At 42.6% G+C, this 57,671-nt stretch carries 50 protein-coding genes (2 of these 50 running past the window's edge); 42 read left to right on the forward strand and 8 right to left on the reverse strand.

The genetic code is table 11. The annotated features are described in order from the left end of the window. From ACI3E5_RS04735 to ACI3E5_RS04750, 4 genes are all read left to right on the forward strand, one after another. Positions 1-699 carry the 3' portion of a class I SAM-dependent DNA methyltransferase gene (locus ACI3E5_RS04735; RefSeq protein WP_016610179.1) on the forward strand. 30 nt of this gene lie to the left of the window's left edge, so only the last 699 of its 729 coding nucleotides appear in the window; the start codon falls outside the window, past its left edge; it ends in the stop codon at positions 697-699. A gap of 27 nt (positions 700-726) precedes the next feature. After that, entirely contained in the window at positions 727-1,893 is a 1,167-nt protein-coding gene (locus tag ACI3E5_RS04740) for a nucleotidyltransferase (protein ID WP_325845464.1), read from the forward strand. 79 nt (positions 1,894-1,972) lie between these two features. Then, positions 1,973-2,695 (forward strand): YebC/PmpR family DNA-binding transcriptional regulator, encoded by a 723-nt coding sequence (locus tag ACI3E5_RS04745; protein WP_005225911.1) that lies wholly within the window; start codon positions 1,973-1,975, stop codon positions 2,693-2,695. Between the two features lie 215 nt (positions 2,696-2,910). Beyond that, positions 2,911-3,570: a hypothetical protein gene (locus tag ACI3E5_RS04750; protein WP_005225912.1), complete on the forward strand. Its 660-nt coding sequence runs from the start codon at positions 2,911-2,913 to the stop codon at positions 3,568-3,570. Positions 3,571-3,627: 57 nt separating this feature from the next. Here ACI3E5_RS04750 and helD read toward each other — a convergent pair whose 3' ends face one another. After that, positions 3,628-5,907 (reverse strand): RNA polymerase recycling motor HelD, encoded by a 2,280-nt coding sequence (helD, locus tag ACI3E5_RS04755; protein WP_498820933.1) that lies wholly within the window; start codon positions 5,905-5,907, stop codon positions 3,628-3,630. Between the two features lie 140 nt (positions 5,908-6,047). Here helD and ACI3E5_RS04760 point away from each other — a divergent pair, with 140 nt between their 5' ends. The 12 genes from ACI3E5_RS04760 (at position 6,048) to rbfA (ending at position 16,483) form a co-directional block, all read left to right on the forward strand. Further along, entirely contained in the window at positions 6,048-6,920 is an 873-nt protein-coding gene (locus ACI3E5_RS04760) for an aminoglycoside 6-adenylyltransferase (protein ID WP_325845466.1), read from the forward strand. Further along, positions 6,890-7,387: an ASCH domain-containing protein gene (locus ACI3E5_RS04765; protein WP_325845467.1), complete on the forward strand. Its 498-nt coding sequence runs from the start codon at positions 6,890-6,892 to the stop codon at positions 7,385-7,387. The genes ACI3E5_RS04760 and ACI3E5_RS04765 overlap by 31 nt, the downstream gene beginning before the upstream one ends. An 88-nt stretch (positions 7,388-7,475) precedes the next feature. Beyond that, positions 7,476-7,652 (forward strand): 2-hydroxymuconate tautomerase, encoded by a 177-nt coding sequence (gene thmT, locus ACI3E5_RS04770; RefSeq protein WP_005225916.1) that lies wholly within the window; start codon positions 7,476-7,478, stop codon positions 7,650-7,652. A 311-nt stretch (positions 7,653-7,963) separates the two neighbouring features. Further along, on the forward strand, positions 7,964-9,904 hold the full coding sequence (thrS, locus tag ACI3E5_RS04775; protein ID WP_015509581.1) for a threonine--tRNA ligase: 1,941 nt from the start codon (positions 7,964-7,966) through the stop codon (positions 9,902-9,904). A gap of 152 nt (positions 9,905-10,056) precedes the next feature. Continuing rightward, positions 10,057-10,491, forward strand: a complete 435-nt coding sequence (locus ACI3E5_RS04780) for a DUF4234 domain-containing protein (protein ID WP_034857985.1) — start codon at positions 10,057-10,059, stop codon at positions 10,489-10,491. Continuing rightward, positions 10,488-10,829, forward strand: a complete 342-nt coding sequence (locus tag ACI3E5_RS04785) for a DUF2752 domain-containing protein (protein WP_325845472.1) — start codon at positions 10,488-10,490, stop codon at positions 10,827-10,829. The genes ACI3E5_RS04780 and ACI3E5_RS04785 overlap by 4 nt, the downstream gene beginning before the upstream one ends. A gap of 207 nt (positions 10,830-11,036) precedes the next feature. Then, positions 11,037-11,510, forward strand: a complete 474-nt coding sequence (gene rimP / locus ACI3E5_RS04790; protein ID WP_005225920.1) for a ribosome maturation factor RimP — start codon at positions 11,037-11,039, stop codon at positions 11,508-11,510. A gap of 21 nt (positions 11,511-11,531) precedes the next feature. Further along, positions 11,532-12,746 carry a transcription termination factor NusA gene (nusA, locus tag ACI3E5_RS04795; protein WP_060792086.1) on the forward strand — a complete coding sequence of 405 codons (1,215 nt, stop codon included), beginning with the start codon at positions 11,532-11,534 and terminating at the stop codon, positions 12,744-12,746. 16 nt (positions 12,747-12,762) lie between these two features. Beyond that, on the forward strand, positions 12,763-13,059 hold the full coding sequence (gene rnpM / locus ACI3E5_RS04800; RefSeq protein WP_005225922.1) for an RNase P modulator RnpM: 297 nt from the start codon (positions 12,763-12,765) through the stop codon (positions 13,057-13,059). Then, on the forward strand, positions 13,052-13,354 hold the full coding sequence (locus ACI3E5_RS04805) for a YlxQ-related RNA-binding protein (RefSeq protein ID WP_015509584.1): 303 nt from the start codon (positions 13,052-13,054) through the stop codon (positions 13,352-13,354). Before rnpM ends, ACI3E5_RS04805 begins: the two co-directional genes overlap by 8 nt. A gap of 12 nt (positions 13,355-13,366) precedes the next feature. Continuing rightward, on the forward strand, positions 13,367-16,099 hold the full coding sequence (gene infB, locus ACI3E5_RS04810) for a translation initiation factor IF-2 (protein ID WP_005225924.1): 2,733 nt from the start codon (positions 13,367-13,369) through the stop codon (positions 16,097-16,099). A 33-nt stretch (positions 16,100-16,132) separates the two neighbouring features. After that, on the forward strand, positions 16,133-16,483 hold the full coding sequence (gene rbfA / locus ACI3E5_RS04815) for a 30S ribosome-binding factor RbfA (RefSeq protein WP_005225925.1): 351 nt from the start codon (positions 16,133-16,135) through the stop codon (positions 16,481-16,483). Between the two features lie 51 nt (positions 16,484-16,534). On the opposite strand, the gene ACI3E5_RS04820 is transcribed toward rbfA, so the two are convergent. After that, positions 16,535-17,113 (reverse strand): phosphatase PAP2 family protein, encoded by a 579-nt coding sequence (locus ACI3E5_RS04820; RefSeq protein WP_015509588.1) that lies wholly within the window; start codon positions 17,111-17,113, stop codon positions 16,535-16,537. A gap of 122 nt (positions 17,114-17,235) precedes the next feature. Here ACI3E5_RS04820 and truB point away from each other — a divergent pair, with 122 nt between their 5' ends. The 4 genes from truB to iadA all read left to right on the forward strand — a co-directional run bounded on the left by truB (position 17,236) and on the right by iadA (position 22,264). Further along, entirely contained in the window at positions 17,236-18,162 is a 927-nt protein-coding gene (truB, locus tag ACI3E5_RS04825; protein WP_156235770.1) for a tRNA pseudouridine(55) synthase TruB, read from the forward strand. A gap of 2 nt (positions 18,163-18,164) precedes the next feature. Continuing rightward, positions 18,165-19,118 (forward strand): riboflavin biosynthesis protein RibF, encoded by a 954-nt coding sequence (ribF, locus tag ACI3E5_RS04830; RefSeq protein WP_164890358.1) that lies wholly within the window; start codon positions 18,165-18,167, stop codon positions 19,116-19,118. Between the two features lie 239 nt (positions 19,119-19,357). Continuing rightward, positions 19,358-21,049: a putative basic amino acid antiporter YfcC gene (yfcC, locus tag ACI3E5_RS04835; protein ID WP_170927566.1), complete on the forward strand. Its 1,692-nt coding sequence runs from the start codon at positions 19,358-19,360 to the stop codon at positions 21,047-21,049. 30 nt (positions 21,050-21,079) lie between these two features. After that, the gene (gene iadA, locus ACI3E5_RS04840) at positions 21,080-22,264 is read left to right on the forward strand and encodes a beta-aspartyl-peptidase (RefSeq protein WP_086338286.1); all 1,185 of its coding nucleotides are present in this window, start codon (positions 21,080-21,082) and stop codon (positions 22,262-22,264) included. A gap of 136 nt (positions 22,265-22,400) precedes the next feature. On the opposite strand, the gene ACI3E5_RS04845 is transcribed toward iadA, so the two are convergent. Continuing rightward, entirely contained in the window at positions 22,401-23,267 is an 867-nt protein-coding gene (locus tag ACI3E5_RS04845; protein ID WP_325845470.1) for an aldo/keto reductase, read from the reverse strand. Positions 23,268-23,384: 117 nt separating this feature from the next. Between ACI3E5_RS04845 and ACI3E5_RS04850 the strand changes: the two genes are divergently transcribed. The 11 genes from ACI3E5_RS04850 (at position 23,385) to ACI3E5_RS04900 (ending at position 35,606) form a co-directional block, all read left to right on the forward strand. Continuing rightward, the gene (locus ACI3E5_RS04850; RefSeq protein ID WP_194185304.1) at positions 23,385-24,032 is read left to right on the forward strand and encodes a hypothetical protein; all 648 of its coding nucleotides are present in this window, start codon (positions 23,385-23,387) and stop codon (positions 24,030-24,032) included. A gap of 441 nt (positions 24,033-24,473) precedes the next feature. After that, positions 24,474-25,664, forward strand: a complete 1,191-nt coding sequence (gene hemW / locus ACI3E5_RS04855) for a radical SAM family heme chaperone HemW (RefSeq protein WP_194185305.1) — start codon at positions 24,474-24,476, stop codon at positions 25,662-25,664. Positions 25,665-25,848: 184 nt separating this feature from the next. After that, positions 25,849-26,892, forward strand: coding sequence for a heat-inducible transcriptional repressor HrcA (gene hrcA / locus ACI3E5_RS04860; protein WP_005225934.1), 1,044 nt, complete (start codon positions 25,849-25,851; stop codon positions 26,890-26,892). A gap of 38 nt (positions 26,893-26,930) precedes the next feature. Further along, a complete protein-coding gene (gene grpE / locus ACI3E5_RS04865; RefSeq protein WP_005225935.1) occupies positions 26,931-27,518 on the forward strand; it encodes a nucleotide exchange factor GrpE in 588 nt (195 codons plus the stop codon). 52 nt (positions 27,519-27,570) lie between these two features. After that, the gene (dnaK, locus tag ACI3E5_RS04870) at positions 27,571-29,400 is read left to right on the forward strand and encodes a molecular chaperone DnaK (RefSeq protein ID WP_005225936.1); all 1,830 of its coding nucleotides are present in this window, start codon (positions 27,571-27,573) and stop codon (positions 29,398-29,400) included. A 126-nt stretch (positions 29,401-29,526) separates the two neighbouring features. Continuing rightward, complete coding sequence (dnaJ, locus tag ACI3E5_RS04875; RefSeq protein WP_498820939.1) at positions 29,527-30,696, forward strand: molecular chaperone DnaJ; 1,170 nt, start codon at positions 29,527-29,529, stop codon at positions 30,694-30,696. A gap of 187 nt (positions 30,697-30,883) precedes the next feature. Next, positions 30,884-31,984 (forward strand): glycerol dehydrogenase, encoded by a 1,101-nt coding sequence (locus tag ACI3E5_RS04880; RefSeq protein ID WP_034857973.1) that lies wholly within the window; start codon positions 30,884-30,886, stop codon positions 31,982-31,984. 406 nt (positions 31,985-32,390) lie between these two features. Next, entirely contained in the window at positions 32,391-33,356 is a 966-nt protein-coding gene (locus tag ACI3E5_RS04885; RefSeq protein WP_194185306.1) for a PLP-dependent cysteine synthase family protein, read from the forward strand. Next, positions 33,346-34,491, forward strand: coding sequence for a cystathionine gamma-synthase (locus ACI3E5_RS04890; protein ID WP_194185307.1), 1,146 nt, complete (start codon positions 33,346-33,348; stop codon positions 34,489-34,491). Before ACI3E5_RS04885 ends, ACI3E5_RS04890 begins: the two co-directional genes overlap by 11 nt. 2 nt (positions 34,492-34,493) lie before the next feature. After that, entirely contained in the window at positions 34,494-35,138 is a 645-nt protein-coding gene (locus tag ACI3E5_RS04895; protein WP_060792075.1) for a class I SAM-dependent methyltransferase, read from the forward strand. A gap of 12 nt (positions 35,139-35,150) precedes the next feature. Then, positions 35,151-35,606, forward strand: a complete 456-nt coding sequence (locus ACI3E5_RS04900; protein ID WP_008382180.1) for an S-ribosylhomocysteine lyase — start codon at positions 35,151-35,153, stop codon at positions 35,604-35,606. Between the two features lie 95 nt (positions 35,607-35,701). Here ACI3E5_RS04900 and ACI3E5_RS04905 read toward each other — a convergent pair whose 3' ends face one another. Further along, positions 35,702-36,457: a Tat pathway signal sequence domain protein gene (locus ACI3E5_RS04905; protein WP_228077350.1), complete on the reverse strand. Its 756-nt coding sequence runs from the start codon at positions 36,455-36,457 to the stop codon at positions 35,702-35,704. A 90-nt stretch (positions 36,458-36,547) separates the two neighbouring features. Then, positions 36,548-37,087: a hypothetical protein gene (locus tag ACI3E5_RS04910; protein ID WP_194185308.1), complete on the reverse strand. Its 540-nt coding sequence runs from the start codon at positions 37,085-37,087 to the stop codon at positions 36,548-36,550. Between the two features lie 385 nt (positions 37,088-37,472). Here ACI3E5_RS04910 and ACI3E5_RS04915 point away from each other — a divergent pair, with 385 nt between their 5' ends. Beyond that, positions 37,473-37,712 carry a hypothetical protein gene (locus tag ACI3E5_RS04915; protein WP_142967264.1) on the forward strand — a complete coding sequence of 80 codons (240 nt, stop codon included), beginning with the start codon at positions 37,473-37,475 and terminating at the stop codon, positions 37,710-37,712. Positions 37,713-37,760: 48 nt separating this feature from the next. On the opposite strand, the gene ACI3E5_RS04920 is transcribed toward ACI3E5_RS04915, so the two are convergent. Then, complete coding sequence (locus tag ACI3E5_RS04920) at positions 37,761-38,498, reverse strand: amino acid ABC transporter ATP-binding protein (protein WP_005225946.1); 738 nt, start codon at positions 38,496-38,498, stop codon at positions 37,761-37,763. Between the two features lies 1 nt (position 38,499). Continuing rightward, positions 38,500-40,653 (reverse strand): amino acid ABC transporter substrate-binding protein/permease, encoded by a 2,154-nt coding sequence (locus tag ACI3E5_RS04925; protein ID WP_194185309.1) that lies wholly within the window; start codon positions 40,651-40,653, stop codon positions 38,500-38,502. A gap of 270 nt (positions 40,654-40,923) precedes the next feature. Here ACI3E5_RS04925 and uvrB point away from each other — a divergent pair, with 270 nt between their 5' ends. From uvrB to whiA, 7 genes are all read left to right on the forward strand, one after another. Further along, on the forward strand, positions 40,924-42,915 hold the full coding sequence (gene uvrB / locus ACI3E5_RS04930) for an excinuclease ABC subunit UvrB (RefSeq protein ID WP_194185310.1): 1,992 nt from the start codon (positions 40,924-40,926) through the stop codon (positions 42,913-42,915). Positions 42,916-42,928: 13 nt separating this feature from the next. Beyond that, the gene (gene uvrA / locus ACI3E5_RS04935; protein WP_005225949.1) at positions 42,929-45,745 is read left to right on the forward strand and encodes an excinuclease ABC subunit UvrA; all 2,817 of its coding nucleotides are present in this window, start codon (positions 42,929-42,931) and stop codon (positions 45,743-45,745) included. A gap of 308 nt (positions 45,746-46,053) precedes the next feature. Further along, positions 46,054-47,307 carry a carboxylate--amine ligase gene (locus ACI3E5_RS04940; protein WP_016610145.1) on the forward strand — a complete coding sequence of 418 codons (1,254 nt, stop codon included), beginning with the start codon at positions 46,054-46,056 and terminating at the stop codon, positions 47,305-47,307. A 3-nt stretch (positions 47,308-47,310) separates the two neighbouring features. Next, the gene (locus ACI3E5_RS04945) at positions 47,311-48,021 is read left to right on the forward strand and encodes an amino acid racemase (protein ID WP_194185311.1); all 711 of its coding nucleotides are present in this window, start codon (positions 47,311-47,313) and stop codon (positions 48,019-48,021) included. Between the two features lie 113 nt (positions 48,022-48,134). Next, on the forward strand, positions 48,135-49,025 hold the full coding sequence (gene rapZ / locus ACI3E5_RS04950; RefSeq protein WP_005225952.1) for an RNase adapter RapZ: 891 nt from the start codon (positions 48,135-48,137) through the stop codon (positions 49,023-49,025). Continuing rightward, positions 49,022-50,023: a gluconeogenesis factor YvcK family protein gene (locus ACI3E5_RS04955; RefSeq protein ID WP_194185312.1), complete on the forward strand. Its 1,002-nt coding sequence runs from the start codon at positions 49,022-49,024 to the stop codon at positions 50,021-50,023. Before rapZ ends, ACI3E5_RS04955 begins: the two co-directional genes overlap by 4 nt. Positions 50,024-50,041: 18 nt before the next feature. Beyond that, positions 50,042-50,977: a DNA-binding protein WhiA gene (gene whiA / locus ACI3E5_RS04960; protein ID WP_005225954.1), complete on the forward strand. Its 936-nt coding sequence runs from the start codon at positions 50,042-50,044 to the stop codon at positions 50,975-50,977. A gap of 87 nt (positions 50,978-51,064) precedes the next feature. Here whiA and ACI3E5_RS04965 read toward each other — a convergent pair whose 3' ends face one another. Then, positions 51,065-51,580: a DsbA family protein gene (locus ACI3E5_RS04965; protein WP_086295240.1), complete on the reverse strand. Its 516-nt coding sequence runs from the start codon at positions 51,578-51,580 to the stop codon at positions 51,065-51,067. A 227-nt stretch (positions 51,581-51,807) separates the two neighbouring features. Between ACI3E5_RS04965 and nifJ the strand changes: the two genes are divergently transcribed. From nifJ to ACI3E5_RS04980, 3 genes are all read left to right on the forward strand, one after another. Next, positions 51,808-55,491: a pyruvate:ferredoxin (flavodoxin) oxidoreductase gene (gene nifJ / locus ACI3E5_RS04970; protein ID WP_498820943.1), complete on the forward strand. Its 3,684-nt coding sequence runs from the start codon at positions 51,808-51,810 to the stop codon at positions 55,489-55,491. A 268-nt stretch (positions 55,492-55,759) separates the two neighbouring features. After that, complete coding sequence (gene cdaA, locus ACI3E5_RS04975) at positions 55,760-56,641, forward strand: diadenylate cyclase CdaA (protein WP_005235688.1); 882 nt, start codon at positions 55,760-55,762, stop codon at positions 56,639-56,641. Continuing rightward, a protein-coding gene (locus ACI3E5_RS04980) for a CdaR family protein (protein ID WP_005225958.1) crosses the window boundary here: on the forward strand, positions 56,638-57,671 show its 5' portion. 58 nt of this gene lie beyond the right edge of the window; 1,034 of the gene's 1,092 nt are visible here — the first part of the coding sequence; the start codon lies at positions 56,638-56,640; its stop codon lies beyond the right edge, outside the window. The genes cdaA and ACI3E5_RS04980 overlap by 4 nt, the downstream gene beginning before the upstream one ends.

The following is a 57,671-nucleotide window of genomic DNA, read 5'->3' on the forward strand; positions in this document are numbered from 1 at the left end:
GACGAAGTAATGGATTCCAGTCTCTATAAAAAGTGGCTGGATTTTTCTTGTCGTCATTTAGGAAAAAGAAAACAGCTGTTAGAATTGGCTTGTGGAACTGGTGCGTTAGCCGTTGAGTTTGCCAAGGCTGGTTTTGACGTGACTGGGTTAGATCTTTCAGAAGAGATGCTGATGATCGCTAGTCAACGGGCTGAAAAAGAAGAGGCGGCTGTGCAATTTGTTGCGGGTGACATGCTGGATCTCGTAGATGTTGGCACCTATCAAGCAATTACCTGCTATTCTGACTCCCTTTGCTACATGGAAGACGAGCAGAGTGTGCAGCAAGTGTTTGATGGTGTTTACAGTTGTTTAGAAGAAGATGGCGTCTTTTTATTTGATGTGCATTCCTTATATCAAATTGATGAAGTCTTTCCTGATTATAGCTATCATTACCAAACCGATGAATTTGCCTTTCTTTGGGAAAGCTATCAAGGCGAAAAAGACCATAGCATTGAACACTTCTTGACCTTTTTTGTTGCACAAGAGAATGGGTTGTTTGAACGCTTAGATGAGCTTCATCAAGAAAGAACCTATCCTCTTGAAAGCTATTTAAGAATGTTAGAAAATGCTGGTTTTGCTAATGTTGAATGCTATGCTGATTTTATCGATACGAAGCCAAATGAAAAAAGCCGTCGCTGGTTTTTTGTCTGCCATAAGTAACCGTTATGTAAAACAGGAGGGATGTCGATGAAGGCTTGCGGACTAGTCGTAGAATACAATCCTTTTCACCATGGACACCAATACCATGTGGAAAAAGCACGGCAAGTAACGAACGCTGATGTCGTCGTTGCGGTGATGAGTGGGAATTTTTTACAGCGTGGCGAACCAGCAATCATCGATAAATGGCAGCGAGCTCAAGCAGCACTACAATATGGGGTAGACTTGATCGTCGAATTGCCCCCCGCTTGGGCCGTCCACTCTGCTGATTTTTTTGCATCGGGTGCGATTAGGATTCTGCAGGATCTGCAATGTGAGTTGTTATGCTTTGGCACAGATACGAAACAACCCTTCGACTATGCCAAGTTTGCTCACTTTGAAAAAGAAAATCAACTGATGATCGATGCCGCATTTCAACGCTTAGCGAGGCAGAATACTACCTATAGTCAAAAAATGAGTGCGGTCCTCAGTGAGGTATATCCTGAGTACCATGCAGAAAAAGACCAGCCCAATCATCTGTTGGGTATGGCGTATGCACGGGAAGTGCTGCATTATGAAAAACCAATGCGCCTGGTCCCCATCCAACGCGTTGCGGCCTCTTATCATTCAGAACAATTCGACCATCCCACGATCGCCAGTGCAACAGCCATTCGCCAAGCAATCAAACAAGGTGCAGCTGTTGTGGATTTTGTTCCTGAAGCAACACAAACCTTTCTTTCACAAGCAACAGTCGACTGGGAAGCCTTTTGGCCGTATCTTCAATACCAGATCATCTCGGCCCCAATCGGAAAATTAGCTGCTATTTACCAGATGGAAGAAGGATTAGAATATCGACTAAAACAATATGTGACGGCGGCGGATTCTTTTGCAGATTTTATCAAGTTGTTAAAGACGAAACGTTATACCCAAACGCGGCTGCAGCGTCTTGCTTGTTATGTATTGTTCCAAGTGACAAAAGCTGAAATGAAAAAAGCCCAAGAGAATCCCTTTATTCGGGTCTTAGGGTATACGAAGCAAGGGCAGCACTATTTAAAAGAGGTCAAAAAAGAGCTGACCCTGCCACTGATCGCTAAATTCGGTAAGCAAGAAGCACAGCGCTATGGCTTGTCATTGCGGATCGACCAGATCTATCAGCAAGGGAATCCTCAAATCACAGAACAAAATTTTCGAAGAATTCCGCTTTTTATTGATAAATAAGTGAAAATTACTTCACAGAACGCCATTTGACAAGTATAATGAATAAGGATTTTTAAAAACAAGAAAGTGAAGTGAAATCATGGGTCGTAAATGGGCAAATATCGTAGCGAAAAAAACTGCTAAAGATGCAAACAATAGCCGAGTTTATGCAAAATTTGGAATCGAAATCTACGCAGCAGCAAAATCGGGTGATCCTGATCCTCACGCGAACCAAAAATTACGCTTTGTTATCGAACGTGCGAAAACCTACAATGTGCCAAAACACATTATTGACCGTGCGATTGAAAAAGCCAAAGGTTCTGGCGATGAACAATACTCAGAACTTCGATACGAAGGATTTGGTCCAAATGGATCAATGGTGATCGTCGACACGTTGACAAATAACGTCAACCGCACCGCAGCCGATGTTCGGGCCGCTTTTGGTAAAAACGGCGGGAATATGGGTGTTTCAGGGGCCGTTGCTTATATGTTTGATAACACGGCACTCTTTGGCTTTGCCGGTGACGATGCGGATGAAATCTTAGAATATTTGATGGACAAAGAGATCGATGTTCGTGATGTTGTTGAAGAAGATGGACAAATCATCGTTCACGGTGAACCAAGTGACTTCCATGCCATTCAAGAAGCCTTGAAAGAAAAAGGAATCACTGAATTCTCAATTGCAGAAATGCAAATGATTCCTCAAAATGAAGTAACCTTGACGGGTGACGATCTAGAAAAATTCGAAAAAATGATCGATGTGTTAGAAGATCTTGAAGACGTACAAAACGTCTATCACAATGTGGCAGACGCGGAAGAATAAGTGTCACTTGGCAGCCTAGAGACAATCTGGCTGCCATTTTTTTAGTATGTTTTTTTATGTAGAAGCTTTGTCGCTTATGCAAGAGAAATAATGAAGCGGTAGCGTTGCTCATTTACTGAAAATTCTTCTGTGTTGATCATCTTTTCAGTTGGTTTCTATACATTTTATGTGTTATGATTTACTACATAAGCAAACAAATCGTTAGGGGGGCAGACATGGAAGAAAAAATCGTTTTAGAGCCATTTAATCGAATCTTAAGTGGTTTTGAAAAGCTAGCAGAAGTGTCTGTATCGATTTCTGACTGCTCGGCTCTTTGTCGGAAATATCAAAAGTACGGGGTAGAAGGGTATCGTCTAGGTGATTATCGTGGTTCTTCTTATTTGAATCGTTATTTAAATGTCGTCGTTGATCGCGCACCCTTATTAATTTATAAAGAGCGATTCTTGATTCCATTAGTCTTTCGCATGTCGGAATACTCTGAACGGCTCTTTATCGATGAGTATCGAATGGAAGGGTTCTTCTTGCTTTTGGATTGGCTTTTAGAGCACCGACCAGAAAAAGCAATTATTGATTATAAACGAACGCGTGCTTTGCCTCATAGAAAAGAATTTGTCATCGATAGTTCCTATGTACTTTTTCGATTGACAGAAATTCTAGATGGCGCTGGCTTCCCTCTTAGTCGCTTTACGACGATTGAGGAATTTAGTGAGTGGAATCGTACCCATCGCTTGATCGATAACGGCAGTATTGGACGACATACAAAATTATTCGTTCCAGAAGATCCCGAACACGTTTCTGAGCTGCAAATGATTTTAACCATCGTAGGGATGCGCTATCCAGAAACCCGTTTATTTATTGGCGAGTTAAAAGGCTAAAAAAACATCACGATCGGCTTGTTTCCTTTGGGAACTCGCCGAAAGTGATGTTTTTTGTTATCCGATCGTTGATGCTTCTTGGAACTGATAAGTGGTAGGATCAGCTTTTGCTAGCAGCGGCAATTCCTCTTGGGTGAGGACGGTCAACTGATGCATCGCCCGTGTCGCCATTGTATAAAAAATCAATTGGTCTTGTTCAGTCACGAAAGTGGCACCTGGTGTCCAGACAAATACTTGGTCAAACTCTAGCCCTTTTGCTAAAAAGGCCGGGAAGATCATCACATTGCGTTTCATGAAGTCTTCTTCAGAGGTGATCAGCTGCACTTGTTCCTGCATTGTTTCTGCCAGCTGGGCATATAACTGCTGGCAATCCTTTGCGGTTTTACAAATGATCGCGGTGCGCCAACGCTGATTCTCAGCGGCGTCACAAATACTGGTTTCTAGGAAAGCCAGATTTTCAGTTGCAGTTCCTTTAACAATTGTTGGTACCGCCCCTTTACGAGCCGTCAATTCCACTTGATCACTGCCAACTAAAAATTGATTGGCGAAATCTGTGATTTCCTTAGTCGAACGATAGCTGGTTTTCAATTGATAACGTTTCACACTTTCGTGGGGGAATAATTCTGCTAATGCCCCGACGATCGTTTCATTGCCATACACTTTTTGATTCAAATCTCCGCACAGGGTGATGCTAGCCTTTGGATAAAGCTGACGCAGTAGAGCCACTTGTGCTGGTGGAAAATCTTGCATTTCATCGATAAAGATAAACCGAGCTTTTTCTTCGACGTGAACAGGATAAAGCTGTTTGATCAGTAAGAAAAACAAAACGGCGTCTTCTTGTTTGATCTGTCTTTGGCGCATGCCTTGTCGAATATCGGCAATACTTTGCTGCCAAGCCGCAGCCTCGATGCCAGTTTCTTTGACTGCAGCAGACTCAGCCGATTGTAAAAAGTGTAAGTATTGCTTGACTTGGTTGATAAACTGAAAGTTTTTCACTCCCCGGGTCAAGGAACGGAACTTCTTGCGGACGATCTGCTGTCTAAGTTTCTTCCGCAAACGGCGTTCGTTTTCTTCGCTGTATTCTTGATGAGGATCATTGGCAAATACTTGTTGCAATTGTTCTTCGGTCGCTTCTTTGACCCAGTCTTTTTTGGCTTCATCTTTTTCCAAGCCGCCGATTTTTTTTAATAATTTCGTTTGAAGCAGTTGGGTTCTTTGGTAAATCGGCAGTTCGTTATTGGTTTCTTGATACCAGCGGCGAATCTGTTCTTTTGTCAAATAGGTTTGCCCTTGGATTTTTAGATCACGGAACAAGGGACCGATCGGTGCAATCGAACGGACATAACGGTTGATTTTTTTCACCAAGAAAAGACTACTTTTGATTTTTTCAATGGCATCATCATCGCCGCTTAAAAAGGTTTCTTCTTGTTGGGTTTCTTTCGTCACTTCATAGCCAGTCAGAATCAATTGGATAAAGTGGTGGAAGGTTCTTGTGGGCACTTCACTTTCACCTAAAGAAGGCAGGACCATGGAAATATAGTCAGAAAACAAATAATTGGGTGAAAACAGCAAGACTTGTTTTTCGTCCAACCATTTGCGATTCCGATAAAGTAAAAAGGCGACCCGCTGCAACAAAGCAGAGGTTTTCCCACTTCCAGCAATTCCTTCGATCAGTAAGAATTTATTGGTGGTATCACGAATGATTTGATTCTGTGCTTTTTGGATCGTCGAAACGATGTTACGCATTTGAGAAGAAGAGGCTTCATCCAATATTTCCAACAAAAATTCGTCATTGATGATCTCCGAAGTATCGACCATCGACAAGATTTCACCATTTTGAATTTTAAATTGGCGTTTCAAAAGCAATTCTACCGTAAACCGATCAGTGTCTGTTTCGTAGAAGGTCTCACCAAGCTCTCCTTCATAATAAAGATTGGCGATCGGTGCGCGCCAGTCGATGACGATCGTTTCTTCATCTTTGTCTCGCAATGAAGCGATCCCCAAATAGAGGGTCTCGGTTTCTTGTTCTTCTTTGAAATCGATTCGAGCAAAATACGGATTGCCCGCCATCGTTGTTAAGGTTTTGACGCGTTTTTCTTGTGATTCTGCGGTTTGGTATTTTATCAGCAATTCTTGTTCATGCTGCTGGTACTCGATAACTGATTCATAAAAGGCTTCACTGTCGCCCCCGCGAATTTTCTTATCGGCGATTTCTTTTAATTGATCATCCATTTTAGCGGCTAACTCTTGTTTTTGCTGCGAAAGGATCGCTTGTTCTCTGTGGATCAGAGCAATGGTTTCATTGACATGTTGTTGTTCTTTTTGACGTTCGTTCACGAAGGATCCTCCTTAAAAAAATTGCGACATAAAATTATAGCATATTTTCCCTGCGAATGTCGTGGAAAAAAAGAAACTATGCTAATATTTATAAAAAGAGCTTAGGTGTTCAAAAACGAAACGAAAAAGAGGTGGAGACGGTGAGGGAAGAAGCAGAATTGCACCAATTGATCCTGACTGTGGGGCAACGTGTTGGGGCACGTGCCATCGGTTTATCTGGTTCACGGACCGATCCACAGGCGCCAAAAGATTTTTTGCAAGACTTTGATGTGGTTTACGTAATGGATGATATTCAGCCCTTGGTCGATGATTCTTCATGGTTAGAAGCCTTTGGACCGATCATGATCAGGCAAACACCGGAAGCTAGCACCATCTATCCGCCAAGCTTGGGCGGGTGTTTTACGTACTTGATGCATTTTTTAGACGGAGTAAGAATCGATCTCATGCTATGTCCTCTTGCACTGGTCGATCGTCTGGCTAACGAACCAGGCTTGCAGCCGCTGCTTGATCCAGACCAAATACTAAGTTTTGCTAAACAAGCAAATCATTCGCATTACTGGATCAAGCGCCCGACCCAAGCCGCTTTTCAGGAACACTGCAACGAATTTTGGTGGGTAAGCACGTATGTCGTGAAAGGGCTGCTTCGAAAGCAGCTGATTTATGCTGCGGATCATTTATACACTATTTGTTGGCAAGAATTGTTATGGATTGAAGATTTGTTCGTTGCCCAAGCTCAGCAATTTCAGGTGAGTACAGGGAAAAATCATAAATACCTACAGTCGTTTCTAACGGAAAAGGAGTGGCGGGAATTGACCTCATTGCTTGATTTTTCCACGATCACTGCCTGCGGTCAGTCCCTCTTGAAGATGCAAAAACGTTTTGATGGCCAAGCAAAGAACATCAGCGAGAAATTAGGGCTGGCCTATGATTGGCAAGAAGCTGAGAATGTCCAAACATATACGAAGTATTGGAGTGAAAAAAATTGGCAGATGAAACCAGAGAATCAAAAATAAAAGACTGTCAGATTCAGGCGTTTTGGCAGCGGTTTTTAAAAGAAAATCCAAGAAATCAATCTCCTTTGACCTATGAAGATGCTTGGTCCTTTGGTGATACACCACAAATGGCCGATGATCTGGCAGCACTGGTTTTAGCTGGCAAAAAGACGGCAACGACATCTGCCGCTGCGCTCTATGAAATCGAGCAAGAAGCATTGCCGCAATCAGGAACCTATAGTGTCCTTTTAGATGGGTCGGATGTACCAAAAGCTGTTCTTTACTTAGAGTCAGTGTCGATCGTGCCTTTTGATGAGGTGACAGCAGACTTTGCCTTTTTAGAAGGGGAAGGAGATCGCACTTTGGCTTATTGGCGCCGTGTTCATGAAGCTTTTTTTCGACGAGCTTATGCCTCAGCGGGGTTGTCTTTTCACGATCAAATGCTGTGTGTTTGCGAAAAGTTTTGTGTCGTTTATCAGGAAGAATAAAGTCATGGTTTTCTTTGGAAACCAAGGTAATAGTTTTTGTCTTTTTGAAAAAGGTGTATAATCAAAAGCAAACAAAGGAGGAAGTCGTATGCCATTTATCCATGTCGAACTAGTTGAAGGACGTTCGCAAGAGCAACTGACGAATATGATGAAAGAAATCACTGAGGCGGTCCATAAAAATACAGGCGCCCCTAAAGAGCATATCCACGTTATCATCAATGAAATGAAGCAAGGAACCTATGCTGTGAATGGCGATTGGAAATAATTCTCTTGCTTTTTTATCAAGAGAGTGGTTTAATTGAGCCATAATCGATCAATAAAAAAGACACCTGAATTTGAGAGTCTTCGATAAGAGAGGGAAATCTTGGCTGAAAATTTCCTAGAAGAAAACCAAAGGATGACCACTTTTTTAAGACCTCTGTTGAAACGGAGGCGGTTGAACCGTTATCTCATGAAGAGGAAAACAGACTTTTTCTGTTTTTGAAGAATAGGTGGAACCACGAGTGATCGTCCTAGTATCGTACCCGATACTAGGACTTTTTTTATTGATTGAAATCATCAAAGGAGGACATTCATATGTCATTATTTATTACATTTCCTGATGGCGCAAAAAAAGAATTTGCTGTTGGGGTAACAACCAAAGAGATTGCTGAAAGTATCTCGAAAAGTCTTGCAAAGAAAGCGTTAGCTGGAAAAGTCAATGGACAACTGATCGATCTTTCACGTCCGATCGAAGAAGATGCAACGATTGAGATCGTGACACCCGATCATGAAGACGCCTTAGGCTTACTTCGTCATTCGACAGCTCATTTAATGGCTCAAGCCATGCGCAGACTCTATCCATCGATCCATTTTGGGGTAGGACCTGCAATTGATTCTGGTTTTTACTATGACACAGACAATGGGGAAAACCCAGTAACTGCAGAAGATCTACCAGCAATCGAAGCAGAGATGATGAAGATCATCAAAGAAAATCTGCCAATCGAACGCCGCGTGTTAACAAAAGAAGAAGCGTTGACCCTTTTTGCCGAAGATCCATACAAAGTAGAGTTGATCACTGAATTACCAGATGATGAAACGATTACTGCCTATCAGCAAGGTGAATTTGTCGATCTTTGCCGCGGTCCTCACGTCCCATCAACTGGTCGTATCCAAGTGTACAAATTGTTATCAGTGGCAGGTGCTTACTGGCGTGGAAGCTCTGACAACCAGATGATGCAACGGGTATATGGAACAGCCTTTTTCGATAAAAAAGACTTGAAGGAATTTATCCGTTTACGAGAAGAAGCAAAAGAACGCGATCATCGTAAATTAGGAAAAGAATTAGAATTGTTCATGTTATCACCTGAAGTCGGCGCTGGTTTGCCTTTCTGGCTGCCAAAAGGAGCTACGATCCGTCGTACGATCGAACGGTATATCGTGGACAAAGAAATCAGCTTAGGGTACCAACATGTGTATACACCAATCATGGCAAACGTGGATCTATACAAAACCTCAGGGCACTGGGATCATTACCATGAAGACATGTTCCCGCCAATGGATATGGGTGATGGGGAAATGTTAGTATTGCGACCAATGAACTGTCCGCATCATATGATGGTTTATAAAAATGACATTCATTCGTATCGTGAGCTACCGATTCGGATCGCTGAATTAGGCATGATGCACCGCTATGAAAAATCAGGGGCATTATCTGGATTGCAACGGGTTCGGGAAATGACTTTAAACGATGGGCATACATTCGTCCGTCCGGATCAAATCAAAGAAGAATTCAAACGGACACTTGATTTAATGATCGGTGTTTATGAAGACTTTAATATCACCGATTATCGTTTCCGTCTAAGTTATCGTGATCCACAAAACAAAGACAAATATTTTGATGACGATGCAATGTGGGAAAATGCGCAAACGATGCTAAAAGCCGCTATGGATGAATTAGAATTGGATTATTTTGAAGCAGAAGGCGAAGCAGCTTTCTATGGACCAAAACTAGATGTCCAAGTGAAAACAGCTTTAGGCATGGAGGAAACCTTGTCAACGATCCAATTAGATTTCTTGTTGCCTGAACGGTTTGACCTAACGTATGTTGGTGAAGATGGTGAAAACAACCACCGTCCAGTGGTGATCCACCGCGGCATCGTTTCAACGATGGAACGCTTTGTGGCTTATCTGACGGAAGTCTATAAAGGCGCATTCCCAACTTGGTTGGCGCCGATCCAAGCATCGATCATTCCAGTTTCAGTCGAAGCTCACAGTGACTATGCTTACGAAATCAAAGAACGCTTGCAGGCACAAGGACTGCGGGTAGAAGTGGATGACCGCAACGAAAAAATGGGGTATAAGATCCGCGCATCACAAACCCAAAAAATTCCTTACCAAATCGTTGTTGGGGATCAAGAAGTCAATGACGCGACAGTCAATATCCGTCGCTACGGCAGCAAAGAGACCCAAGTCGAAGAATTGAATCTGTTTGTTGATGCAATGGCTGCAGAAGTGAAAAACTATAGTCGAAAATAGTTTTATGATGGATGAAGCGAAAAAGCACCTTCTTTAAGATGGTGCTTTTTTGTCTAAATTCACAAAAATAAATAAATAGGTTTTGTTATGATGATTAGATTGTAGTATAATTGATAAGTGGCAAAAATGAAAAAAAAGAAAAGGAGTTTGTGATGAATTATAATTACGGAGTTAGAAAGAAATCGGTTGTATCGGTCATTTTATTAACATTTATTACTTGTGGCATTTATACATTCTTTTGGATGTACCAAACAACCAAAGAGCTAGCAGAGTACAGCGGGGATAATCGTCTTTCGCCAGAAACGTCGATTTTACTCACGATCCTTACTTGCGGATTGTACCAAATTTATTGGTGGTACCGAATTGCGGATATCTTTATGAGTGCACAACAACGAGCGAATATGCCTCGTCTGAGTGACAACAAAATCCTTTTTGTCGTCTTGAGCCTTTTTGCTTTTGATTTCATCAACATGGCGATTTTACAAGGTGATATGAATCAAATGTGGGAAGCAGCTGATCAAAATGCCATGATGTCATCTGCTACATCAAACGATTCGTCTGATTCAGATGATTGGGTCGATTATTGATTTGTCCGTTTAAATGGTTAACGGGGTTTCCTTGTCCAGGTTGTGGCATGACGCGCGCCTACTTGCACTTATTTCAGGGTGATCTTGAAGGTACGCTGCATTTTCATCCCTTGTTTTGGTTAGTGCCGATCGTATTCGGAATCGTTTTGTTCAAAAAAAATCCGAAAATCAGCAAACTTTACCACAGTCACAACCTGTGGCTGACCTTGACACTTTTGGTACTAGTGGTTTATGGTGGTCGGCTCTGGCTTCATTTCCCACATGACGCGCCAATGGACTTTGATCCAGAGAGCATTTTCCCACAACTACTACGTCGGATTGGTCAAGTGATTCACTAACAGCCATTCACCCAGGCATTAAAAATCTTTAAGAAAATGCTTTGTTTTTTTCTGAAAGCGAAGGGAACATGCGACAGTAGTTGAATCTTTATGAAAATTGTGTTATATTTACAATGTAATGATACTTAGAGTGAGTGAGCGGTTTTTTCGCTCACTCTTTTTAATGGAATGAAGTTCGTTTCGTTGAGAAATAAAGGAGGCGATGTTGTGAGTACGGTAGTGGAAACTGTTACAGATATAGTGACCCCTATTCTGGATGCGCAAAAATTTGAATTAGTTGAAGTAGAATTCGTGAAGGAAGGGAAAAATTGGTTTCTTCGTGTGTTCATCGATAAAGAAGGCGGAATCGATATCGAGGAATGTGCCTTTGTCAGTGAACAACTTAGTGAACAATTAGACCAATGCGAACCTGATCCTATTCCACAGGCCTATTTCTTGGAAGTTTCTTCCCCTGGCGCCGAGCGTCCATTGAAGAAAGAAGCAGATTATCAACGGGCAGTCGGCGAGTACATTCATGTTTCTTTATATCAACCGATTGATGGAGAAAAACAGTTCGAAGGCTTTTTACAGTCATTCGACGAAAATCAGCTAGTTATTAAGACCCGAATCAAAACCAGAGAAAAAGAACGAACGATCGACCGGAAAAATATTGCCAAAGCTCGTTTAGCCATTCAATTTTAAACACGGAGGAATGAAAGAATCATGAGTAAAGAAATGTTGAATGCATTGGATGCATTAGAAGCAGAGAAAGGCATTTCAAAAGAGATTGTCATCGATGCCTTGGAAGCGGCATTGGTTTCAGCGTACAAACGTCATTACGGGCAAGCGCAAAATGTGGAAGTTGAGTTTGATCAGAAAAAAGGCAACATCCACGTCTATGCAGTCAAAGAAGTGACAGAAGAAGTCATGGACTCGCAACTAGAGGTTTCATTAAAAGAAGCGATGACAATCAATCCCGCTTATGAAATCGGCGACAAAATCCGTTTTGAAGTAACGCCTAAAGACTTTGGTCGTATTGCGGCGCAAACGGCAAAACAAGTCATTTTGCAACGGGTCCGTGAAGCAGAAAGAAACATTATTTATAACGAATTTAGTGCGTACGAAAAAGACATTCTGCAAGGAATCGTTGAACGCCAAGACAATCGTTATATCTATGTAAACTTAGGCAAAATTGAAGCCGTGCTTTCAAAACAAGACCAAATGCCAAATGAGTTTTATCAACCCCATGATCGGATCAAAGTATTCGTTTCTCGTGTTGAAAATACTTCGAAAGGCCCTCAAGTATTCGTTAGCCGTAGCCATCCAGATTTGCTACGCCGATTATTTGAACAAGAAGTGCCAGAAGTATATGATGGTACTGTAGAGATCGTAAGTATTGCTCGTGAAGCAGGGGATCGTGCCAAAGTCGCTGTTCGTTCCTTTGATGCCAACGTCGATCCAGTCGGCACTTGTGTCGGCCCTAAAGGTCAACGGGTTCAAGCGATCGTCAATGAACTAAAAGGCGAAAACATGGACATCGTGGAATGGAATGAAGATCCAGCGATCTTCATCGCCAATGCGTTGAATCCAGCAGAAGTCAGCGACGTTATTTTCGACGTTGATAATCCGAAGGCATGTACTGTTGTCGTGCCTGATTACCAATTATCATTGGCGATCGGTAAACGCGGACAAAATGCTCGTCTAGCAGCCAAATTGACTGGCTTCAAAATCGATATCAAATCAGAAACAGATATGGAAGAGTTTTATGCGAAGCTGGATGAAGGCGACTATATCGATGAGTATGATGCAACTGCTTCAGAAGCTGCTGAAGAAAGCAGCACAGAAGCAACAGAATCTGCAGAAACAGTTGATGAAGCGATCCTTTCATCAGATATGACTGCGGATGATTATGAAAATGTTGAGTTTGACGAAAAATAGTTGAGGTGAGATCGTGATGAAAAAACGAAAAATTCCTTTACGAAAATCAGTGATTTCAGGCGAAATGCTGCCTAAGAAAGAAATGCTTCGTATCACTCGTTCAAAAGAAGGCGTTGTTTCCATCGATCCAACAGGAAAAATGCCCGGTCGAGGAGCTTATATAGCGATCGAACCGGCTGAAGCCCAGAAAGCATGGGATAAGCGGATCTTGGATCGGGTGCTGGAAACGAAATTAACAGATGAATTTTACCAAGAACTATTGGACTATGTAACGCACCAAAAAGCGCGAAAAGAGTTATTTGCAAATGAATAAAACCAAAGCATTAAATATGTTAGGACTAGCCATGCGTGCTGGGAAATTAGTGACTGGTGAAGAAATGACCTTAAAAGAGATTCGCAATGAGAAAGCTGCTTTGGTCATTGTCGCCAGTGATGCTGGTAAAAATACACAAAAGAAAATTAAGGACAAAAGTTCTTATTACGAAATTCCGCTCCTAGATGCATTTTCTGCTGATGAAATCAGTGCGGCCATTGGGAAACCAAGAATGGTGATTGGCATCTTAGATCAAGGATTTGCAAGGAAGGTGCAGGAATTAATATTAGGTTAGGAAGGTGATTGCATGGGGAAAAAAAGAATTTATGAACTTGCAAAAGAATGGAACAAATCGAGCAAAGAGGTTGTTGAAAAAGCACAATCTTTAGGCTTTGATGTCAAAAATCATATGGGCGCGATCTCAGATGGAGAGGCGCAGAAATTGCAGCAGTCATTAGGCGGCAATCCAAATGGTAAAACATCTGCAAACTCAAATCCCGCAAATCAGAAACCAGCCAACCAGCCGGAAAAACAAGAACAAAAGAAATTTAAAACGCAAAGAAATAATCCTAACTTCCAAAACCGTCATAACAATCAAAGTCAACAGCGAACTACGCAAAGCAATAACCGTCCTGCTGGTCAAGGACAAGTAGAGCGCACGAACAGTCAAGGAAGTAACAGACCAAATAACCAAGGAAGTCATAATCGAGTGAATAACCAAGAGAATCGTAACAATCAAGGGCAACAAAACCGCCCAACAAACCAAGGACAACAAAACCGTCCGAATAATCAAGGGCAACAAAATCGCCCAAACAACCAAGGACAACAAAACCGTCCGAACAATCAAGGACAGCAAAACCGTCCGAATAACCAAGGGCAACAAAATCGCCCAAACAACCAAGGACAACAAAATCGTCCGAACAATCAAGGACAACAAAACCGTCCAAACAACCAAGGGCAACAAAATCGTCCGAATAACCAAGGACAGCAAAACCGTCCAAACAACCAAGGACAACAAAATCGTCCGAACAATCAAGGGCAACAAAACCGTCCAGCCGCTCAATCTGCAGGAAATACGCAAGGGGCAGACCGCAACAACAACCGTACGCAAGGCTCGAATGATTCCCGTGGAGGAAATCAAAACCGCGGCAAGTCAAATTACGGTGGACGCAATAACAATTTCAACAACAACAATCGCAATAAATTTAACAAAAAAGGGAAAAAAGGCCGTCAGCAGACGGAAAAGAAACCGCCAGTTCCAGCACGTAAATTCCGTGAACTGCCAGAAGTATTGGAATATACAGAAGGCATGAACGTAGCGGATATCGCGAAAAAAATCTACCGTGAACCAGCAGAGATCATCAAGAAGCTCTTTATGATGGGGGTTATGGTCAATCAAAACCAACCTTTAGATAAAGATACGATTGAACTGCTTGCTACCGATTACGGAATCGAACCACAAGAAAAAGTTCAAGTGGATATCGCAGACATCGATAAATTCTTCGAAGCAGAAGAACAAATTGAAGAGAATTTAGTATCACGACCACCTGTTGTTACCATCATGGGTCACGTTGACCACGGGAAAACAACATTGCTTGATACGTTACGTCATTCACGCGTAACAAGTGGTGAAGCTGGAGGAATCACGCAGCATATTGGGGCTTACCAAATCGACATCAATGGCAAACCAATCACTTTCTTAGATACTCCTGGACACGCGGCGTTCACCAGTATGCGTGCACGGGGAGCAAGTATCACTGATATTACGATTTTAGTTGTCGCAGCTGATGATGGTGTCATGCCGCAAACGGTGGAAGCGATCAACCATGCGAAAGCAGCAAAAGTGCCAATCATCGTTGCAGTTAACAAAATCGATAAACCAGGTGCTAACCCTCAACATGTGATGCAAGAATTAAGTGAACATGAGTTGATCCCAGAAGCTTGGGGTGGGGATACGATCTTCGTTGAAATCTCAGCGAAATTTGGGCAAAACATTGAAGAATTGCTTGAAATGATCCTCTTAGTAGCAGAAGTCGAAGATTTGAAAGCTGATCCTACCCAACGGGCGATCGGTACCGTTATTGAAGCGCGCCTTGATAAAGGCAAAGGTCCTGTAGCAACACTATTGGTACAACAAGGAACTCTTCATGTTGGTGATCCAATCGTTGTGGGGAACACTTTCGGTCGTGTCCGCGTGATGACGAATGATTTAGGTCGTCGTGATAAAGCAGCTGGACCTGCAACGCCAGTCGAAATCACAGGATTGAACGATGTCCCTCAAGCAGGTGACCGTTTCGTTACCTTTGAAGATGAAAAAACGGCTCGGGCAGCAGGTGAAGAACGTGCAAAACGTGCCTTGATGGAACAACGTGCATCAAGCAGTCGTGTGACATTGGATAACTTGTTTGAAAGTCTAAAAGAAGGCGAACTGAAAGAAGTGAACGTCATCATCAAAGCAGACGTACAAGGTTCAGCCGAAGCGTTAGCTGCGTCATTGAAGAAAATCGATGTTGAAGGTGTGCGAGTAAACATCGTCCATTCAGCCGTTGGTGCCATTAATGAAAGTGACGTAACGCTAGCAGCAGCAAGTAATGCCATCATCATCGGATTCAACGTCCGCCCTACACCGCAAGCCAAACAGCAAGCGGAAGCAGAAGAAGTCGATATTCGTTTGCATCGCATTATCTACAAAGCGATCGAAGAAATCGAAACAGCGATGAAAGGGATGCTTGATCCTGAATTTGAAGAAAAAATCACCGGTCAAATGATCGTTCGTGAAACCTACAAAGTTTCTAAAGTTGGTACGATCGCTGGTTGCTATGTGACGGAAGGCAGCATTCGCCGTGACAGTGGTGTACGGGTGATTCGTGACGGTATCGTCATCTATGAAGGCAAACTTGCCAGCTTGAAACGCTTCAAAGACGATGTCAAAGAAGTGAAGCTAGGATTTGAATGTGGCGCGATGATCGAGAAATTCAACGACGTAAAAGTCGATGATGTGATCGAAGGCTATGTCATGGAAGAAGTACCAACAAAATAAACGAAACGACAACTATACAAGGAGGCTTTTTGAATGGCTAACTATCGAGATCGCCGAGTGGCGCAAGAAATCTTAAAAGAAGTCAATCAAATTCTTCGTAAAAAAGTTCGTGATCCTCGCGTGCAAGATGTGACGATCACAGATGTACGAGTAACTGGAGATTTGCAGCAAGCAACGATCTTTTACAGCACCTTGACGGACTTGGCTTCAGATAAGCAAAAAGCCCAAGCAGGACTGGAAAAAGCAACTGGGTTGGTTCGTCGTGAATTAGGCCAAGCGCTAACGCTCTACAAAGTTCCAGAAATCCAATTCGAGTTGGATGAATCTGTACAATACGGGAATAAAATTGATGAAATGATTCGCGCATTGCACTCAGAAGAATAAAAAAAAGAACAGCTTCCAGTCGAAGCTGTTCTTTTTTATTTGGAAAAAGCATCAGGAATTCATCAGTAAAGTAACCAGTCCAGCAACACCTGCCCCTAAGAGCCAACCACCGATCACATCTGTTAAAAAATGGATCCCTAAGTAGACTCTGCTAAAGCCAATCATAAAGCTAAGCAAAATTGCCAGTAAGGTCATCGGGATGACAGCTGAGGGAACCAATTGTCCAAGATTCAAGGCGATCGTTCCATACATGGCAGCGGATGTGGCAGCATGAGCACTAGGAAAGCTGTGATCTTTTTCTTCAACTAAACGATGATCAATAGGACGATCTCGTCGGACGATTCGTTTGATCAAGTAAGCAGCTGCTGATACTATGAAGATACTGACTGCTGTTTTTGGTGCAAGATCCGCCCGCGATGATGGAAAGGCAAACAACAGTAAAGCGATCGCAACTGTCGGAAAGGCTTTTCCTAAATTGGTAAAAAAGTGCATCATGCGCGTCAAAGAGGGCGTACGGCTTTGGATGATCTGCAAAGCAAACGCTTCTTCCCAACGCTGCATCGTGCCGAGCTGAATCATGATCAAAAAAATGGCAAATCCAATAAATGACCCTATCGTTAAAACAACCATTTTAGGACCTCCTTATATGCTTAGTTTATCATGTAATGAGAAAGAGCGAAAAGGATTTTGTCGTGCAATGAATTTTTTTTATATGTTATAATAAGCAAGTTGAAGTGAAATGGAGGAATACGATGGACGGGATTTTACCATTATGGAAAGAGCGTGGACAAACAAGTCACGACTGCGTGTTTAAATTACGAAAAATATTAAAGACAAAAAAAATCGGACACAGCGGCACACTAGATCCTGACGTGGATGGTGTCTTGCCCATTTGTATCGGAAAAGGAACGAAGATCGTCGAATACTTGGTTGATTCTGGAAAAGTCTATACCGGGGAAATCACTTTGGGCTTCAGTACCACTACAGAAGATCGGTCGGGGGATATCGTTGAACAACAAGCACTAACTCGTCCGTTTACGAAGGAAGAGATCGATCAGGCAATGAAACAGTTGACGGGGACGATTACCCAGATCCCGCCGATGTATTCGGCGGTCAAAGTCAATGGAAAACGACTTTACGAATATGCTCGTAACAATGAAACTGTCGAGCGGCCACAGCGCAAAGCAGAAATTTATTCCTTTGAACGAATTTCAGAGCCGATTATTCATGAGGACAATACGCAAAGCTGGCGTTTTGAAGTTGCTTGTGGAAAAGGGACCTATGTTCGCACATTAGCGGTCGACACAGGGAAATTGCTGGGTGTACCCGCGCATATGTCTGATTTGACTCGCCTAAAAAGCGGTGGTTTTTCAAAAGAACAATCCTACACGATTGCAGAGGTGCAAAAGGCAGTCGATGAACAACGTGTTTCGGAACTACTACTACCTTTAGAATACGGGGTATCAGAATTTCTTCAAGTGACGATCGATGCAGACCTCTGGCAGAAAGTAAAAAATGGCATGCGTTTGCCCTTCAGCGCGTTTGGATTAACAAAGCGCCCAGAGGAATTAGTGGCGATTTTTTATCGAGAACAATTGATCAGTATCTATAAAGCTCATGACAAATACCAGGATATGATGAAACCGGTAAAAGTCATCCGTACAGAAATAGGAGAATGAATATGGAAATCATTGAAATAAGACACCCTTATGATCACGCAGCGATTCCTGAGGAGGAGATCGTCTTAGTTTTAGGCTTTTTCGATGGCGTGCATTTAGGTCATCAAAAAGTCATTGAAACAGGACGAAAGATTGCAGAGGAGAAAGGGTTAAAATTGGCGTTGATGACCTTTAATCAGCATCCCTCGATCGTTTTTCAAAAGGTTGATCCTGAAAAAATGCAATACCTGACCAGTTTGCCGCAAAAAGAAGCGCACATGGAACAACTTGGGGTAGATATTCTTTATATCGTTGAATTTACTTCTGCCTTTGCAAATTTGGCACCGCAAGTATTTGTAGATGAATACATGATCGGACTGCATGCAAAAGTTGTTGTTGCAGGTTTTGACTATACCTATGGCAAGAAAGAGATAGCCAACATGGCGCTTTTGCCAACCTATGCAGAAGGACGTTTTGAAGTCGTGACTGTCGCGCAAGAATCGTTTCATGAGGAAAAGGTCAGCTCCACACGCATTCGCTCTGCACTACAAAATGGTGATATGGCGCAAGTCAATCGCTTGTTAGGGTATATTTATGAATTTGAAGGAACCGTCGTTCACGGTGATGCTAGAGGACGAGAACTTGGGTTTCCAACCGCAAATATCAAAGTGAAGAGCACCGTTCGGTTGCCAAAAGAAGGCGTCTATGTGACGGAAATCAAAGTTGGTGACAAGTGGTATCCATCGATGGGATCGATTGGTCACAATGATACGTTTGGTCAAGGTCGCCAGTTAACAGTAGAGATTTATATTCTCGATTTTCACCAAGATATCTATGGTGAAACCGTGGCGATCCGTTGGCATCATTTCTTACGTGATCAAGTCGCTTTCAATGGCGCACAAGCGTTGATCGAGCAATTAAAGCAAGATGAACGAGACACTGAAGCTTATTTTGATGGGCTTTCTGAAGAAAACTAGTCATTCGTAGTGAAAAGAAGCGTTTCTGGCTTCTTTTCACTTTTTCTTTTTCTCTCTTTTTATAACGTAGTTTATTTGAATTCTAATGCTTTCCCCATGAGGAAAAAACGTTTTTTCGATATACTAAAAAATAGGCTAAAATGATAATTTATGCAGTACGCTGCAAAGGGAAAGGGAGAGAAAAAGTGACAATTGGAAAAAAAGCGAAAAAGGGGAAAGAAAAGAAAGATTTAACCAAAATGAAAACGCCGCATACGTATGTCATCATTTTTGGGGTCGTGCTGTTGGCATGGTTGCTGACTTTCTTAGTTCCTGCTGGGAAATTTAGTACACAAGAAATCGAGTATACCGATGCAAATGGGGACATAAGTACCAGAACGGTCTTGATGCAAGATTCGTTTCGTTATGCCTACCCGTTAGATAACGAATACGTCTATCAACAGTTGAATCAATTGGAAGACGATCCACAAGAGCTGGAAGAATTAGATGTCGATCCTGAGGCTTTAGCAGCTGTTCTAGCTGAAGGGCCTAAAGAGTTGTCCCAGAGTCAATTAGATGAGGTCGGGCTAACGGATGACACCCTCTACAGCCTTTATGGCGAAAAGATTTATGATACTTCTGAAAAACTGCATAAAACAGCCAAGGTTTGGGGAACCGATGACTTTGGCGGTTTCGGCTTTTTAAATTTTGTTTTTGAAGGGTTGGTTTCTGGCGACAAATACGGCTCAGCAGTAGGGATTGCAGCACTGATTTTAGTGGTCGGTGGTGCATTTGGTATTATCATGCAAACGGGAGCGATCGATGCGGGGATCTTTGCATTTATCAGCAAAACCCGTGGGTTAGAACGTCTGGCATTGCCGCTGTTGTTCTTTGCTTTTTCATTTGGTGGTGCTACTTTTGGGATGGCAGAAGAAGTCATTCCGTTTTCGATGGTCATGGTGCCTTTCGTGATCGCATTAGGGTATGACTCGATCGTGGCGGTCACTGTCACCTATGTCGCCTCCCAGATTGGGAATGCCACCTCGTGGATGAGTCCATTTAGTGTGGCAGTGGCTCAAGGGATCGCAGGTATTCCCGTTCTTTCAGGCGCAACGTTCCGAATCATCATGTGGGTCGTGGTTACCGCATTATCCGCAGGATACCTCATGATCTATGCCGAAAGAATTCGCAAGAATCCTGAGAAATCGCTCACGTATCAATCAGATGCGTATTTTCGAAATCATCTTGAAAAAACCTCCAGTGAGCAAAAGCCATTTTTATTAGGTCATAAATTGATCTTGGTTGAAATGCTGGCGGTCTTGATCTGGATCGTATGGGGTGTGACACAAAAAGGCTATTATATTCCCGAGATCGCTTCTCAATTCTTTGTGATGGGCTTAGGGGCAGGAATCATAGCGGTTCTTTTCAAATTAGAAAATATGGGCTTGAATGATGTGGCGAGTGCCTTTCAATCAGGGGCCTCAGAATTAGCAGGAACTGCAATCGTTGTAGGGATGGCCAAAGGGATTCTTCTGGTTCTCGGCGGTTCTGATGCCAACGTGCCGTCAGCCTTGAATACGATTTTGCACAGCATCGGTGGTTTGTTAAGCAATGTTCCAGCATTTATTGGGGCATGGTTCATGTACATTTTCCAAAGCTTCTTCAATTTGATCGTGACCTCCAATTCAGGTCAGGCTGCATTGACCATGCCGATCATGGCGCCATTAGCTGATCTTTTAGGTGTTTCAAGACAGATCGCTGTATTGGCTTATCAATTAGGCTCAGGCTTCATGGATGCCTTCACTCCAGTATCGGCAAGTCTGATCGGTGTGCTAGGTGTCGCAAGAATCGAATGGGTGAAATGGGCGAAATTCCAGATCAAAATGCAAGGGTTCTTATTTGTATTAGGAACGATCTTCATCTTTATTGCAGTCGCGATCGGCTTGCAATAAGAAGCAATCAGACACGAGGAGGAAGCACTCATGAAGGTGATACGACAAGCGGAGGTTTATGCGCCTGACTATTTAGGAAAAAAAGATATTCTTTTAAGCGAAGACAAGATCATTGCTATTGAAGATTCGATCGAAGGAGGATTCTCAGGGGTTCCTCTTGAAGAAATCGATGGCACAGGGTTACTTGCTGTTCCCGGCTTTATTGACTGCCACTTTCATATCTTAGGAGGTGGCGGGGAAGGCGGCTTTCAGAACCGGACACCAGAAGTGAAATTGTCTCAGCTGACCTCAGCGGGGGTAACGACAGTGGTTGGGTGTTTGGGTACTGACGGAGTAGGCAGAGATATGACTGCCTTGATCAGTAAGGCCCGTGGACTAGAGGCAGAAGGCATCACGACGTACTTGTATGACGGTTCTTATCGATTGCCATTGACTCCGGTCACCGATTCTATCATTCAAGATTTTTTGACTATTGACAAAATCATTGGTATCGGTGAAATTGCCGTTTCTGACCATCGTTCTTCACAACCGAGTTTCGAAGAATTTACCCGCGCGGTGGCGGATGCCCGTGTTGGTGGGATGCTTTCTGGAAAAGCAGGCATCGTAAACGTCCACTTAGGTGGAGGAAAGAGAAAATATGAGCTACTTTTACGAACCATCGAAGAAACAGAGATTCCAATCAGCCAATTTTTACCGACACATGCCAATCGGACCAGCGAGCTTTTCGAAGCAAGTATTGCTTTTGCAAAAATGGGTGGAACGATTGATTTTACGGCGAGTGAGGATCCTGATTTCTGGGAAAAAGAAGACGATGAGGTTCGCTTCAGTAAAGGATTGAAGCGTTTGTTAGCAGAAGGGATCGGGCTGGATCAATTTACCATGACCTCTGATGGGCAAGGTAGCCTCCCGTACTTTGATGAAAACAATCAATTCATAGGTCTGGGTGTCGGTAGTTCGCGAGCCTTGATGGTAGGCATTAAAGAAGCAGTCCAAAAAGAGCAGATTCCATTGGAGATCGCCATTCGAGCAATCACTTCTAATCCAGCGAAAGTATTGAAGCTTGATCAAAAGGGACGTCTTGCAGCAGGGATGGATGCTGATATTTGTTTGCTGAACAAAGAAACATTAACAGTAGAAACGGTTCTAGCGAAAGGCAGAACGATGGTAGAAAAACAAGAAGTAAAAGTGTGGGGTACCTTTGAGCAACTAACATAAGAAGACTCCAGCTTTGACAAACTAAGAAACGGTTGTTTTTCTAAACAGAGTTTTAGAACAAAATAAGCAGCCCGATCCATGACCAGCATTTACTGGACTTGATCGGACTGCTTTTTTCAATTAAACGCAAGCATTCTTAAGCGTGCAACGCATCCAATTTCTTCATGTCTTCTTCAGAAATTTCAAAGTCAACTTTAGCATTGTCAGCAATGTATTCTTCATGAACGGATTTTGGCAATGGCAGAATGTCTTTTTGTAGCAAGTAACGAATTGAAAGTTGTGGAATAGATTTTCCATAAGCTTCCGCAATCGTCTTCACTGCATCGTTATCGAGTAAACGACCGGTGGCGATTGGAGAATAGCCTTCCACTAAAATTTCGTGGTCTTTACAAAATGCCAATAACTCTTCATTTGTGCGTCCAATATGGTAAACAAACTGGTTGACCATCGGTTTCACATCGCAATGATCAAAAATATTCTGTAAATCTTTTTGATCGAAGTTGGAAACACCAATTGATTTTACTTTCCCACTTAAGTAGGCTTCTTCTAATGCTTTCCAAACATCGATGTTTTCAAGATAAAAATCTTTGTTTTCTGGATTGTTTCCCATGATTTTCCAAGGACGAGGGGCGTGGATCAAAATCAAATCGATATACCCTAAGTCAAGTTTTTTTAGAGAAGCATCAATGCTATCAACCGCTTCTTGGTAGGTCTTCAACTCAGCAGGTACTTTCGTGGTAACAAAAATTTCTTCGCGGGCAACGCCTGAATCGCGCACAGCTTTCCCAACCGCTTCTTCGTTTTTGTAAGCTGCCGCTGTATCGACATGTCGATAACCGTTTTGAATGGCAAATTTTGTGGCGTTGTAAGCATCTTCTGGAGAAGATTGCCAGGTTCCAAGGCCAATCTTAGGAATCGTCAGTTTGTTCTGCAAGGTAAATGTTTCTTGTAATATCACGTATCTCAACCTACTTTCATCGCTTTTTTTTGTTACATCTTCCATTATAAAACGTTTTCTTGTTTGAAACAAATCAGACGCTGAAACTTTTTCGGTAAATTGACTTTCAAAAGGATCTTTGATACATTATCAGAAACCTAAACGCAGAAAGATGTGGAAAAAATGGATTTTGTAAAAGAAGATTTTGCCTATTATCGGCGCTCTTTTGAATTGATGTATCGCAGTTATTTCCGTAGAAGAATGATTGCCCTGGGTGTGGCGATTTTGATTATCTTAGGTTATTTATTTTTGTTACAAGAAAGTTTGCTTTTAAATATCATCTTGCTAGGTATTTTGCTAGGGATGATGGCGTGGCTGGTTTCACTTTCTCAGAAAGCGAGTGAGGTCGTACGTGCTTTTGAAGAAGAAAATCAGGTGCCGCAAATTCATCAACTGACAGAATTCGAGGATTATTATGCATTCCCAATGAACGATGGAACAACGATGCGCGTGAAGAAAAACGGCAATCGCAACTTCCCTTCCAATAATAAGCAGTACACGTTGATGGCAGGCTATAAAAAAGTTTTCTTTGTGCAACAACCCTTGATGATTTTTTACTATGACCTCTTGGAAATGAAGTATGATGAAGCGTATCGTTTGAAACGAAATCGCCAAAACGGGTTCAATCGTTGGTCGCGTTATTTCAGCTTTCACTCCTTTAAGGGATCGATCGGCAATGTTTTTCAATTCTTGCTGGGAAATATTTTCTTCTTATTTATTGCGTATCGGTTGATCCGCTATCTGATCGATATTTTGCTACACATTCTATAACGGTCGCCAAGGGGATGATTCTCATCGTTTTCATAGACTGGTGAAAAAGATGATAGGACTTAATTTTTTAAAAAAGGTATACTTAAGTCAGATAAGACAAGCAATTGTCTTTCAAGAATAAGAGTCCTGCTCTTGTTAAGTAAGCCGTCAGCAACAGCTTATCTATTGTGGCGCTAACAGTTTGGGGGAAGTGTTAGTTCTTGTAACAAACAGATTTTTTTCTGGGTGGGATAAGAACAAAAGCGGTATTTTACCGTACTTAATAAGAGTAGTGCTCTTAATTTTTGCTATGACTATTTGAAGACATCACTTCTTGGAAGTGGTGTTTTTTCTTGCCCAAAATAGTCCAAGTGATAGGAGAATTCTAAGAACTATGCTACAATGAGTGCCGATGCTCTCAGCGATGGGAGTAAAAAGAAGGTAGAGGAGAATCACTTAGGAATGCCTGAAGGTCAAACAATAAACGATCCATCTACAAAAAGCGCGCAAAATATTTCTGCGTATATACATATACCATTCTGTGAACATATCTGCTATTACTGTGACTTCAACAAAGTGTTTTTAGAAGGGCAGCCAGTGGATGAGTACATTGAAGCGTTACTAAAAGAAATTGAGCTGAGCTTCTTGAGTCAGCCTATCAATGAGGCGGAAACAATTTATATCGGCGGCGGGACGCCAACGTCGCTTTCGGCGAACCAGCTGGATCGATTGCTTTCAGGTGTGCATGAATTGCTGCCGACCCACACAACCAAAGAGTTTACCGTGGAAGCAAATCCTGGTGATTTGAGTGAAGAAAAAATGCTGGTTTTGAAAAACCATCAAGTCACTCGCTTGTCGATGGGGGTCCAAACCTTTGATAATCGCTTGCTTAAAAAAATTGGCCGCAAGCATACCGCTGAAGATGTTTATTCAACCATTCAGCTGCTGGAAAAACATGATTTTCAGAATGTGACGATCGATTTGATTTATGCACTTCCGGGACAAAGCATAGAAAGCTTCCGTGATACACTGACGCGAGCGATTGATCTCGGGTTGCCTCACTATGCGATGTATTCCTTGATTTTAGAAAACAAAACCATGTTTATGAACTGGGTTCGCCAAGGGAGAATGGCGCTGCCTTCTCAAGAAGCTGAAACGCAGATGTTTGATGAGGCGATCGCCGCGATGACAAAAGCTGGCTTGAATCAATATGAAATCAGTAATTTTGCACGACCAGGGTATGAGTCCTTGCATAATCTAGTGTATTGGAACAATGAACATTATTTTGGCTTTGGGGCAGGCGCCAGCGGGTATCTTGGACAGACCCGCTACAAGAATAAAGGTCCAATCCAGCATTATTTGAAACCATTACAGGAAAATCAATTGCCAATCCATGAAACCGAAGAATTGACAACCAGTAATCAAATGGAAGAGGAACTGTTTTTAGGCCTTCGTAAAAAGGCTGGCATTTCAAAAATACGCTTTGCAGAAAAATTCGGGAAATCTTTTCAGGAAATCTATGGTTCAACTAGCGAACAGTTGATTCAAAAAGGCTGGTTGGCTAGTCAAGGTGATCGTGTCTTTTTAACGAAAGCTGGGATGTTCATTGGCAACGAAGTGTTTGAAGCATTTCTCTTGGATGGAGAAAAATAAGAAAGAACAAGGAAGAGAAGTAGCCATTTCGCGCTACTTCTTTTTTTTGATTTCTTTTTTTAGCACTCTCTTAGAAAGAGTGCTAAAAAAGTGATGCAAATACTTGACATTCCTAGCAAATATGGTATATTTATAATCGTGTTAGCACTTAATAGGAATGAGTGCTAACGGAGGAGTGGATAAAATGTTGACACCTAGACAACAAATGATTTTACACCTCATCATCCAAAACTATACGAATACTGGTCAGCCCACGGGCTCGAAGCGATTGATGGAAGATGGGGTTGAAGCTAGCTCTGCCACCATTCGTAATGAGATGAAGGCGCTGGAAGAAGCTGGACTTCTGCTAAAAACACATTCATCTTCAGGGCGTGTGCCATCAATAAAAGGGTATCGCTATTACGTTGATCACTTATTGAAGCCATCTGAAGTTGACCAAAACGAAATTCAAACCATTCGTCATTCTTTTGGAAAAGATTTTCATGAAATCAATGAAATCATCCAGCAGTCTGCCACGATCTTGTCCAACTTGACTAGCTATACAGCGTTGTCTCTCGGACCAGATATGAAGGAAAGGAAATTGACAGGCTTTCGAATCGTCCCTTTGAATGCACGACAGATCATCGCGATCATCGTGACGGATAAAGGAAATGTCGAAAATCAAGTCTTTACTCTTCCTGAATCGATGAGCAGCGAAGATTTGGAAAAAATGGTAAGGATCATCAACGACAAATTGATCGGTGAACCTCTAATGACGGTCTACCATCGATTAAGAACCGAGATTCCTATGATTCTGCATAAGTATTTTCAAACGACTGACGGAATCGTTGATCTCTTTGATACGATGCTGAGCCATATTTTTGAAGAAAAAATCTTCGTCGGCGGGCGAATGAATCTTCTGGATTTTGAACCGACGCAAGATGTTAGTCAGTTCAAATCGATGTATTCATTTATGAAAAACGCAGATCAGCTGACACAGCTGCTGGCGCCAAGAGATTCTGCGATTCAAATCAGAATCGGCTCTGAGCTTGGCAACGACTTGTTACAAAATATGAGTTTGATCCAAGCCAGCTATGAAATCGAAGGTCATGGACAAGGAACGATCGCTTTATTAGGTCCATCAAGTATGCCGTATTCACGGATGTTTGGATTGATGGAAGTTTTTCGAGGCGAGTTAGCAAAAAAATTGGCCGATTATTATCGCGCATTAGACGCTGCCAATGAATAAGCGGCAATGAAACAAATCGTAGAAGGGATGGTTGAAACGTGACGGAAAAAGAAGAGCGTTTAGATGAAGAATTAGATAAAACTGCTGAAGAAACCGCAGAAACAACTGAATCTTCAAATGAATCAACTGAAACTGAAGCACAGACTCCTCAACCAGAGGAAGAAGCAGTGGAAAAAAGCGAATTGGAACTTTTGCAAGAAAAGAATAACGAATTGGAAGATCAATTCCTGCGTGCTCGTGCAGAGATCGCAAATATCACTTCACGTAACCGCAACGAGCGGGAACTTTTACAAAAATACCGCTCGCAAGATCTTGGCAAAAAACTGTTGCCAGCAATCGACAATTTGGAACGAGCGATGGCAGCAGATGTCGATCAAGACCAAGCTGCGAATTTGAAAAAAGGCGTTGAAATGGTTCTTGAAAGTCTGCGTCAAGCCTTAAAAGAAGAGGGAATCGAAGAGATTCCTGCTGAAGGTGCAATGTTCGATCCGAACTTGCATCAAGCGGTGCAGACTGTACCTGCCTCTGATGAAACACCGGCAGACACAATCGTTACTGTCTTGCAAAAAGGGTATAAATTGCATGATCGTGTCTTGCGTGCAAGCATGGTCATCGTTGCACAATAGTTCTTTCTATCTATAAGTAGATGTTTAAATTAAAAAAGGGAGTGTATTACTTATGAGTAAAATTATCGGTATCGACTTAGGAACAACAAACTCAGCTGTTGCTGTCCTTGAAGGCGGCGAAGCAAAAATCATTACGAATCCAGAAGGAAACCGTACCACACCTTCTGTTGTCTCATTCAAAAACGGTGAGATCCAAGTAGGGGAAGTTGCAAAACGCCAAGCAGTAACAAACCCGAATACGATTTCTTCTATTAAACGCCATATGGGTGAAGCTGGATACAAAGTAGAAGTTGAAGGCAAATCTTACACACCACAAGAAGTTTCCGCAATGGTTCTTCAATACATCAAAGGATTTGCCGAAGACTATTTAGGTGAAAAAGTTGAAAAAGCAGTCATTACTGTTCCTGCATACTTCAACGATGCGCAACGTCAAGCAACCAAAGATGCTGGTAAAATTGCCGGTCTTGAAGTAGAACGGATCGTCAACGAACCAACTGCTGCAGCTTTAGCTTATGGGTTAGATAAAACAGATAAAGATGAAAAAATCCTAGTCTTTGACTTAGGTGGCGGTACTTTCGACGTATCGATCCTTGAATTAGGGGATGGCGTCTTTGACGTATTATCAACTGCTGGGGACAACAACCTAGGTGGGGATGACTTTGATAACAAAATCATCGACCACATGGTAGCAGAATTCAAAAAAGAAAACGGCATTGATCTTGGAAAAGATAAAATGGCCTTGCAACGTTTGAAAGATGCTGCTGAAAAAGCGAAAAAAGACTTGTCAGGTGTAACAAGTACTCAAATCAGCTTGCCATTTATCACAGCTGGTGATGCTGGTCCATTGCACTTGGAAATGACCTTGACTCGTGCGAAATTCGATGAATTGACCGCAGACCTAGTCGAACGGACAAAAATTCCAGTACGCCAAGCTTTGAAAGATGCTGGCTTGTCACAATCAGAAATCGATGAAGTCATCTTAGTTGGTGGTTCAACACGTATTCCAGCAGTAGTTGATGCTGTTCGTAAAGAAACCAATAAAGAACCAAACAAATCAGTAAACCCAGATGAAGTGGTAGCGATGGGTGCTGCGATCCAAGGTGGCGTGATCACAGGTGATGTGAAAGATGTCGTCTTACTAGACGTTACACCATTATCATTAGGTATCGAAACAATGGGTGCCGTCTTCACAAAACTGATCGATCGTAACACAACGATCCCTACAAGTAAATCACAAGTCTTCTCAACTGCAGCAGACAATCAACCAGCCGTTGATATCCATGTCTTGCAAGGAGAACGCCCAATGGCAGCTGACAACAAAACATTAGGTAGATTCCAATTGACGGATATTCCACCAGCACCTCGTGGCATCCCTCAAATCGAAGTAACATTTGATATTGATAAAAATGGGATCGTCAATGTTTCTGCAAAAGATTTAGGTACACAAAAAGAACAAAAAATCACGATCAAATCATCTTCAGGTTTATCAGATGAAGAAATCGAACGCATGGTAAAAGATGCTGAAGCAAACGCTGAAGCCGACAAACAACGCAAAGAAGAAGTTGATCTACGCAATGACGTCGATGCTTTGTTGTTCACTGTTGATAAAACATTGAAAGAGCTTGAAGGCAAAGTGGATGCAGACGAAGTCAAAAAAGCGGAAGAAGCTCGTGATGAGTTGAAAGCTGCACTTGAAGCAAACAACTTAGAAGAAATGAAAACGAAGCGTGATGCTTTGAATGAAATCGTACAAAACTTAACTGTTAAATTATACGAACAAGCAGCACAACAACAAGCACAAGAAAATCCAGAAGCTGCACAAGGCGGCGCAGACGATGTGGTTGACGCCGACTTTGAAGAAGTAGACGGTGACGATAAATAATCGCTGTTTGTGAAAAAGCCAAAGTCACCACTTTGGCTTTTTCTTATGAATTTGCGAAACGTATTTTTCTAGAGCGAATTATATGCTAAAATACGAGAGACGCAAGAATATAGTGGAGGGAAGCCAATGGCAGACAAAAGAGATTATTATGAGGTCTTAGGTCTACAAAAAGGGGCTTCGGATGACGAAATCAAAAAAGCTTATCGTAAGCTTTCAAAACAATATCATCCAGACATCAATAAAGAACCTGATGCAGAAGCAAAGTTTAAAGAAATTTCTGAGGCCTATGAAATATTAAGTGATTCCCAAAAAAGAGCTGCTTATGACCAGTATGGTCATGCTGGTACCGATCCGAACTACGGAGGCGGTTATGGCGGTGGATTCGGCGGCTTTAACAGTGGCGGATTCTCCGGTGGCGGTTTTGGTGGATTTGAAGACATTTTCGAATCGTTTTTCGGTGGTGGAGGCGGCAGAGCAGCCAATCCTAATGCACCTCGACAAGGAGCGGACTTGCAATATGCTGTTGATCTTTCCTTTGAAGAAGCGATTTTCGGAGTGGAAAAAACTGTTCAATACAATCGTGAAGAAACTTGTCATACCTGTGGTGGAAACGGGGCAAAACCAGGTACTTCACCAGAAACCTGTCATAAATGTCATGGTGCAGGTACCATCAATGTTGAACGTCAAACACCGCTTGGTCGTGTGATGAGCCGTCAAACCTGTGATGTTTGTCATGGAACTGGGAAAGAAATCAAAGAACCATGTACAACATGTCATGGTACTGGCCATGAAAAGAAAAAACACAGTGTGAAAGTCAACGTACCTGCAGGTGTCGAAGATGGACAACAAATGCGCTTGTCTGGTCAAGGAGAAGCTGGCACCAATGGTGGTCCTTATGGTGATCTGTACGTTGTTTTCCGAGTGGAAGAAAGTGATATTTTTGACCGTGATGGGTCGGAAATTTATTACGAACTGCCGTTAAACTTTGTCCAAGCTGCTTTAGGCGACGAAGTCAATGTACCAACGGTTCATGGGAATGTGAAATTAAAAATTCCAGCTGGTACGCAAACAGGCACAAACTTCCGCTTACGCGGTAAGGGAGCCCCTCGCTTACGGGGAGGCGGCAATGGCGATCAACAGGTCAAAGTGAAGCTGATCACACCTAAGAACTTAAATGAGGAACAAAAAGAGGCATTGCGGGCTTATGCAAAAGTCAGTGGCCATGAAACGAACGAACAACAACCAGAAGGATTTTTTGATAAAATGAAAGATGCTTTTGGTGGGAAAAAGAAATAACCATGAAAAAATCCAACTCATGCCCTTATAAAACCATCCGTTTTATAAGGGCATGAGTGTTTGTATGGCTATAAATGTGCAGTATGGGCAAGAATCGAATCTTCTTGGCCATCTTTTTTTCTTTTCCTTTGAAATCGCTTGCTTAGTGTGTCACAATAAAAGTAGATCAATTAAAGGAGGAGATACAATGGAAAGAATATTTGCGAGTCCGTCACGATACGTTCAAGGAAAAGGGGTCTTGAAGCATGGGTTATCCCATATCAAAGATTTAGGAAAGAAAGTGCTTCTTTTGACCGATGAAACTGTTTGGAAAATTGCCGGTGAAGAACTATTTGAGAATCTGAAAGCAGCCGAGTTAGAACCGGTAAAAGAAATTTTTGGTGGAGAAGCTTCTGCAAATGAAATCGATCGTATCGTCTCTAAAGCTAAAAGTGAATCAATCGAAGTGATTGCCGCATTAGGTGGTGGGAAAGCCATCGATACTGGGAAAGCTGTTGCGGATGAATTGAAAATACCGATTGCTGTTTTGCCAACGATTGCCTCCACTGATGCACCAACTTCGGCACTTTCTGTTATTTATACTGATGAAGGTCGTTTTGAAAAGTATCGTTTTTATAACAAAAATCCTGAACTTGTCTTAGTGGATACCGCTGTGATTGCCAAAGCGCCTGCCAAATTGCTAGCCGCTGGTATTGCGGATGCACTCGCAACCTATGTCGAGGCACGTGCTGTTGCTCGAAGCCATAGTAAAAATATGGTCGGCGGCGTGCAACCAATTGCCAGCATGGCGATCGCTGAAAAATGCGAAGAGATCCTTTTTGAGAATGCCTTAAAAGCCTATCAAGCGAATAAAAAACAAGTCGTTACCGAAGCTTTTGAACAAATCGTGGAAGCCAACACTTTGCTTAGTGGATTAGGCTTTGAAAGTGCAGGTCTGGCAGCAGCTCATGCGATTCATAATGGCTTGACAGCCCTTGAAGGAGACGTTCATGATCTGACCCATGGTGAGAAGGTTGCTTACGGAACACTCACTCAATTGATGCTGGAAAATGCAGATCCTGAAGAGCTCGACCAATATATAGAATTGTATCAGGCATTAGAATTACCGACGACATTATCCGACATGCATCTTGCGGAAGCCAGCGATGCAGACCTATTAAAAATTGGCGAGCAAGCAACCATCGAAGGGGAAACGATCCACAATATGCCATTTCCGGTTTCTGCAGAAGATGTTGCAGCAGCGATCAAAGCCGTGGATGCCTATGTGAGTGCTTACTATCCTCTATGATGTTATTTTATTAAAGGTCATCAATGTGTGCTCGGTGATTTCAAAAAACGTTTGACAATAAAAAAGAGTCGTGCTATTTTGATAACAAGCAAATTAAAGGAGGGAACAAGACATGACAAACGTCAACACACAAACTACCTGTTGTTGTATGGTGCAAAAAGCAGCATACCGATTTGTCATGCCTATTATTAGTTCCTTTGTCGCAGAAGATCGCTGAAGTTTCTTTAGTGATTCACTTCTATCCGGATAAGACGACATTTTTTTGGGGTACTGATGTAATAGTCAGTACCCCTTTTTGTTTGCTGTTTTTTACCGCTTTCATTGGCGACGGCTGATGATTGCAAATGAAAATGAGTACATGAAGCATACGAGTTGTGCCAAACAAAGTTGAGCGAGGAGTCGAGCGATGATCGTTAATAATATAAAAGCATTGATTGGGCACACCCCATTCTTTGAATTTGATGCCGCAGCATTTGGCGGCAAAAAGGGAAGTACCATCTATGCGAAACTTGAGTATTTAAATCCTGGTGGAAGTATCAAGGACCGCTTAGGAAAGTATTTGATCGATGAAGCGTTTCGCGAGCATGTGATCGATCATGAGACAACCGTTATCGAACCGACAGCGGGAAATACTGGAATTGGTTTAGCTTTAGCTGGGATCGAGTATGGCTTAAAAATGATTTTTGTCATTCCTGAAAAATTTAGCCTTGAAAAGCAGCAACTGATTGAAGCGTTGGGCGGGACCATCGTTCATACGCCCACTGAAGCAGGCATTCAAGGGGCGATTGAAAAAGCAAAGGAAATAGCAAAACAGCTACCAAATAGTTATATGCCAATGCAATTTCACAATCAAAACAATCCTGCATCCTACCAAGCAACCTTAGGCCCAGAGATCTTTCAGGAGTTATCTGGAAAAATTGACAGCTTTGTTGCTGGAGCTGGCAGCGGGGGGACCTTCGCGGGTGTCGCAACATACTTAAAAAAGCAAAAATCAAGCACTCGACTTGCTGTCGTTGAACCAGAAGGATCGATCTTAAATGGCGGGCCTGCCCATGGACATGAGATTGAAGGGATCGGTGTTGAGTTCATTCCCCAATTTTTTGACGATTTGCTTATTGATCAAATTTATACGATCAGTGATGCGGAAGGCTTTGCTTTTACTCGTTACTTGGCAAGAAACTATGGTTTGCTTGTTGGAAGTTCAAGTGGAGCGGCGATGGCAGCAGCAGTAAAAGAAAGCCTCGAATTACCAACTGGAAGCTCGATCGTTACCGTCTTTCCAGATGGAGGCGATCGCTATCTATCAAAACAGATTTATGCGGGTGAATCAGCAATCACCCCATTCATAGGAGGAGTAAACCATGCATTTTAATACAAAAGTAATCCACGGCGGTATCAGCGAAGACGAAATGACTGGTGCTGTTAGTGTGCCAATTTACCAAACATCAACCTATCGGCAAAATGCTCTTGGTCAGCCAAAGCAATATGAATACAGTCGTTCAGGCAATCCAACTCGATTTGCCTTAGAAGAATTGATTGCGGATCTGGAAGAAGGCGCCCAAGGGTTTGCTTTTGCCTCTGGATTAGCAGCCACCCATGCGGTCTTCTCGCTGTTTCAGACTGGAGACCATGTCATTTTAGGGGATGATGTATATGGCGGGACGTTTCGTTTGCTCCATCAAGTATTAGAAAAAAGCGGATTGTCTTATACACTTGTCAAAACAAATGAGCTAGCTGCCGTTGAAGCAGCCATCCTTCCAGAAACCAAAGCGATCTTTCTGGAAACGCCGACTAATCCATTATTGAAGATCACGGACATCGCAATCGTTGCCCAACTAGCTAAAAAACAGGACATTTTGACGATCGTGGATAATACCTTTGCGACCCCTTACTTTCAAAAGCCGCTACAATTAGGCGCAGATATTGTGATTCACAGTGCTACCAAGTATCTCGGTGGACACAGTGATGTAGTAGCTGGGTTAGCGGTTGCCAAAAAGCCGCAAATCGCCAAAAGAATTGCTTTTTTACAAAACGCCATTGGTGGTGTATTGGGGCCTCATGATAGCTGGTTGATCCAACGAAGCATCAAAACACTTGCTTTGCGGATGGAAGCACATCAAAACAACGCGATGAGAATTGCCCACTACTTACAAGCACATCTAGCTGTCGCAAACGTGTATTATCCAGGATTGATTGCCCATGAAGGACATGAGATCGCCAAATCACAGATGTCTGGGTATAGCGGTATGATATCTTTTGAACTAAACGATGAATCGAAAACAGCAGAATTTGTTGAATCATTAAAGATTTTTACTTTAGCAGAAAGCTTAGGTGGCGTGGAAAGCTTGGTAGAAGTGCCAGCCGTGATGACCCATGCCTCGATCCCTAAAGAAATTCGTGAGCAATCTGGGATCAAAGATGGCTTGATTCGGTTGTCTCTCGGCATCGAAGACGGTGAGGATCTGCAGGCAGATTTAGAGCAAGCGTTTGAAAAGGCAGGTAGCTAGTGATGGGGAGAGAGTTTATTCCAATTTTTTCTGACTGGGCAGCTGAGTACGATGAAACAGTTGCAGGTAAGGATGAAGAGTATCGAGCGGTTTTTTTCAAATATGAACAGTTACTCGCTGAAATTGCTGAAAAAGCAGGGCAGTCTGTGGTAGAATTTGGTAGTGGAACTGGAAATCTAACACAAGCTCTGCTTGATCAAGGAAAAAACGTGCTGGCAATCGAGCCATCGCCAGAGATGCGGCGAATCGCCAAGTCAAAACCCAGTCTTTCTAAAGTGACTTTTGTAGATGGTGATATGGAGGTTTTTCCTGAGATCACGGATGTGATTGATACGATCGTTTCTACCTATGTTTTTCATCATCTTACGGAGGACGAAAAACAACGGGCAATCGGCAAATATGCTGCGATGCTGCCCAAAGGCGGGAAAGTGCTTTTCGGGGATACGATGTTTCTTTCTCTCGCCCACAAAATGGAACGAATCGATGAAGCACGGCAAGCTGGTCACCAGCGACTAGCCGCTGATCTGCAAAGAGAGTACTATCCAGTTATAGCGGATATCGAACGATACTTTCGTCAGCATGGGTTTACCAGTCGTTTTAAGCAGATCAATGAGTATGTTTGGCTTGTGGAAGCACAAAAAGAGTAGGAGAGAAGTACAATGAAAATGAATGTTGAAAGCTTTAATTTGGATCATACGAAAGTCAAAGCACCTTATGTACGGGTTGCCGATAAAAAACAAGGAACGAATGATACCATCATCAAATATGATGTCCGTTTGAAGCAGCCGAACCAAGCGCATATGGATATGGCAAGTCTGCACTCGCTAGAACATTTGACGGCAGAATTGATTCGTAATCATGCGGATTATATCGTGGACTGGTCGCCAATGGGCTGCCAAACCGGCTTTTATTTGACTGTCTTGAATCATGACGATTATGAAGAGATTTTGACCGTCCTAGAAAAAACCATGAAGGACGTTTTGCAAGCAACTGAAGTACCTGCCAGCAATGAAGTGCAATGCGGTTGGGCGGCGAACCATACCTTAGAGGGTGCGCAAAAATTAGCGCAAGAATTTCTTGATGAACGTGACAATTGGTCGACCGTTTTTGCCTAAATAAAAATAGAAGTAGAAAAAAGGTGCCTGCGTTTGGATTCGCAGACGCCTTTTTTGTTAAACCCGCAAAGAGACGGGGGTTCGATAGTTTTTGTTTATGGTTCTACTGCTTGGACAGTGATGCCGACTCCGTTTGGATTATAGGTTTGACTAATGTAAAACTCAAATCCTTCATGAACAAAGAAAAGTCTCCGAATGGCGCTAACGTCTCTGATGTGAGCATTTAAACCATACTGTTCGATCAATGTCTCTTTGATCTCCTCAATATCATCCTCTTTCCCGAATTGTGAGAAATCAATACCGAAAAATTCTGGGACATCAACCAATGTGATTCTAGATAAATGTTCATTTCCCGCGTTATCGGAGTCAAAATCAAAGCTGATTTTGGCTAACTTTTCACGCGAGCCCCTTGGTACTCGTCTTGTTTCTAACGCGCTGCTATCATCCATCATTGACAACAATTCAATGGTAGAATCAGGTAAACGAGTGGTTACCTGTCTCACTTCATCGACCATGATTCCTTGCTCAGGCGAGAAGACCTTATGGGTTTCTTCGGTAATGATCACATTTTGACGCCGCCGCTTCTGATTGATGGCGGTCCGGCGTTGATTGACCCGGTCACTCCGTTTGATCAGATCAAGCCCTAGATCTTGAATAGCTTCTGGAGTCGTATCGTCTGCTAGTAAGGAAATTAAGTAATCGATAGTTAGAAATTGTTCATAAATAGGTGATGGCTGGTTTTCGATAAAAAAAGTTATTGCACCAATCATCAAACAAGCAATACCTAAAAGAAAGAAGCAATGCTTTTTGATTTTCATATGTACCTGGTTGAAGGACTTTATCGGTTTCATCTGACGAATCAACTCCTAATAGAATGATTTGAAAAAAATTTACGGTGATATAATTCGGAAGGATCAATAAAACGAATTTCCTCTGATTACTTACTTAACTTCTGTTTCTGAGAATTGATCATGCCAGGTAACGCCAGTAACGGTTCGATTGGAAAGGGTAACGATGATCGCTTCGCCCTCTTGATTGATCCAGGCATTGGATTCAACGCCTAGAATCGCTAGTCGCCAAGAAGGCAGTCCACCCATGATCTCTAATACTTGATCGCAGGACATTCCTTCTTGCAATTGGTGGAGCAAATCTTTGGTGACGGTTCTATTCCAACGTCGTGGCAATCCAATCTGCAATTGCTCGCAATAGGAGAAGTGAGAGGTGGATTCTTCGGTACTTACTGACTGTTGATCAAGGCTGTCAGAAGAGCTGCTTATGTCAATTGTAGTAGACGTTGATTGCTTTTCAGTAGAGGAAGAGCTGCTAGCTTCCGAATCCATTGACAATGATTGAGACGTCACCGCTGTTTCTAATGACGAACTGCTTTGTCGCGTTTCATCCAGGAGTTCGTCAATCAGGGTACAGCCAGTGAGTGATAAGGAAAGGAAAATCAATAAGGGAAAGAAACAGATGGTTTTCATAAGATGTATGCCTCCAAAGTAATTTTCTGCATTTTTCTTTTGTTGTTATTTTAAGGTTGGTTTTTTATAAGAAGGGTTCTAACCGATGGTTAAACAAAAGAATCAATGCATTTATGCAGCTTATGCAGTTTTGGAGGGAGTGTTGTTTAATAAGTGTAACATGCCACTCCTGATCTGACTACTCGATTTCAAACTACATTTCATAGTTTTAATAAAATTTAGTCTCTATTCCTAATTATGAAATTCACGTGATATACTATAGTCAACTACAAGATAAAAAAATACGGCTTCAGTGGCAAAGGGCATTTGATGCAAACAGATCGTTGGTAAGGTTTTCGAGCATTTGAATGTGGCATTGTTTTAATAGAAAAGAGAGGAAGAGGGAATGAAGATCTTAAGGGACTGGCAAGCAAAACATCAAGCGAAAAAAGAAGTAAAAAAACAGGCATTACGGTTAAAAAATGCCAAGCTTCGTGCAGCGGGGAAAGAGCCGTTGAAGGGCTGGGGGAAAATGGTTGATACTGGCATCGGCGGGGCGAACAAAGCAAACCCCATCGATACAAAAGTGTTTTTGGGGGAAAATCAAAAGCGGATCGCAGATGAAACGAAGCGGAACAAGCAATAAAGAAAACCTCTGCAACAGTTCCTTCGTCGGACTGTTGCAGAGGCTTTTTTAAATATTCAATACTTTGTCTAAGAAGTCTTTGGTACGCTCATGCTTAGGATTGGTAAAGATTTGCTCAGGTGTACCGTCTTCCAAGAAGTTCCCGCCGTCAATAAACATCACACGGTTTGCTACTTCTTTGGCAAACCCCATCTCGTGAGTTACGATCACCATGGTCATTCCTTGTTTTGCCAAATCCTTCATAACATTGAGTACATCGCCAACCATTTCTGGATCGAGTGCGGAGGTTGGTTCATCGAACAACATCACATCGGGATTCATTGCTAAAGCTCTAGCGATCGCCACCCGTTGTTTTTGTCCTCCAGACAGATTGTCAGGGTACATGTCTTTTTTATCTGCCAAACCGACCGTTTCTAATAAACGAATTGCGTTCTTTTCCGCTTCTTGCCGAGAAGCATTTTTTAGATCCATCGGTGCTAAAATGATATTTTCTAAAACCGACAAGTGAGGGAAGAGATTGAAATGCTGAAACACCATGCCGATATGTTGACGAACAGCATTGATATTGGTGTTTTTATCCATCAGATGTGCGCCGTCAACGATAATATCGCCGCTGGTTGGTTCTTCTAAGCGGTTCAAACAGCGTAAGAACGTCGATTTCCCGGATCCTGAAGGACCGATCACACAAACGACTTCTCCTTCAGCGATTGAAACATTGATATTGTTCAATACGGTATTATCGCCGTATTTTTTTACAAGATTTTCAACTAAGATTTTTTCTTTCATGCTATTTCACCTTCTTTTCTAAAACTTTTGCAAGTTTCGTTAAAGCTGTGATCACGACTAAGTAAATAATCGCGATGATCAAGTAAACATAGGTACTTTGCGTAGTCCGAGCAACGATGATTTTCCCAGTTTGCAATAATTCTACGACTCCGATAACCGAGATGATCGTTGTATCTTTCAACGAGATAACGAATTGGTTAACGAAAGATGGAATCATGATTTTGATCGCTTGCGGTAAAATGATTTTCTGCATTGTCCGAGTGTAGGTCATCCCCAAACTACGAGAGGCTTCCATCTGACCTTTTGGCACCGCATTGATCCCGCCACGGACGATCTCAGCGATATAGGCACTGGCATTTAAAGTCAATGTAATGACCCCGGCTGCAAAGTCGGGAATCGTGATACCAATGGCATCGGAAAGGCCGAAGAAGATGAAGAAAGCCAATACCATCATAGGAATACCACGAATGATATCAACATAGATCCCTGCAAAAACCCGCAATGCTTTGATTGGAGCAACACTAAATAGTCCAAAAATGATGCCGATCACTAATGCTAAGGCAAAAGAAATCAATGCTAGTAAAAGGGTGTTCCATAAACCTTTTAACAAGACGTTATAGTTGTTGCTGATCAAACCAGTGATCGTTGATTCATCCACTCGTTTTTCTGTGGTAGAGCCATCTTCAATGTATTTATTGATGATTTGATCGTACTCGCCAGTCCGTTTCATTTCTTTCAATGCTTCATTGAACATTTGGATCAGTTCAGGATTTTGGCCTTTTTTCACCGCAAAACCGTACTGACCGCCAGATTCTTTTTCAATCGGTGTCACTAGTTTTTGACCTTGGCTGATGGCATAACCGATCACTGGATAATCATCCATCATGGCATCGATTTGTCCGCCGTTAACAGCTGCATATAATTGATCGGCCGCATCATAATATTTGATTGAATAGCCATATTTTTCTTCGTTGGCGATCAAGAAGTCTGCACTTTCTGTTCCCACTTTCGCACCGACGGTTTTTCCTTCTAGATCTTCATAGGAATTGATGGAATCATTGCCTTCTTTTACAGCGATCTGAATGCCGCTTTCAAAGTAAGAGTCAGAGAAGTCATAGGATTGACGACGCTCATCAGTGATCGTCATCCCAGCGATCATCCCATCTGCTTGGTTACCATCCAAGGCTTGCAAAGCTCCTGAAAAACCGATGAAATTGAATTCAATGTTGAACCCTTGCAATTCTGCCGCCCGATTCATTAAATCAACATCGATCCCTACATACTCATTGTCTTCATTTTGGAATTCAAATGGAGCGAAGGCGGAGTCACTGGCAATTCGGTAAACATCTTTCTTTGGTTCGACTTTCACCATTTCACTGGTGTCTGCATCTGAATCAGACGTTGTGATGTAAGTATTGACGATTTCGTCGTATTTGCCAGAAGCTTTCATGTTGGCTAAACCAGCATTGAATTTTTCAAGTAGTTCTTGATTTTGGCCTTTTCTGACAGCGAATCCGTAAGAAGCACCTTTTTCAGGTTCGCCGACAAGTTTCATCGGTTCGCCGTTGTTGATGGCATAGCCAAGCACTGGATAATCATCAAAAGCGGCTGCCACAGTACCATTGCGTACAGCGCCATACAACCCAGTAGCGTCATCATAAAGTTTGATGTCGTAGCCATATTGGTCTTTATTTTCTTCTAAAAAGCGGGCACTTTCGGTACCAACCTTTGCACCGACCGTTTCGCCCTCAAGATCTTCGTAGCTAGTAATGCTGTCATTGTCAGCAGCTACCGCCATTTGAATCCCACTATCAAAATAAGGATCTGAGAAATCAAAGTTCTCTTTGCGCTCTTCTGTGATACTCATTCCTGCAATCATTCCGTCCAACTGATTGGACAAAACACCTTGGATGGAAGGATCAAAACCGAGTGGACGTAAATCAACTGCAAAACCTTGATCTTCAGCGATCGCGTTTAATAAATCTATATCGATCCCTACATATTCATTATTTTCATTCTTGAATTCGAAAGGAGCAAATGTTAAATCTGTTCCTATCTTATACGTAGTTTCCTCCGCACTTGCTGACTTTACTGATAGCGTAAAAATGCTGATAATCAGCGCGATTAAAGCGAAGGACATGTGTTTTCTTTTCAAGAAAATTCCCCCTTTAGATATAACGTATTTATAGATTATATGGATTTTTTCTTCAACACACAAGTCTTTCTCTTTAAAAATATGACAAAATTGCTTAAACCTCACATCAGATGTTAGAAAATCAAACATGTTAAGTTATGCCTAATCGCATGAAACTTTCATAGCAAATGATGGCGAAAGTATGTTCGCTATGATATACTTATTTATGGAAAAGCGGCAGCGAGTTTTTCTTTTTTTGTTGTCGTTTAGAATAATCGAGGGGGAATGAAGATGATCGAAAGAACAACTTCCCATGAATTTGACTTAGTATCAAAATATCAACCAGCTGGGGATCAACCAGAAGCGATCCATCAATTGGTTGATGGGGTGGTCGGTGGAAAAAAAGCACAGATTTTGTTGGGAGCCACTGGGACCGGTAAGACTTATACGATTTCTAATCTAATTAAGGAAGTCAATAAACCGACATTGATCATTGCCCATAATAAAACACTGGCTGGACAATTATATGGCGAGTTCAAGGACTTTTTCCCAAATAATGCGGTCGAGTACTTTGTCAGTTACTATGATTACTATCAACCAGAAGCGTATGTTCCTTCCAGTGATACATACATCGAAAAAGACTCCAGTGTCAACGATGAAATCGATAAGCTGCGTCACTCGGCCACAAGTTCTTTATTAGAGAGAAACGATGTGATCGTTGTAGCTTCTGTCTCTTGTATTTTCGGTTTAGGTTCGCCGATCGAGTATGCCAGACAGGTTGTTTCTTTACGAGTAGGGATGGAAAAGTCTCGCGATCAACTATTAAAAGAATTGATCGAGATCCAATTTGAACGAAACGACATCGATTTTCAACGGGGGCGTTTTCGCGTACGTGGCGATGTTGTGGAGATTTTCCCAGCTTCTCGTGATGAGCGAGCGTTACGCATTGAGTTTTTTGGCGATGAAATCGATCGGATTCGTGAAGTCGATGCCTTGACGGGCGAGATCATGAGTGACACCGAACATGTGTCGATCTTTCCAGCAACTCACTTTGTGACCAATGAAGACCATATGGAACATGCGATTGCTTCGATCCAATGTGAACTCGATGAACGACTGAAAGTTTTGCGAGCAGAAAATAAGCTGCTGGAAGCACAGCGTTTAGAGCAGCGAACCAACTATGATATTGAAATGATGCGAGAAATGGGGTATACCTCAGGGATCGAAAACTACTCTCGCCACATGGATGGACGAAAAGAAGGCGAACCGCCTTATACGTTATTGGATTTCTTTCCTGATGACTTTCTGATCGTTATTGATGAATCCCACGTGACCATGCCGCAAGTTCGTGGGATGTATAATGGTGACCGTGCTAGAAAACAAATGTTAGTGGATTATGGTTTCCGTTTGCCTTCTGCACTGGATAACCGTCCGCTACGCTTGGAAGAATTTGAGAAGCATGTCAACCAAATCGTCTATGTTTCAGCAACACCTGGACCATATGAATACGATCAAACCGATACCGTCATTCAACAAATCATTCGTCCGACTGGTCTGTTAGATCCGGTGATCGAAGTACGACCGATCATGGGTCAAATTGACGACCTTGTAGGAGAAATCAATGAGCGAGTCGAGCGAAATGAACGGGTCTTTGTCACGACCTTGACGAAAAAAATGTCTGAAGATTTGACGGATTACTTTAAAGAATTAGGGATCAAAGTCAAATACTTGCACAGTGACATCAAAACATTGGAACGAACAGAGATCATTCGCGACCTGCGTCTCGGTGAATTTGATGTACTGGTCGGAATCAACTTATTGCGAGAAGGGTTAGACGTCCCAGAAGTTTCCCTGGTTGCGATCCTTGATGCCGATAAGGAAGGCTTCTTGCGCAGCGAGCGTTCATTAGTCCAAACGATCGGACGAGCAGCTCGTAACTCAGAAGGAAAAGTAATCATGTACGCCGATAAAATGACCGATTCGATGCAGCGAGCGATCGACGAAACAGCGCGACGCCGAAGTATTCAAGAAGCCTATAACGAAGAACATGGAATCGTACCGAAAACCATCATCAAAGAGATTCGCGATCTGATCGCAATCACGAAAGTGGCGGAAGAAACTGGCGAATACACCGCGACTTCTTATGAAGAGCTGAGTCGTGAAGAAAAAGCAACCTTGTTGTTGAAATTAGAAAAAGAAATGAAAGATGCTGCGAAAGCACTGGATTTTGAAACGGCTGCTACCTTGAGAGATACTATTCTTGAGCTAAAAGCTGCTGATTAGAAGGAGAAACAATATGGCAAATGATAAAATCGTGATCCATGGGGCACGGGCCCATAATTTAAAAAATATCGATGTGACGATTCCCAGAGACCAGCTCGTTGTTGTAACTGGTCTTTCGGGTTCAGGGAAAAGCTCCTTAGCATTTGATACGTTGTATGCCGAAGGACAGCGCCGATATGTCGAAAGTCTATCGGCGTATGCTCGTCAGTTTTTAGGGCAAATGGATAAACCCGACGTAGATAGCATTGATGGACTTAGTCCAGCGATTTCTATCGATCAAAAAACCACCAGCAAGAACCCGCGATCAACAGTGGGGACGGTTACTGAAATCAATGATTATCTGCGGCTTCTTTACGCCAGAATCGGTCACCCAATCTGTCCCAATGATCATATTGAGATTACTAGTCAGTCGGTTGAGCAGATGGTGGATGAAGTTTTGGCATTACCAGAACGCACCAAGATCCAATTGTTGGCACCTATCGTTTATCAAAAGAAAGGGCAGCACAAAAAAGTCTTCGAACGTATCCAAAGAGAAGGTTATGTTCGGATGCGGGTGGATGGCGAAGTCTATGATGTCTCAGAAGCGCCTGAATTAGAAAAAAATAAAAAGCATGATATTGCCATCATCATTGACCGAATCGTTGTAAAGGAAGGCATCCGTTCTCGTCTGTTTGATTCCTTTGAAGCGGCATTACGTTTAGCTGATGGCTATGCGGTAGTCGATGTGATTGGTCAAGAAGAGATGCTTTTCAGTGAACATTATTCTTGCCCGTATTGTGGCTTTACAGTTGGTGAATTAGAGCCACGGCTCTTTTCATTCAATGCGCCTTTTGGTGCTTGTCCAGACTGTGATGGTCTTGGTGTGAAGCTAGAAGTCGATGTCGACCTAGTGATTCCCGATCAAAGCAAAACGTTGCGTGAAGGCGCACTATTACCTTGGAACCCAATCAGTTCACAGTATTATCCGCAAATGCTGGAACAAGCCTGTCAAGAGTTCAATATCGATATGGACACACCCTTTGAAGAGCTGCCAGAAGAACACAAAGACATTATTTTGAATGGTTCGAATGGCGAAATTTTCCATTTCCATTATGAGAATGATTTCGGTGGCGTGCGTGATGTTGAGGTAGCTTTTGAAGGAATCTTACCAAATATTAAGCGCCGTTATCATGAAACCAACTCTGATTTCACCCGTGATCAAATGCGTTTGTATATGACGGAATTGACTTGTAAAACTTGTCATGGCTATCGTTTGAACCCTCAAGCGCTGTGCGTGCAAGTCAACGGAAAACACATTGGTGAAATGAGCGAGATGGCAATCAACAATGCGTTGAACTTTGTCGAAGAATTGAAACTATCGGAACAAGAGCAAATGATCGCACGTCCGATCGTGAAAGAAGTTGATGATCGTTTAAGCTTCTTGAAAAATGTCGGATTGGACTATTTGACCTTGAGTCGTGCATCAGGCACACTCTCTGGTGGGGAAGCGCAACGGATTCGTTTGGCAACACAAATCGGCTCCAATTTGTCTGGGGTGCTTTACATTCTTGATGAGCCATCGATCGGTCTTCACCAACGGGATAACGATCGCTTACTAGATTCATTGCGGAAAATGCGTGATCTTGGGAATACCCTGATCGTCGTTGAGCATGACGAAGACACGATGCGGGCAGCGGACTACTTGATCGATGTCGGTCCAGGTGCAGGACACGCAGGTGGCGAGATCGTCGCTGCAGGCACTCCTGATGAAGTCGCAGCCAATGCGTCTTCCTTAACAGGTCAGTACTTATCAGGAAAACGACAAATCCCGACACCAACGGAACGCCGCAAAGGCAATGGTGAAAAGATTCGTGTGACCGGTGCTTCTGAGAATAACTTGAAAAACATTTCGGTCGATTTTCCATTAGGAAAGTTCGTCGCCGTTACTGGGGTCTCTGGCTCTGGTAAATCGACATTAGTCAACGAAATTTTAAAAAAAGCCTTGGCGCAAAAAATCAATCGGAATTCGAATAAGCCTGGTCGCTTTAAAACCATTACTGGTTATGAAGCGATTGAGAAATTGATCGATATCGATCAAAGCCCTATCGGTCGGACGCCTCGAAGCAATCCAGCAACGTATACCAGTGTCTTTGATGACATTCGCGATTTATTTGCTAAAACCAATGAGGCGAAAGTCCGTGGTTATAAAAAAGGCCGCTTTAGTTTTAATGTAAAAGGTGGACGCTGTGAAGCATGTAAAGGGGACGGAATCATCAAGATCGAGATGCACTTCTTACCTGATGTCTACGTACCTTGTGAGGTTTGTCATGGCAAACGTTATAACTCAGAAACGTTAGAAGTTCATTACAAAGGAAAAAATATTTCGGAAATCTTAGATATGACCGTGGAAGATGCAGTGGAATTTTTCCAACATATTCCTAAAATCCATCGAAAATTGCAAACGATCGTCGATGTCGGTCTAGGTTATGTCACGATGGGACAACCAGCGACTACTTTGTCTGGTGGGGAAGCGCAACGGATGAAGCTTGCCAGTGAACTGCACAAAAATTCCAATGGCAAGAGTTTTTATATCTTAGATGAACCGACGACTGGTCTGCATACGGATGATATTGCCCGTTTGTTGAAAGTTTTGGAACGATTTGTCGACGCTGGCAATACCGTTTTAGTGATCGAACACAACTTGGATGTCATCAAATCAGCGGACCATGTGATTGATCTAGGTCCAGAAGGTGGCGAAGGCGGTGGAACGATCATTGCAACTGGTACACCAGAAGAAATTGCTGCGGTTTCTGAAAGCTACACCGGTCATTATTTGAAAAAAGTCCTTTAAGCAAGGAAAAGAGCACTCACTTTTTTACTTGTCTGTCAATAGGTTTCGCTAAAGTTTAAGGAAGCGTGAAATATCTGCAAATTTCATGATAAGGGCTTGAAATCAAAATTTTATTTGATAGAATAGCAATAGGTATACGTATATTCGCATTGAATAAACTGCCTATAAGTTCTATCCGTTCAAAGTGGGAGAAAGCAATCAAAGATAGATACTTTGATTGCTTTTTTCTTTGTGGTATTATAATTCTATTGTAATTAAACGAAACGAGAGAGGTCGTTTTTCGTATTCAAAAGAGAGAGTGATTTTTGATGAGTCAGGAAAATTTTCTTCCCATATTATTAGGAAGCGATATGAATGTTTATGGTATGGCCAGAGCATTCCACGAAGCATATGGCATTCAATCAGTTGCTTATGCTGGTGCGGAACTTGCGCCAACCCGCTTTAGTAAAATTGTTACAATCAATCAAGTGGAAGGTTTTGACCATGATCCAGGATTCACTGAGACGTTGATCAAGTTAGGAAAAAATACTTACAACGATCCTGCCATGAAATATTTATTGATTCCTTGCGGCGATGGCTATGCAGAACTGTTAGCGAAGCATAAAGAAGAATTGAAGCCTTATTATACCTTTATTGCCAATGACTATTCCCTATTAAAACGGTTGATCAATAAAGTCAGTTTTTACGAAGTTTGCGAGGAATATGGCTTGCCTTATCCTAAGACCTTCATTTTAACACCTGAACTGTTGACGGAAGGAACGTTCAAAGGAGAGCTGCCTTTTGATTTTCCTGTGGCTTTGAAACCAGCAAATAGTGTCGCGTGGCTGTCAGTTGATTTTGAAGGGCGCAAAAAAGCCTTCATTATTGACAATCGAACAGAATTTGAAGAAATCGTTTCTCGCATTTATCAAGCGGGTTATCAATATGAAATGATCGTCCAAGATTTTATTCCTGGCGATGACAGCAACATGCGGGTCTTAAATGCCTATGTTGATGAGAATCACGAAGTTCGCGTGATGGGTTTAGGTCATCCTTTATTAGAGGATCCAACGCCTGGAGCTGTTGGGAATTATGTCGTGATCATTCCAGATGAAAATGATCAAATCTATCAAATGATCCGTAAGTTTTTAAAAGAGATCGAATATGTTGGATTTGCGAATTTTGATTTGAAATATGATGCGCGAGACGGGCAATATAAATTATTTGAAATCAACTTGCGTCAAGGAAGAAGCAGTTTCTTTATTACCTTAAGCGGATTGAATCTGGCGAAGTTCATCACAGAGGATTTAGTCTTCGAAAAACCATACACAGAAACGGTTTATGGCAAAGCTGACGCACCTGAAGCGAAATTATGGCTAGGGGTACCAAAAAATATTTTCTTGACTTATGCAAAAGAAAATCCTGCGAAAGAACGAGCAAAAAAATTATTAGCAGAAAATCGCTGGGGAACGACTGTCTTTTACAAAGAAGACTTATCTCTAAAGCGTTGGATTCTATTAAAGAGAATGTTCCATCTGTACAACAAACGATTCAAAACGTATTTCCATACGAAAGAAGGCTAGAAGATGGAGAATTTTTTTAGTATTTTAGGCGGCATGGGAACGTTAGCGACTGAAAGTTTTGTCCGCATTTTAAACCGACGGACACAGACCCATAAAGACCAAGATTACTTGAACTATGTTTTATTCAATCATGCGACAGTCCCAGATCGGACGGCATATATTTTAGACAACACGTTAGAAAACCCTGTTCCATATTTAATGGACGACATCGAAAAACAAAATTTGTTAAAGCCAAATTTTATTGTGTTGACTTGTAACACCGCCCATTATTTTTTTGATGAGCTGCAAGCTGCCACTGAGATCGAGATTTTGCATATGCCTCGTGAGGCTGCGAAAATCGTTTTTGAAAAAGGCGTCACTGGAAAAGTGGCCTTTCTTGGGACAGAAGGCAGTGTCAAAGCCGGCATCTATGAGAAAGAATTGCGGAAGTTAGGACTTGACGTCTATCTTCCAGAACCGACGATCCAAAAAAAGGTCAATACATTGATCTATGATCGAATCAAAGAAAATGATCATTTGGATCAAGAACTTTACTTTGAGATACTGGAAGAAGTCACCGAACGTATCGGCTGTGAAAGCGTAGTGCTTGGATGTACCGAGTTGTCCTTGATGGATGAATTTGTGACTGATAATCCGTATCCAGTCGTCGATGCCCAATCGATTTTAGTTGATCGGACGATCGAAAAAGCATTGGCAAATCGCCAAGCAATCTAAGGCTGATAGCGACGTTAGCGGCATTTTTTGAGCTAACGTCTTTTTTTATACCGGTGTTCCAATGATACGCCCGGCATGATATAATAGAGTTGTTTCAGAAAGGAGTTTTACCTATGACTGAAGTGGATCATTTAGAATTGGTCATTATCACTGGGATGAGCGGAGCCGGCAAAACGGTCGCGATCCAGAGTTTTGAAGATATGGGGTACTTTTGTATCGATAATATGCCCCCAAGCTTGATCCCTAAATTTTGGGAACTGATCAAAGAATCAGGAAAAGTGACAAAAATTGCCTTAGTTGTCGATCTGCGTTCAAGATCGTTTTTTGAAGAAATCCAAAGTATGCTGATCGATATTGAAAACACGAATTTTATCGACACACGGATGCTCTTTTTAGATGCATCGGACAATGAATTGGTGTCAAGATACAAAGAAACGAGAAGAGCACATCCATTAGCGATGGATGGCTTAGTTACGGAAGGGATTCGCAAAGAGCGAGCGATCTTAAACGATTTGAAGACGCGTGCCAGTATTGTTATCGACACAACGACCCTGACCCCACGGCAACTGAGAGAAAAAATCAATCAAGAATTTCGTGCTTCTCATGAAACAGGGTTTCGTATTGAAATACTTTCGTTTGGCTTCAAGTATGGCTTGCCGATCGATGCTGATATTGTGATGGATGTTCGTTTCTTACCGAATCCCCATTACATTCCAGAGTTGCGTCCTTTAACGGGTAAAGATGAACCCGTGTATGAGTACGTCATGTCTTTTCCAGAAACGGAAGAATTCTATCAGCAATTTAGTACACTGTTGCAAACGATCATGCCAGGCTATGTCAAGGAAGGCAAAAGCAGCTTGACGGTGGCTATCGGCTGTACTGGGGGCCAACACCGTTCCGTTGCATTATCTGAGCGCATCGGTGCGGTTTTGGCAGAAGACTATCGCGTCAATATTACTCATCGCGACAAAGATAAGCGTAAAGAGACGGTGAATCGTTCATGAAAATGAAAACGTACCGGATCAGAAAGCCGAAGATCGTTGTGGTAGGTGGCGGAACTGGGTTACCAGTCATCCTGAAGAGCTTGCGGAATCAGGGTGTCGACATCACAGCGATCGTTACGGTCGCTGATGATGGCGGTAGCAGCGGCGAGATTCGCAATTTGGTTTCCTCTATCTCGCCACCGGGGGATCTGCGCAATGTTTTGGCGGCTCTATCTGATATGCCGCAACTGTATAATGATATTTTTCAATACCGTTTTAAAGCCGAAGACAAATTTTTAGCCAATCATGCCCTGGGGAACTTGATTATTGCGGCGATTGCTGAAATGCGCAGCAGTACCTATGAAGCCATTCAAATTTTGTCAAAAATCATGCATATCGATGGACGAGTTTATCCTTCGTCAGATCTGCCATTGGTGTTGCACGCTGTTTTTAAAGACGGCACCGAAGCGGTAGGAGAGTCCAAGATCGCGGTTGATCGCAAAACGATCGATCGGGTCTTTGTTCGTAATCAAGAAAATAATGATGAGCCGAAAGCAGCTCGTAAAGTTGTTTCTTCAATTATGGAGGCAGATATGATCGTCTTGGGTCCTGGTAGTCTCTTTACTAGTATTTTGCCCAATCTCATGATTAGCGAGATCGGCCAAGCAATGTTGGAAACAAAAGCTGAAACGGTTTATATTTGTAATATCATGACCCAAAAAGGTGAAACTGAACACTTTAGTGATGCCGACCATGTGCGGGTCCTGCATAAGCATTTAGGCAAACCCTTTATTGATACGGTGTTAGTCAACACCGAGAAAGTTCCAGAAGGGTATATGGACCCAGAGATTTATGATGAATATCTTGTACAAGTGAAACACGATTTCCAAGGACTGCGAGAAGAAGCCAGCCGTGTCATTTCAGCTGACTTTCTGGAGCTTAGAGATGGCGGAGTTTTTCATGACGGAGATAAAGTGATTGAAGAACTTCTACGTATCGTTTACGGGGCCAAAATCTAAGAAAGGAGGGATTTTTTTATGTCCTTTGCAGCAGAAGTAAAAAAAGAATTGACCGCATTAGAAGTTCATCGCGAACATGCCAAGGCAGAATTGGCCGCTTTGATTCGGATGAATGGGTCATTAAGTATCAACAACCAACAATTTGTTTTAAACGTTCAAACAGAAAACGCGGCGATTGCCAGACGCATCTATTCGTTACTAAAAGATCATTACGACGTGCGCAGCGAATTGCTGGTCCGTCGTAAAATGAAATTAAAAAAGAACAACGTTTACATCGTTCGTTTGAAGCAAGATACACAGCGCGTGCTTTTGGACTTAGATATCATGGACGGGCTGATGTTTCAAAGCCATGTTTCTGATGAGATCATGGGCAATACTCAAAAAATGCGTTCCTATTTACGAGGCGCTTTCATGGCATCTGGGTCCATCAACAATCCAGAAACCAGCCGCTATCATTTAGAGATCTATTCCATCTACGAGGAGCATAACCAAGATATTTGCGATATGCTAAACGCATATGGATTGAATGCCCGTGCATTAGAACGCAGAAATGGGTATATCTCTTACTTGAAAGGCGCTGAGAAAATCGCTGATTTTTTGACACTGATCGGTGCCACCAATTCCATGCTGAAATTCGAGGACGTGCGGATCGTGCGTGATATGCGTAACTCAGTCAACCGTTTGGTGAATTGCGAAACCGCCAATATGAACAAAACGATCGACGCTGCTTCGAAGCAGATCGACAATATCGAATTTATTCAAGATCGAGTTGGCTTGCAAGCTTTACCTGAAAAGCTGCAAGAAATCGCCGAATTACGTTTGGAACATCCCGAGGTCAGCTTGAAAGAGCTAGGAGAAATGATTCCATCAGGAGCGATCTCGAAATCAGGAATCAATCATCGCATTCGCAAAATCAATGAATTTGCGGATCATTTGCGTGAACAAGTCAGTTAATCTAAGTAGTGAATGAAATCAAAAAAGCAGGAGCTTGCATTTGACATGGATTTTAGTGTCAAATCAGCTCCTGTTTTTTGTTAGAGGTTATTCATTGATCAATGCAGTTAATTCCTCAGCAGAGATCGATTCATCAAAAATGTGCCCATCTAAGATAATCGTTGGCACAAATTGAATGTTGGCGTTTTTCGCTTCTTCCACAATTTCTCCTGCGATCGCAGGATGGTTTTGTTCAGATAGCCCTAAGGTATTTTTCGCATATTCTGCCACTTCAGGTAAAGATAAATGCCCCCATTCGTCTTGTGTTTGATAAATTTTTGTGATCTCAGCGATCGTTGCCTGAGGATCTGTACTGGAAACAAAGCGGTGCATCACATTGCCTCGTTGCAATGATTCTTTTTCTTTGTCGAATAGTTTGATGACACGGCGTAGTTTCCCAGCTGCGACAGCTTCACCTAAGATCGGTAACGATTCCTCAAACCATTGCCGACAGTAAGGGCAGCGCAAATTCATAAATTCGACGATCGGTTTAGCTGATGGATCTCCGATATGTATCCCTGTTACCGCATTTGTTTCTTGTGCTTTGATGATTGAAATATCCATTAAGATTCCTCCTTTTTCTTTTAGTTTACCGAAGTTTCTGCTGAAAGAAAAGCCTCAGGTCTTTTGATTTAAGTCTGTGAAAAGAGGGGGAGAATGAGCTGAATACTATGTATTTCGTTTCACGAAATTATGAAAAATCCCCTGACTGTGCTTTTATATTCCTTGATTTTCAGCTATAATGAATTGTGTTTTATTGTGCAAAATGATGATTAAAGGAAGTTATATAGATGAGAAAAAGAAAAACAATGGATGGCAATACGGCAGCAGCCTATATTTCCTATGCCTTTACGGAACTTGCGGCGATCTATCCGATAACCCCTAGTTCAACCATGGCTGAATTAGTGGATCAGTGGTCTGCTCAAGGAAAGCATAATCTTTTTGGGCAGCCGGTGAAAGTGGTTGAAATGCAATCTGAAGCAGGGGCGGCTGGTGTGGTTCACGGCTCATTAAAAACGGGCGCCTTAACGACGACCTATACGGCATCCCAGGGACTTTTATTAATGGTACCAAATATGTACAAGATTGCTGGGGAAATGCTGCCAGGCGTCTTTCATGTCGCCAGCCGAGCAGTGACCACCAATGCCTTGAATATTTTCGGAGATCATACCGATGTAATGGCCACCCGACAAACAGGCTTTGCTATGTTAGCGGAAAGCAGTGTCCAAGAAGTAATGGATTTAGCGCCAGTCGCTCATTTAGCAGCTATCGAAGCCAATATCCCATTTTTAAACTTTTTTGATGGGTTTCGAACCAGTCATGAGATTCAAAAAATAGAGGTCTTAGATTATGAGGAATTGGCGCAGTTGGTCAATCATGAAAAATTGGCTACTTTTCGACAAAAAGCCATGAACCCGAATCACCCGACGACGAGTGGAACGAATCAAAATCCTGATATCCATTTTCAACAGCGGGAAACGATCAATCAGCATTATCAAACATTGCCTGAGATCGTTCGTTTTTACATGAAAAAAATCAATGCTTTAAGAGGAACCAACTATGATTTAGTGGATTATTATGGTGCTTCGGACGCCGAAGAAGTCATCGTTTCGATGGGGTCCTCGACGCAAACGATCCAGCAAACGGTGGATCATTTATGCGCTTCAGGCCGCAAGGTGGGGGTCTTGTCGATCCATTTGTATCGACCATTCCCACTAGAAGTCTTCTTAGAAAAACTGCCTGCTACCGTTAAAAGTATCGCTGTATTGGATCGCAGCAAAGAACCTGGTGCCAATGGCGAGTCTTTGCTTTTGGATGTGCAAAGTGCCATGTATGATGCAGCGATTCGGCCGACGATCATTGGTGGACGCTATGGTCTTGGGTCAAAAGATGTGACGCCTGATCAAATCGTTGCCGTTTATGACGAATTGCTCAAGCCAAAAGCGAGCCAAAAGAAACGCTTCACCATTGGGATCACGGATGATGTGACGCAATTGTCGTTGCCATCAAAGGGCACGCTAGATCTAACTGATCCATCCACCTTCCAAGCGAAATTCTGGGGATTCGGCTCTGACGGGACCGTCGGGGCAAATAAGTCAGCAATCAAAATCATCGGTGACCATACCGAAAAATATGTACAAGGCTATTTCCATTATGATTCGAAAAAATCTGGTGGTCTAACGGTTTCTCATCTGCGATTTGGGGACACCCCCATTCGTTCTACCTATTTGATCGAACACGCGGATTTCGTTGCGTGTCATACGCCTGCGTATTTGCATACGTATGATTTGCTGAAAGGACTCAAAAAAGGCGGAACCTTTTTATTAAATACGACCTGGTCACAAGAGCAAATCTTAAAAAATCTACCGAAGAAAATGAAACGTTATCTTGCTGAAAACGAGATCCGTTTTTATACCATCAACGCCATGCAGTTGGCAATGGAAGTCGGCTTAGGTGGGCGGATCAATACCGCGATGGAAACAGCCTTCTTTTACTTGGCAAACATCATTCCGACCGAGAAAATCTTGCCGATTTTAAAAGAAGAGGCGTTGAAAAGTTATCGGCACAAATCGATGGCGATCGTTGAAAAGAACCAAGCAGCCATCGATCGCACCATCGAATTATTACAAGAAATCCCTGTTCCAAGCAAGTGGGCAACGATCGAAGTGCCGAAGAGGACATCGACTGCTACAACACAATTTGTGCGGGAAATCGTGGAACCCATCAACCGTCAAGAAGGCAACCAACTAAGCGTGGGAACCCTCGTACGAAATCAAATGACTGAAGGGGTGATCCCTGTCGGGACAACAGCGGTTGAGAAGCGGGGCATCGCTGTTGAAGTGCCCGAGTGGCTATCAGATCGCTGTACCATGTGCAATGAGTGTGCCTTTGTCTGTCCTCATGCGGCGATCCGTCCGTTTTTGGCAGATGAAGATGAATTAACCGAAGCACCTGAAGGCTTTATCGTCAGAGAGATGCGAGGCGCGAATGGGCAAAAATATCGAATTCAAGTTTCCGTTGAAGATTGTACAGGTTGCGGCCTTTGTGTGGAAGCATGTCCCGCCAAAGGGAAAGCTTTGACGATGCGTCCTTACGAAGAACAAAAAGAACAAGCTTTAAATTGGGCTTTTGCGATGACTTTACGTCAAAAAGAAAATCCAGCAAAACCAGGAACTGTTTTGGGCTCTCAATTCAATAAACCTTTGTTGGAGTTCTCTGGTGCTTGTGCGGGCTGTGGGGAAACCCCCTATGTGAAACTATTGACCCAAATGTTTGGTGATCGCATGATGATCGCCAATGCGACCGGCTGCTCTTCGATTTGGGGTGGAACCTCACCAGTATCCCCTTATACAACCAATCACTTAGGACAAGGGCCAGCTTGGTCAAACTCGTTGTTTGAAGACAATGCCGAATATGGCTATGGCATGTTCTTAGCCAACCAAACCCGACGGGAGAAATTAGCAGCCCAGCTGCAGTCGTTGAAAGCCAATGTATCAGAAGAATTGCAGGCTTTGATTGATGATTGGGACCTTCATCGAGAAGAAAGTGCTGGGACGCAGCAGCGAGCAGCAAAATTGATCGCCGCCTTAGAAGCTGAAGCTGCCACAACACCTCAGCTGAACAAAATCTTGCAGGAGAAAGATTTGTTTGTTAAGCCAAGCCAATGGATGATAGGCGGTGACGGCTGGGCATATGATATTGGGTTTGGCGGTATCGATCATGTTCTCGCTTCTGGTGCAGACGTCAATATTCTCGTGTTAGATAATGAAGTCTATTCTAATACAGGGGGGCAAGTCTCTAAAGCGACACCGACTTCGGCCATTGCTAAATTCGCTGCGAGTGGCAAGTTTGTTTCCAAAAAAGATTTAGGAATGATGGCGATGACCTACGGACATGTCTATGTCGCACAAATCGCATCTGGTGCCAATCAAATGCAAACGATCAAAGCCTTTGAAGAAGCCGAGCGGTTCCCAGGACCGTCAATCATCATTGCCTATACGCCATGTATCACCCACGGTCTTGCAGGCGGAATGCGTAAATCCTTGAAAGAAGCACAAGAAGCAGTTGCGTCGGGGTATTGGAGTCTCTACCACTATAACCCGCTGTTGGCAGAAAAAGGGAAACAGCCAATGACACTCGATTTCAAAAAGCCAGCATTTGATCAAATGCCTGCCTTTATGCAGACACAAGTTCGATTTGCATCCTTGCAGTCTGCCAATCCGAATGCGGCGCAAGCATTGTTTGAAAAAACCGTTTCAGATGCGAAAACTCGTTTCTACAACTATGCCCGCTTAGCAGGTCAAGAAGAAAAAATACGAGCAAAGCTTGAAAAAAAGGTAAGTACTGATGCAGAACAACCAACGGCAGTAAAAACGGAGCGTGTACGAAGAGAAAAACAGCCGTTAAGCGAAGAACAGCTCGCTGAAAGAGCAGCACGGCGTGCAGCGCGCGCAAAGCGCCGTCAGCAAGAGTAATCGCTCGCTGAGAAATGACCCTGAAAAACGGTTTGACCCGTTTTTTAGGGTCATTTGTTGTTTTTCCTAAGAAATGAGTGCAAGAAGCTCGTTTAGATGAAATCTTCTAAGACCTTTGACAAACAATGATTTCAGGATAATGGTAAACTAAGTAAAAGAGCTGTTTATTTTTTCAAAACTTTTTCATAAATTTGTTTTTTTTCAAATCTTTGAAGAGGTCCTATGTTATACTATTATCTGAAGTCTTAAGAATAAAGGAAGGCTGTTTATGTTGATAAATTTCAGGGATTTTTTTAATTTAGATTATTGGAGAGAATTGCTCTCATTTGATATATTTTCTTGGTCATTTTTAGTAAATGTTTTAGATGTGATCGTTGTTTGGTACTTGGTTTATAAGCTGATCCAGCTTGTACGAGGAACAAAAGCGATCCAGTTGTTTAAAGGCGTCGGCCTATTCATTGTTCTAAGGTTTTTGGCAGGTATCGTAGGATTAAAGACGCTATCTTGGTTGATGGATCAAGTCATCACGTATGGGGTGATCGCCGCGATTGTTATTTTCCAACCAGAAATTCGACGAGGGCTGGAGCATCTTGGCCGTAGCTCTTTCTTCAAGACTTCTAAGAATGAAAAACGACGGGATGAAGTGTTGGTCCAAGCGTTGGACAAAGCTGTTCAATATATGGCAAAACGAAAAATCGGTGCATTGATCACGATCGAACGGACGACGGGGTTAGAAGAATATATTGAAACGGGGATTCCTTTAGATGCGGACGTGACGGGCGAATTACTGATCAATATTTTTATTCCCAATACACCGCTACACGATGGTGCAGTCATCTTAAGAGATGATAAGATCGCTGTTGCTAGTGCCTACTTACCACTGTCAGAAAGTCCGTTGATTCCCAAAGAATTTGGGACGCGCCATCGAGCGGCTGTCGGGATTTCAGAAGTTAGTGATGCGTTGACCATTATCGTCTCAGAGGAGACGGGAGACGTCAGTATTACCCTGAATAATCGGATGCTTACTGAGCTTTCGCGACAAGAGTATCTCGACGTGTTGAATCGCGAATTAGTGCCAGAAGAAAAGCCTGGTAAACGCAACTTGCTGCAATCTTTCTTTGAAGGGGTCAACAAAGGAGGAAGAAAATGATCAAGAAAGAACGTCGTCAAAACGTATTTTATGGTATACTAGCGCTGTTCTTTAGTCTGGTTCTGTTTTTCATCGCCAGCGGATCAAGCCTGCAAGTCAACCTTGCAGGAACTTCAAATCCTTATGAGGAAGAGATCGATAATGTACCGATTCAGACCACCTATGACACAGATGAATACTTTATCCAAGGATTTGAAACAACAGTAGACGTGACTTTGTCTAGTCGAAATCGGGTGCAATTGAATGCTGAACGTAGCGAGGAAACGCGGAGCTTTCGAGTAGTTGCTGATTTGACTGGACTCGATGAAGGAACCCATGAGGTCCCTTTAGAAGTGAAAAATCTTAGCTCAAGTGTGACAGCCGAAATCGAACCCAAAACCGTCACTGTGACGATTGAGAAAAAAGTCACCCAAACGTTTACCGTTGAGCCAGTCATCTCGACTGATGGAGCAACGAGTGGTTACGGCGTTGATTCAATGAGTGTTGAACCGCAAGAAGTAGAGATCACTACTGGCGACAAGACACTGGCAGAAATCGACCGAGTGGTAGCGATCGTGAATCCAGATGATATTACTGGCGATTCGATCACGGTGGATGGAACGATCGAGGCTTGGGATAGTGAAAACAATCCTTTAGCGATCATTCCTGAGCCAGATTCGGTCGATGTGGCATTGATGATGGAAGCACCAAGCAAAGAAATTGAATTGTTTGTCACTCAACAGGGGACAACACCAGATGGGATATCTCATTACATCTACCGGATGAGTAGTATCAGTGCGGTGCTAACAGGACCACAAAGTATTTTGGATGAGACCCAGCAGATCGGTGTCCCAGTGGATGTTAGTGAGATCACAACCACGACCGAACGGACAGTAACGATTCCAGTACCAGAGGGAACAACGATCAATCCAACAGTAGTGACGATCCAAATCACTCCGGTTGCAGAAACAACTACTGAGAATCAATCAAACAATGATGGCGATGAAGCAACGAACAGTGCGAATTCTCAAGCCAATTCTTCGACAGTCGA

Source organism: Candidatus Enterococcus avicola (assembly GCF_047470845.1).
Classification (GTDB): Bacteria; Bacillota; Bacilli; order Lactobacillales; family Enterococcaceae; genus Enterococcus_D; species Enterococcus_D casseliflavus.

What these genes read in the sequence shown, in the direction of transcription:
- whiA (WP_005225954.1), top strand. Translation starts at nt 50,042, where the DNA reads ATGTCCTTTGCAGCAGAAGTAAAAAAAGAATTGACCGCATTAGAAGTT.
- ACI3E5_RS04750 (WP_005225912.1), top strand. Translation starts at nt 2,911, where the DNA reads ATGGAAGAAAAAATCGTTTTAGAGCCATTTAATCGAATCTTAAGTGGT.
- rapZ (WP_005225952.1), top strand. Translation starts at nt 48,135, where the DNA reads ATGACTGAAGTGGATCATTTAGAATTGGTCATTATCACTGGGATGAGC.
- nifJ (WP_498820943.1), top strand. Translation starts at nt 51,808, where the DNA reads ATGAGAAAAAGAAAAACAATGGATGGCAATACGGCAGCAGCCTATATT.
- uvrB (WP_194185310.1), top strand. Translation starts at nt 40,924, where the DNA reads ATGATCGAAAGAACAACTTCCCATGAATTTGACTTAGTATCAAAATAT.
- nusA (WP_060792086.1), top strand. Translation starts at nt 11,532, where the DNA reads ATGAGTAAAGAAATGTTGAATGCATTGGATGCATTAGAAGCAGAGAAA.
- ACI3E5_RS04740 (WP_325845464.1), top strand. Translation starts at nt 727, where the DNA reads ATGAAGGCTTGCGGACTAGTCGTAGAATACAATCCTTTTCACCATGGA.
- ACI3E5_RS04915 (WP_142967264.1), top strand. Translation starts at nt 37,473, where the DNA reads ATGAAGATCTTAAGGGACTGGCAAGCAAAACATCAAGCGAAAAAAGAA.
- infB (WP_005225924.1), top strand. Translation starts at nt 13,367, where the DNA reads ATGGGGAAAAAAAGAATTTATGAACTTGCAAAAGAATGGAACAAATCG.
- ACI3E5_RS04940 (WP_016610145.1), top strand. Translation starts at nt 46,054, where the DNA reads ATGAGTCAGGAAAATTTTCTTCCCATATTATTAGGAAGCGATATGAAT.
- ACI3E5_RS04745 (WP_005225911.1), top strand. Translation starts at nt 1,973, where the DNA reads ATGGGTCGTAAATGGGCAAATATCGTAGCGAAAAAAACTGCTAAAGAT.
- dnaJ (WP_498820939.1), top strand. Translation starts at nt 29,527, where the DNA reads ATGGCAGACAAAAGAGATTATTATGAGGTCTTAGGTCTACAAAAAGGG.
- dnaK (WP_005225936.1), top strand. Translation starts at nt 27,571, where the DNA reads ATGAGTAAAATTATCGGTATCGACTTAGGAACAACAAACTCAGCTGTT.
- iadA (WP_086338286.1), top strand. Translation starts at nt 21,080, where the DNA reads ATGAAGGTGATACGACAAGCGGAGGTTTATGCGCCTGACTATTTAGGA.
- truB (WP_156235770.1), top strand. Translation starts at nt 17,236, where the DNA reads ATGGACGGGATTTTACCATTATGGAAAGAGCGTGGACAAACAAGTCAC.
- rnpM (WP_005225922.1), top strand. Translation starts at nt 12,763, where the DNA reads ATGAAAAAACGAAAAATTCCTTTACGAAAATCAGTGATTTCAGGCGAA.
- hemW (WP_194185305.1), top strand. Translation starts at nt 24,474, where the DNA reads ATGCCTGAAGGTCAAACAATAAACGATCCATCTACAAAAAGCGCGCAA.
- ACI3E5_RS04780 (WP_034857985.1), top strand. Translation starts at nt 10,057, where the DNA reads ATGAATTATAATTACGGAGTTAGAAAGAAATCGGTTGTATCGGTCATT.
- hrcA (WP_005225934.1), top strand. Translation starts at nt 25,849, where the DNA reads ATGTTGACACCTAGACAACAAATGATTTTACACCTCATCATCCAAAAC.
- ACI3E5_RS04965 (WP_086295240.1), bottom strand. Translation starts at nt 51,580, where the DNA reads ATGGATATTTCAATCATCAAAGCACAAGAAACAAATGCGGTAACAGGG.
- ACI3E5_RS04955 (WP_194185312.1), top strand. Translation starts at nt 49,022, where the DNA reads ATGAAAATGAAAACGTACCGGATCAGAAAGCCGAAGATCGTTGTGGTA.
- ACI3E5_RS04910 (WP_194185308.1), bottom strand. Translation starts at nt 37,087, where the DNA reads ATGAAAACCATCTGTTTCTTTCCCTTATTGATTTTCCTTTCCTTATCA.
- ACI3E5_RS04880 (WP_034857973.1), top strand. Translation starts at nt 30,884, where the DNA reads ATGGAAAGAATATTTGCGAGTCCGTCACGATACGTTCAAGGAAAAGGG.
- ACI3E5_RS04885 (WP_194185306.1), top strand. Translation starts at nt 32,391, where the DNA reads ATGATCGTTAATAATATAAAAGCATTGATTGGGCACACCCCATTCTTT.
- ACI3E5_RS04805 (WP_015509584.1), top strand. Translation starts at nt 13,052, where the DNA reads ATGAATAAAACCAAAGCATTAAATATGTTAGGACTAGCCATGCGTGCT.
- ACI3E5_RS04895 (WP_060792075.1), top strand. Translation starts at nt 34,494, where the DNA reads ATGGGGAGAGAGTTTATTCCAATTTTTTCTGACTGGGCAGCTGAGTAC.
- ACI3E5_RS04850 (WP_194185304.1), top strand. Translation starts at nt 23,385, where the DNA reads ATGGATTTTGTAAAAGAAGATTTTGCCTATTATCGGCGCTCTTTTGAA.
- ACI3E5_RS04905 (WP_228077350.1), bottom strand. Translation starts at nt 36,457, where the DNA reads ATGAAACCGATAAAGTCCTTCAACCAGGTACATATGAAAATCAAAAAG.
- ACI3E5_RS04945 (WP_194185311.1), top strand. Translation starts at nt 47,311, where the DNA reads ATGGAGAATTTTTTTAGTATTTTAGGCGGCATGGGAACGTTAGCGACT.
- uvrA (WP_005225949.1), top strand. Translation starts at nt 42,929, where the DNA reads ATGGCAAATGATAAAATCGTGATCCATGGGGCACGGGCCCATAATTTA.
- thmT (WP_005225916.1), top strand. Translation starts at nt 7,476, where the DNA reads ATGCCATTTATCCATGTCGAACTAGTTGAAGGACGTTCGCAAGAGCAA.
- ACI3E5_RS04890 (WP_194185307.1), top strand. Translation starts at nt 33,346, where the DNA reads ATGCATTTTAATACAAAAGTAATCCACGGCGGTATCAGCGAAGACGAA.
- ribF (WP_164890358.1), top strand. Translation starts at nt 18,165, where the DNA reads ATGGAAATCATTGAAATAAGACACCCTTATGATCACGCAGCGATTCCT.
- ACI3E5_RS04900 (WP_008382180.1), top strand. Translation starts at nt 35,151, where the DNA reads ATGAAAATGAATGTTGAAAGCTTTAATTTGGATCATACGAAAGTCAAA.
- ACI3E5_RS04920 (WP_005225946.1), bottom strand. Translation starts at nt 38,498, where the DNA reads ATGAAAGAAAAAATCTTAGTTGAAAATCTTGTAAAAAAATACGGCGAT.
- thrS (WP_015509581.1), top strand. Translation starts at nt 7,964, where the DNA reads ATGTCATTATTTATTACATTTCCTGATGGCGCAAAAAAAGAATTTGCT.
- ACI3E5_RS04820 (WP_015509588.1), bottom strand. Translation starts at nt 17,113, where the DNA reads ATGGTTGTTTTAACGATAGGGTCATTTATTGGATTTGCCATTTTTTTG.
- cdaA (WP_005235688.1), top strand. Translation starts at nt 55,760, where the DNA reads ATGTTGATAAATTTCAGGGATTTTTTTAATTTAGATTATTGGAGAGAA.
- rbfA (WP_005225925.1), top strand. Translation starts at nt 16,133, where the DNA reads ATGGCTAACTATCGAGATCGCCGAGTGGCGCAAGAAATCTTAAAAGAA.
- yfcC (WP_170927566.1), top strand. Translation starts at nt 19,358, where the DNA reads ATGAAAACGCCGCATACGTATGTCATCATTTTTGGGGTCGTGCTGTTG.
- ACI3E5_RS04845 (WP_325845470.1), bottom strand. Translation starts at nt 23,267, where the DNA reads ATGGAAGATGTAACAAAAAAAAGCGATGAAAGTAGGTTGAGATACGTG.